47 protein-coding genes and 1 tRNA gene are annotated in these 50,779 nt (G+C 50.1%); 21 read left to right on the plus strand and 27 right to left on the minus strand.

Translation table 11 applies throughout. The features are described from left to right. Positions 1-189: 189 nt before the first annotated feature. From JWJ90_RS17085 to JWJ90_RS17105, 5 genes are all read left to right on the plus strand, one after another. Positions 190-2,274 carry a metallophosphoesterase gene (locus JWJ90_RS17085; protein WP_205228429.1) on the plus strand — a complete coding sequence of 695 codons (2,085 nt, stop codon included), beginning with the start codon at positions 190-192 and terminating at the stop codon, positions 2,272-2,274. Between the two features lie 232 nt (positions 2,275-2,506). Then, a complete protein-coding gene (locus JWJ90_RS17090; protein WP_205228430.1) occupies positions 2,507-3,193 on the plus strand; it encodes a TIGR00153 family protein in 687 nt (228 codons plus the stop codon). Positions 3,194-3,201: 8 nt separating this feature from the next. Next, entirely contained in the window at positions 3,202-4,467 is a 1,266-nt protein-coding gene (locus JWJ90_RS17095) for an inorganic phosphate transporter (RefSeq protein WP_205228431.1), read from the plus strand. Between the two features lie 642 nt (positions 4,468-5,109). After that, on the plus strand, positions 5,110-6,282 hold the full coding sequence (locus JWJ90_RS17100) for a Na/Pi symporter (RefSeq protein ID WP_205228432.1): 1,173 nt from the start codon (positions 5,110-5,112) through the stop codon (positions 6,280-6,282). A 15-nt stretch (positions 6,283-6,297) separates the two neighbouring features. Further along, positions 6,298-6,537 carry a DUF3450 domain-containing protein gene (locus JWJ90_RS17105; RefSeq protein ID WP_205228433.1) on the plus strand — a complete coding sequence of 80 codons (240 nt, stop codon included), beginning with the start codon at positions 6,298-6,300 and terminating at the stop codon, positions 6,535-6,537. Between the two features lie 142 nt (positions 6,538-6,679). Here the strand turns inward: JWJ90_RS17105 and JWJ90_RS17110 are convergent, their stop codons facing one another. Next, on the minus strand, positions 6,680-7,330 hold the full coding sequence (locus tag JWJ90_RS17110) for a peroxiredoxin (RefSeq protein WP_205228434.1): 651 nt from the start codon (positions 7,328-7,330) through the stop codon (positions 6,680-6,682). Positions 7,331-7,559: 229 nt separating this feature from the next. On the opposite strand from JWJ90_RS17110, the gene JWJ90_RS17115 reads away from it, so the two are divergent. The 3 genes from JWJ90_RS17115 (at position 7,560) to JWJ90_RS17125 (ending at position 13,604) form a co-directional block, all read left to right on the plus strand. Next, positions 7,560-10,691 carry a DEAD/DEAH box helicase gene (locus tag JWJ90_RS17115; protein WP_205228435.1) on the plus strand — a complete coding sequence of 1,044 codons (3,132 nt, stop codon included), beginning with the start codon at positions 7,560-7,562 and terminating at the stop codon, positions 10,689-10,691. Between the two features lie 170 nt (positions 10,692-10,861). Then, entirely contained in the window at positions 10,862-12,100 is a 1,239-nt protein-coding gene (locus JWJ90_RS17120; RefSeq protein ID WP_205228436.1) for an FIST signal transduction protein, read from the plus strand. 67 nt (positions 12,101-12,167) lie between these two features. Further along, complete coding sequence (locus JWJ90_RS17125; RefSeq protein ID WP_205228437.1) at positions 12,168-13,604, plus strand: sensor domain-containing diguanylate cyclase; 1,437 nt, start codon at positions 12,168-12,170, stop codon at positions 13,602-13,604. A 44-nt stretch (positions 13,605-13,648) separates the two neighbouring features. On the opposite strand, the gene JWJ90_RS17130 is transcribed toward JWJ90_RS17125, so the two are convergent. Continuing rightward, on the minus strand, positions 13,649-14,200 hold the full coding sequence (locus tag JWJ90_RS17130) for a 3D domain-containing protein (protein WP_240195008.1): 552 nt from the start codon (positions 14,198-14,200) through the stop codon (positions 13,649-13,651). A gap of 270 nt (positions 14,201-14,470) precedes the next feature. Here JWJ90_RS17130 and JWJ90_RS17135 point away from each other — a divergent pair, with 270 nt between their 5' ends. The 3 genes from JWJ90_RS17135 to JWJ90_RS17145 all read left to right on the plus strand — a co-directional run bounded on the left by JWJ90_RS17135 (position 14,471) and on the right by JWJ90_RS17145 (position 18,071). Beyond that, on the plus strand, positions 14,471-15,490 hold the full coding sequence (locus JWJ90_RS17135) for a GGDEF domain-containing protein (RefSeq protein ID WP_205228438.1): 1,020 nt from the start codon (positions 14,471-14,473) through the stop codon (positions 15,488-15,490). A 50-nt stretch (positions 15,491-15,540) separates the two neighbouring features. Then, positions 15,541-15,783 carry a DUF1653 domain-containing protein gene (locus JWJ90_RS17140; protein WP_205228439.1) on the plus strand — a complete coding sequence of 81 codons (243 nt, stop codon included), beginning with the start codon at positions 15,541-15,543 and terminating at the stop codon, positions 15,781-15,783. 164 nt (positions 15,784-15,947) lie between these two features. Beyond that, complete coding sequence (locus JWJ90_RS17145) at positions 15,948-18,071, plus strand: Tex family protein (protein ID WP_205228440.1); 2,124 nt, start codon at positions 15,948-15,950, stop codon at positions 18,069-18,071. Positions 18,072-18,087: 16 nt separating this feature from the next. Here JWJ90_RS17145 and JWJ90_RS17150 read toward each other — a convergent pair whose 3' ends face one another. Next, on the minus strand, positions 18,088-18,705 hold the full coding sequence (locus JWJ90_RS17150) for a PsbP-related protein (RefSeq protein WP_205228441.1): 618 nt from the start codon (positions 18,703-18,705) through the stop codon (positions 18,088-18,090). 143 nt (positions 18,706-18,848) lie between these two features. Between JWJ90_RS17150 and JWJ90_RS17155 the strand changes: the two genes are divergently transcribed. Further along, the gene (locus tag JWJ90_RS17155; RefSeq protein ID WP_205228442.1) at positions 18,849-19,493 is read left to right on the plus strand and encodes a site-specific integrase; all 645 of its coding nucleotides are present in this window, start codon (positions 18,849-18,851) and stop codon (positions 19,491-19,493) included. Between the two features lie 200 nt (positions 19,494-19,693). Next, positions 19,694-20,368, plus strand: a complete 675-nt coding sequence (locus JWJ90_RS17160) for a DUF1847 domain-containing protein (RefSeq protein ID WP_205228443.1) — start codon at positions 19,694-19,696, stop codon at positions 20,366-20,368. Between the two features lie 32 nt (positions 20,369-20,400). Here the strand turns inward: JWJ90_RS17160 and JWJ90_RS17165 are convergent, their stop codons facing one another. Beyond that, positions 20,401-21,801, minus strand: a complete 1,401-nt coding sequence (locus JWJ90_RS17165; RefSeq protein WP_205228444.1) for an MFS transporter — start codon at positions 21,799-21,801, stop codon at positions 20,401-20,403. Positions 21,802-21,969: 168 nt separating this feature from the next. Here JWJ90_RS17165 and tsaA point away from each other — a divergent pair, with 168 nt between their 5' ends. Continuing rightward, entirely contained in the window at positions 21,970-22,377 is a 408-nt protein-coding gene (gene tsaA, locus JWJ90_RS17170) for a tRNA (N6-threonylcarbamoyladenosine(37)-N6)-methyltransferase TrmO (RefSeq protein ID WP_205228445.1), read from the plus strand. Between the two features lie 141 nt (positions 22,378-22,518). Beyond that, positions 22,519-24,051 carry a polyphosphate:AMP phosphotransferase gene (pap, locus tag JWJ90_RS17175; RefSeq protein ID WP_205228446.1) on the plus strand — a complete coding sequence of 511 codons (1,533 nt, stop codon included), beginning with the start codon at positions 22,519-22,521 and terminating at the stop codon, positions 24,049-24,051. A gap of 348 nt (positions 24,052-24,399) precedes the next feature. On the opposite strand, the gene JWJ90_RS17180 is transcribed toward pap, so the two are convergent. Together JWJ90_RS17180 and JWJ90_RS17185 are read right to left on the minus strand one after the other, a co-directional pair. Then, positions 24,400-24,768 carry a hypothetical protein gene (locus JWJ90_RS17180; RefSeq protein WP_205228447.1) on the minus strand — a complete coding sequence of 123 codons (369 nt, stop codon included), beginning with the start codon at positions 24,766-24,768 and terminating at the stop codon, positions 24,400-24,402. A 446-nt stretch (positions 24,769-25,214) separates the two neighbouring features. Further along, positions 25,215-25,496, minus strand: coding sequence for a hypothetical protein (locus tag JWJ90_RS17185; protein WP_205228448.1), 282 nt, complete (start codon positions 25,494-25,496; stop codon positions 25,215-25,217). 379 nt (positions 25,497-25,875) lie between these two features. Between JWJ90_RS17185 and JWJ90_RS17190 the strand changes: the two genes are divergently transcribed. After that, positions 25,876-27,312 (plus strand): diguanylate cyclase, encoded by a 1,437-nt coding sequence (locus tag JWJ90_RS17190; protein ID WP_205228449.1) that lies wholly within the window; start codon positions 25,876-25,878, stop codon positions 27,310-27,312. Positions 27,313-27,373: 61 nt separating this feature from the next. On the opposite strand, the gene JWJ90_RS17195 is transcribed toward JWJ90_RS17190, so the two are convergent. The 7 genes from JWJ90_RS17195 to rsmB all read right to left on the minus strand — a co-directional run bounded on the left by JWJ90_RS17195 (position 27,374) and on the right by rsmB (position 34,062). Beyond that, the gene (locus JWJ90_RS17195; RefSeq protein ID WP_205228450.1) at positions 27,374-27,910 is read right to left on the minus strand and encodes a nitroreductase family protein; all 537 of its coding nucleotides are present in this window, start codon (positions 27,908-27,910) and stop codon (positions 27,374-27,376) included. A gap of 75 nt (positions 27,911-27,985) precedes the next feature. Further along, entirely contained in the window at positions 27,986-28,690 is a 705-nt protein-coding gene (gene pyrF, locus JWJ90_RS17200) for an orotidine-5'-phosphate decarboxylase (protein WP_205228451.1), read from the minus strand. After that, positions 28,687-29,019: a hypothetical protein gene (locus tag JWJ90_RS17205; RefSeq protein ID WP_205228452.1), complete on the minus strand. Its 333-nt coding sequence runs from the start codon at positions 29,017-29,019 to the stop codon at positions 28,687-28,689. The genes pyrF and JWJ90_RS17205 overlap by 4 nt, the downstream gene beginning before the upstream one ends. Before the next feature lie 70 nt (positions 29,020-29,089). After that, a complete protein-coding gene (locus JWJ90_RS17210; protein ID WP_205228453.1) occupies positions 29,090-30,409 on the minus strand; it encodes a PhoH family protein in 1,320 nt (439 codons plus the stop codon). 118 nt (positions 30,410-30,527) lie between these two features. Then, positions 30,528-31,634, minus strand: coding sequence for a M24 family metallopeptidase (locus JWJ90_RS17215; protein ID WP_205228454.1), 1,107 nt, complete (start codon positions 31,632-31,634; stop codon positions 30,528-30,530). Between the two features lie 2 nt (positions 31,635-31,636). After that, on the minus strand, positions 31,637-32,224 hold the full coding sequence (locus JWJ90_RS17220) for a DUF6657 family protein (RefSeq protein WP_205228455.1): 588 nt from the start codon (positions 32,222-32,224) through the stop codon (positions 31,637-31,639). A gap of 473 nt (positions 32,225-32,697) precedes the next feature. After that, positions 32,698-34,062: a 16S rRNA (cytosine(967)-C(5))-methyltransferase RsmB gene (gene rsmB, locus JWJ90_RS17225; protein WP_205228456.1), complete on the minus strand. Its 1,365-nt coding sequence runs from the start codon at positions 34,060-34,062 to the stop codon at positions 32,698-32,700. Between the two features lie 431 nt (positions 34,063-34,493). Here rsmB and JWJ90_RS17230 point away from each other — a divergent pair, with 431 nt between their 5' ends. The 3 genes from JWJ90_RS17230 to JWJ90_RS17240 all read left to right on the plus strand — a co-directional run bounded on the left by JWJ90_RS17230 (position 34,494) and on the right by JWJ90_RS17240 (position 37,923). Continuing rightward, complete coding sequence (locus tag JWJ90_RS17230; protein ID WP_205228457.1) at positions 34,494-36,470, plus strand: hybrid sensor histidine kinase/response regulator; 1,977 nt, start codon at positions 34,494-34,496, stop codon at positions 36,468-36,470. 145 nt (positions 36,471-36,615) lie between these two features. Further along, positions 36,616-36,702: transfer RNA gene (locus tag JWJ90_RS17235), tRNA-Leu, on the plus strand. Positions 36,703-36,843: 141 nt separating this feature from the next. Further along, positions 36,844-37,923 (plus strand): tyrosine-type recombinase/integrase, encoded by a 1,080-nt coding sequence (locus JWJ90_RS17240; RefSeq protein WP_205228458.1) that lies wholly within the window; start codon positions 36,844-36,846, stop codon positions 37,921-37,923. A gap of 185 nt (positions 37,924-38,108) precedes the next feature. Here the strand turns inward: JWJ90_RS17240 and JWJ90_RS17245 are convergent, their stop codons facing one another. The 6 genes from JWJ90_RS17245 to JWJ90_RS17270 all read right to left on the minus strand — a co-directional run bounded on the left by JWJ90_RS17245 (position 38,109) and on the right by JWJ90_RS17270 (position 43,095). Then, entirely contained in the window at positions 38,109-38,384 is a 276-nt protein-coding gene (locus JWJ90_RS17245; RefSeq protein WP_205228459.1) for an HU family DNA-binding protein, read from the minus strand. An 82-nt stretch (positions 38,385-38,466) separates the two neighbouring features. After that, entirely contained in the window at positions 38,467-38,820 is a 354-nt protein-coding gene (locus JWJ90_RS17250) for a recombinase (protein ID WP_205228460.1), read from the minus strand. Positions 38,821-38,835: 15 nt separating this feature from the next. Beyond that, positions 38,836-39,552 (minus strand): hypothetical protein, encoded by a 717-nt coding sequence (locus JWJ90_RS17255; protein ID WP_205228461.1) that lies wholly within the window; start codon positions 39,550-39,552, stop codon positions 38,836-38,838. Further along, positions 39,552-40,997: an HD domain-containing protein gene (locus tag JWJ90_RS17260; RefSeq protein ID WP_240195009.1), complete on the minus strand. Its 1,446-nt coding sequence runs from the start codon at positions 40,995-40,997 to the stop codon at positions 39,552-39,554. The genes JWJ90_RS17255 and JWJ90_RS17260 overlap by 1 nt, the downstream gene beginning before the upstream one ends. Then, complete coding sequence (locus JWJ90_RS17265; protein WP_205228462.1) at positions 40,994-42,358, minus strand: type IV secretory system conjugative DNA transfer family protein; 1,365 nt, start codon at positions 42,356-42,358, stop codon at positions 40,994-40,996. The genes JWJ90_RS17260 and JWJ90_RS17265 overlap by 4 nt, the downstream gene beginning before the upstream one ends. Beyond that, a complete protein-coding gene (locus JWJ90_RS17270) occupies positions 42,349-43,095 on the minus strand; it encodes a hypothetical protein (protein WP_205228463.1) in 747 nt (248 codons plus the stop codon). The genes JWJ90_RS17265 and JWJ90_RS17270 overlap by 10 nt, the downstream gene beginning before the upstream one ends. Positions 43,096-43,416: 321 nt before the next feature. On the opposite strand from JWJ90_RS17270, the gene JWJ90_RS17275 reads away from it, so the two are divergent. Next, complete coding sequence (locus JWJ90_RS17275) at positions 43,417-43,794, plus strand: hypothetical protein (protein WP_205228464.1); 378 nt, start codon at positions 43,417-43,419, stop codon at positions 43,792-43,794. Between the two features lie 68 nt (positions 43,795-43,862). On the opposite strand, the gene JWJ90_RS17280 is transcribed toward JWJ90_RS17275, so the two are convergent. After that, positions 43,863-45,554 (minus strand): IS1634 family transposase, encoded by a 1,692-nt coding sequence (locus JWJ90_RS17280; protein WP_205228465.1) that lies wholly within the window; start codon positions 45,552-45,554, stop codon positions 43,863-43,865. A 100-nt stretch (positions 45,555-45,654) separates the two neighbouring features. On the opposite strand from JWJ90_RS17280, the gene JWJ90_RS17285 reads away from it, so the two are divergent. Further along, positions 45,655-46,398 (plus strand): tetratricopeptide repeat protein, encoded by a 744-nt coding sequence (locus JWJ90_RS17285; protein ID WP_205228466.1) that lies wholly within the window; start codon positions 45,655-45,657, stop codon positions 46,396-46,398. Positions 46,399-46,513: 115 nt separating this feature from the next. On the opposite strand, the gene JWJ90_RS17290 is transcribed toward JWJ90_RS17285, so the two are convergent. The 7 genes from JWJ90_RS17290 to JWJ90_RS17320 form a co-directional block, all read right to left on the minus strand. After that, positions 46,514-47,083: a hypothetical protein gene (locus JWJ90_RS17290; RefSeq protein WP_205228467.1), complete on the minus strand. Its 570-nt coding sequence runs from the start codon at positions 47,081-47,083 to the stop codon at positions 46,514-46,516. 7 nt (positions 47,084-47,090) lie between these two features. Then, positions 47,091-47,342, minus strand: coding sequence for a hypothetical protein (locus JWJ90_RS17295; protein ID WP_205228468.1), 252 nt, complete (start codon positions 47,340-47,342; stop codon positions 47,091-47,093). A 49-nt stretch (positions 47,343-47,391) separates the two neighbouring features. Next, positions 47,392-47,820: a ubiquitination-like system serine protease family protein gene (locus JWJ90_RS17300; RefSeq protein WP_205228469.1), complete on the minus strand. Its 429-nt coding sequence runs from the start codon at positions 47,818-47,820 to the stop codon at positions 47,392-47,394. Next, positions 47,817-49,016 (minus strand): ThiF family adenylyltransferase, encoded by a 1,200-nt coding sequence (locus tag JWJ90_RS17305; protein WP_205228470.1) that lies wholly within the window; start codon positions 49,014-49,016, stop codon positions 47,817-47,819. The genes JWJ90_RS17300 and JWJ90_RS17305 overlap by 4 nt, the downstream gene beginning before the upstream one ends. Then, positions 48,991-49,260, minus strand: a complete 270-nt coding sequence (locus JWJ90_RS17310; protein WP_205228471.1) for a multiubiquitin domain-containing protein — start codon at positions 49,258-49,260, stop codon at positions 48,991-48,993. The genes JWJ90_RS17305 and JWJ90_RS17310 overlap by 26 nt, the downstream gene beginning before the upstream one ends. Before the next feature lie 97 nt (positions 49,261-49,357). Then, positions 49,358-49,912, minus strand: coding sequence for a hypothetical protein (locus tag JWJ90_RS17315; RefSeq protein WP_205228472.1), 555 nt, complete (start codon positions 49,910-49,912; stop codon positions 49,358-49,360). A 680-nt stretch (positions 49,913-50,592) separates the two neighbouring features. Then, a partial coding sequence (locus JWJ90_RS17320) for a hypothetical protein (RefSeq protein WP_205228473.1) occupies positions 50,593-50,779 on the minus strand: 187 nt, incomplete at its 5' end.

The following is a 50,779-nucleotide window of genomic DNA, read 5'->3' on the forward strand; positions in this document are numbered from 1 at the left end:
AAATATCTCTCCTTATCACCTCCCCTCACTAAAAAGGGGGAGGCGATAAGGAGAGATATTTCGGACTACCCTTTGCTCGAAATTTTCAAAATTCCAGATTTCTACCCACGGATTCGGCGGAAGAGCCATTTTTAGAAGTATGAAAAAGGTCATTATTTCAATAATTTTCATTTTACCTTCATCGGTCAGATGAAAAATCTCCTTAAAAATATACTCGTCCCCATTAAGGATATCCAAGAAACCAGGGGCATATTGATCCCCATTGGTATGGAATACCTGCAGATGGTTGTGACAGGGCCGCCCGGAGCTGGTAAATCCTATTATATCAACCAGATTGGCGGCTGGCCCAATGAAGGGTATATCGACCTGACTCAAAAAAATTGGTGGAAGAACCAGACACTTATCTACAGGCCGCGGGAAGTGCATCTTGGCATGCCGTTTAAAGGCTTTAACGAAGCCCTGACGGTTTTTGACAAGGAGTGGGTTGAAGCTGAGCCATCACCTCTGCTGGAACCAGCGCGAATAAAGATTCCCGGACGGGGCACATCTTTTTTGCAGAAAAACTGGATAAACAGATATGTCTTCGAATTTCTTCTGCCCCCCCCCGAGAAAATTTTCAACCGAAGACTGCAGAGACAAGATCAGGGGTATTTCCCTGTGGATGTTGGGCTGACGCTGGAAATGGTTGAGAGGCAGGTGCAGGCATATCAGGAAATTGCCCTCTATCTGCACAGGGCCGGATTAAATATTTCCATTCGTGATTCCTTAAGCGGCCCGCCCTATTATATTGCAGAAAAAGGGGCGGTCTCTGTTCCCAGATGGTCCATACCCACCAAGCCTCCACGTCCAAGTCTCAACAGTGTAAAGGGATGGAAGCAGGTCCTGGGGCTCAACCGCAGCACCTGGTTCAATATCACAGCTGAGCCAAAGGCCTTGGTCGAGGTGAGCAGAGTGGCCCATGACGGCAAAACATTTGAAATGCTCATAGGTGACCAGCGGTTCTATTTTGCGCCGGAGATTCCCCTGGGGGTAAAATGGGCCTCTTTACGTAAACATTGGCGCATCTCTGCACCGTATGTCTGTGACAGCAGCGAGCCCTTGGGATTTGTTCGCATACAGGATGGGGAGACGGTGATCATGGGGCGGGCAAATAAAATATTCCGCCATATTCTTCAATTTGACTCCTCCATCGCTGATCGCCATGTCGGCATTACCAATCAGCGTGGTGACCTGACCTTTACCCCGCTGGCTCATGAGCAACCGGTGCAACTCGTACGCTCTGACGACATGGATTATAGGGAACGGGTAAAGCTGGAGCGGGAAAACGCCTTTTACAGTATCAGGCAGATTTTCGGGGGACAAATCAAACAAAAATCCGCGACCGAGGCCCTACAGCTGCTCCATAATACCATTGACTGCATGACTCGGGACCCTGCCCGTGAGGTTGCCAGGTCAGGTCAAGGAGGCGGAATCATTCGGCTGGACAATGACACTATCCCCGTCATTGTAGGAGACCTGCATGGCCAGGTAGACAATCTGTTAAAAATCCTCAGTGAGAACTGTATGCTGCGCCACCTCGACAGGAAGGCGGTGACCATGGTCCTCCTGGGAGACGCGCTCCATTCGGAAATAGCCGGGGAAATGGAAAAGATGGACAGCTCCATTCTCATGATCGATCTTATTTGCGCTCTTAAGCTGAGGTTTCCCGAAAATTTTCACTACATCGCCGGCAATCATGATTCCTTTTCGGAAACAATCAGTAAAAATGGTATTTCCCAAGGCCTGTTATTGAAAGAAGAACTGCTTGATCGCCGCGGAAGCGACTATGTCAACGCCATGGAAACATTTTTCTCGAGCCTGCCCTACATTGTCCATGCAGAGAATTTTTTTGCCTGCCATGCAGCACCGCCGATTTCCACTGTCACATACAACGATCTTGTCAACATCACCCAGCACCCTTCACTCATCCGGGAAATTACACGCAACAGGCTGCAACGACCCAATTTTCCAGGCGGGTATAATAAAAAGGATATTGCGCGATTCCGGAAGACCCTGGGGTGTGCCAAAAAAACACCATTTATTGTCGGTCACACCCCGATCGATCCCTTTGGCAGTGCCTGGAAGAATGTTGACGGTATAAAAAATCATCATATCATTTACAGCGCCCTTCAGGATGGCCCTGCTGTCCTCCAATATATCAGAGGCAGATTTATCCCGTTACACTACCCCGCAGAACCTTTGACAAAACTGATTAACGACCTGAAGCCACTTTGACGTCGAACCGATCGGGAAAAAAGAAGAGGTTTTTAACCGTAAAAAATATTGACAATTCATCTGGATTTGGCTTGAAACGCAGGGTACATTGACTTCCTAACAATAACCTCACAAATCGTAGGGCACTTGTATAGTCCGTGACGTTTCGACACAAATATACAGGCCCTGAGTCTACTAGCCTGTCGCCAGAGACGGGTCCTGATGGCAAACACTGCTAAGGAGATCGAGGATTATGCCTATCCGATCTACTACTCCCCTTCCCGGCCTTTTTCGACGTTCACCTTTCACCCCTCTTCAGGAACATATGCGCACGGTTTTTTCCTGCATATGCCTCATTCCCACTCTTTTTCATGCGCTCTACCTGAGGGAAGATGAGCAGATCGCAGATCTTGCTGCTCAAATAGATTCCCTTGAAACCGAAGCAGATAAAATCAAGTCCAACTTTCGCCTGAACATGCCGAACTCGCTGTTCATGCCGGTAGCCAGGCGGGACCTCCTGGAACTGCTCAACGACCAGGACTCGCTGGCGGATATAGCGGAGCACATAGCCCAGATTGTGGTCTCCCGTGATATGGTGGTGCCGGAAGCTATCAAGTCTCATCTTGATGCATTACTGGAAGAAACCATGGAGGCGACTTCAGCAGCCCTGAAAATAATTGAGGAGTTGGATGAACTTCTTGAAGTGGGCTTTGGAGGACGAGAAAGGGAAAAGGTTAGCGGTATGATCGATGGTGTTCGCAAATGCGAGAATAATATCGATAAGATTCTGCATAATACCCGCCGCTCACTCTTTGCTGTGGAGGACGAACTGGATCCGGTTTCCGTCATGTACTGGTATAAAATTATAGAACTGGTCGGAGATCTGTCAGATCAATCCGAGAACATTGCTGACCGACTTTTACTGTTTCTATCAAAATAAGGAAAAAAATGGAAATTATTGCAGCGTACGGGACCATCATGGTCATCATGGCAGTAGTATTCGGACTGTTCATGACCTGGGGCATTGGAGCCAATGACCTTGCCAATGCTATGGGGACCTCAGTGGGAGCTGGAGCTGTCACCATTAAACAGGCGATTTGCATTGCCATTGTTTTTGAATTTCTCGGGGCTGTACTGGCTGGCGGGAATGTAACCAAAACTATCAGAAAAGGGATCATTGATCCCAGCAGCATCATTAACCAACCGGAAATTTTGGTGTACGGCATGCTGGCGGCACTTCTTGCCGCAGCTTTCTGGCTCATGATCGCCTCTGCTAAAGGCTGGCCGGTCTCCACCACCCATTCTATCATTGGGGCTCTTGTCGGCTTTGCCATGGTCGGTATAGGCCCTGAGTCCGTGAAATGGGGAAAGATCGGCTCGGTTGTGATGAGTTGGGTCCTGTCGCCGGTCCTGGGCGGAACAATTTCTTATATCCTGGTGCTTTCCACGAGAAAATTCATTTTTAACACGGACAATCCCCTGGGCAACGCCAAAAAATGTGCGCCGGTCTATATTTTTCTCGTGGGCTTCATTATTTCCCTTGTCACCCTGTTCAAGGGACTCAAACATTTAAATGTAAATTTTTCGACCAGTCAGAGCTTTGCCTTGGCAGTCGTCATTGGTCTGATTACAGCGACCATAGGCTGGCTTTTTATCCGTCATATCAAAGAGGATCTCCTCCGTAGCCGGGACTTTCACTTTGAAGCGGTTGAAAAGGTATTTACCCCCATGATGCTCTTCACGGCATGTTCCATGGCCTTTGCTCATGGCTCCAATGATGTCGCCAATGGTATCGGTCCGCTGGCGGCAGTGGTGAGCATCATTACTTCCGGGGGTGAAGTTATGCAGACATCCGCGCTTCCAATCTGGATAATGTTGTTGGGCGGCGGCGGGATTGTTCTCGGTTTGCTGACCCTGGGATACAGGGTCATGCTGACTGTGGGGAGAAAAATCACGGAACTGACCCCTTCCCGCGGTTTCTGTGCCGAACTGGCAGCGGCGACCACTGTTGTCCTGGCATCCCGTACCGGCTTGCCTGTTTCCACGACGCATATCCTGGTCGGTTCGGTACTGGGGGTAGGGTTCGCCCGTGGCGTTGGAGCGCTCGACCTGCGTGTTGTGCTCAATATTATTATCTCATGGCTCGTCACCCTTCCGGCCGGAGCAGTTATGGCCATGTTCTTTTTCTTTACCCTTAAAGGAATTTTCAGCTGATTCGAATTTGTTCTGGGGGACTCATCAAGGTGGAAACCGAAAATATCAAGCTCTCCCCGATACTGCTTGACGAAAAGGTTTCCTGAGCTGAGGGATGGGGGGCTCTCACCAGCCGATCTTGCGATACGGTCTCTGTACATGCCGAGGACATCAAGCAATGTGATCGTATTCTCCCGATTTCCTACGTCGCTGTTTGGTCAATGGTGATAAAGGCCGGCATACTGATCAACAGAGAACACTCCATCAAGCCAATCCAGCCAGAAATACGCATTTTCAACAAATTACAGTATCGTCGTAGAACTGGCTAAATATTATTTTTTGGTTAGCATTTGATTAACAGTCAATCATTTCTTGATTATTTCACTCCCCATTGTAGAAGAAATTCACCAATCTCCTGGACTCGTGACAGTACACATAAAATGACGGAGTCATTTTGCTGAAAAGGCAAAACGTTCAAGCAACGTCCTTTCCCTTGTGCATGTCACTCGTCGCTCTTTGTTGAGCTTGCACCAGCGTGTCATCTTCACCCATTATGAGCAGTCACGACAATAAATAACTCTCTTGCTGCCCAGGCAACAAGAGCGGCATGCTCAAAATCACGCGCGAGTCCAGGATTCATTTCGAATTTCAGGAGAGGAGAATATGGGGTCCCAGGCAAGTGTTCTTGCAGAGGCATCGGTCGCGGATGTCAAACCCGCCAGCATTAAAGAATGGTTCTTTATTATAGGCCTTATTTATATTCTGCTTGTCGCCGTTGCCATGATTGGCGGTGGCTTCAAAGCAGTCGCAGGAGAAAATGCCAAAGCCCTTTTCGGCTTTGCCCAAAATCCAATCACCGGATTGGTCATTGGCACCGTGGCAACAGCGCTGATTCAGTCATCAAGCACAGTTACTTCCATTATCGTAGGCCTCGTTGCCGGAGGCTTGCCCGTTGTTATTGCCATTCCCATGGTCATGGGGGCCAATATCGGCACCACCATTACCAACACCATTGTCAGCCTTGGCCATGTAAAACAGGGAGAAGAATTTCGACGTGCCTTTGCTGCGGCCACGATCCACGATTTTTTCAATCTGCTCAGCGTTATAATCTTTCTTCCCCTGGAGATATCTTTTGGCCTGCTGGACAAAATAGGCAATTTCTTTGGCGGTCTGATGCTGGGAAGCGAAGCGATCTCCCTGCAAAATCTCAATTTCATTAAACCGCTGGTTAAGCCTGCACTCCATTTTATCAACGATTCTCTGTTAGGAGCCCTGCCCCATCTTTTAGGCGGGCTTATCATGATCGCGCTTGGCGTGGCCCTGATCATTGCCGCGATTACCATGATCGGCAAAGTGTTGAAAGTGCTCATGGTGGGGAAAGCCAAAGAGGTGCTGCACTGGGCCGTTGGCCGTGGCCCACTCTCCGGGCTGGCATCCGGCACCTTCATGACAGTCCTGGTACAGTCTTCATCAACCACGACCAGCCTGATTGTACCTCTTGCCGGAAACGGTGTCTTCAACCTGCGCCAAGTCTATCCCTTTACCCTGGGGGCCAACATCGGTACTTGTATCACCGCGTTATTGGCGGCAACAGCCATCACCGGTCCCAACGCTCTCTTTGCCCTGCAGATCGCCCTGATACATCTGTCGTATAATGTCTTGGGCGTCATCGTCATTTATGGTATTCCTTTTCTACGTAACCTTCCGCTTGTGGCAGCACGAACACTGGCAGACGCAACGGTTAAAAATAAACTCTACGCCCTAGTATATATCTTAACCGTCTTTTTTATTGCCCCAGCCACCCTAATTGCCGGGAGTTCCCTGCTAGGACTCTAAGGGGATACGGATGCAATGAACAAACGCCGACAAGAACTGGAACAACGCATTACCCAGCTGGAACGATCTCTGGAGCAACTTAAGACGCAGCTCAAGAAAGAGACGGAGACTGACCAGCACCAGGCAATTGACCAACTCGAAAATTACTTCAACGAAGTAGACGATCGTTTTGCTCATCTCAGTGATTTCTGGGGCTCAATGCTCGAAGAGTTTCATTCGATTTTTAATAGTGACACACCGATCGAGCATAAATAATAACGACGATACGCAGAGTCTGCAAAACCAACGCCTGAATCCGTGAGCAATAAAAAAGGGAAGACCTCAGGGGGCCTTCCCTTTATTTGGCTGCTATCTCAGTCTTTGGCAGATTCTTTGACAGATCTAAAGAGCTGGGATTTTATTTTTCCAGTGGTTTATGGCAAAACCACCAATCGTACCCTTCATATTGCTCTAACCGCTCTTTCGCCAGAAAGACATCTCCCGCCGGCGGTACGATGACCCGATCCCCGATAAGATCAGAATTAGGCCAGTCAGCCGGCATGGCTCCCTGTTTATCCGAGACCTGCAGCGCTTTTACCGCACGAACAATTTCATCCATATTACGCCCGATTTCCTGGGGATAATACAGAATCAAGCGGACCTTGCCAAAGGGATCGACAATGAACACTGCGCGGACGGTATTGGTTCCTTTACCGGGATGAAGCAGACCAAGTTGCATGGCAATGGAATCATTGGCCGCGATGATGGGGAACTCAATCTCCACATCCAGCTTCTCTTTGATCCATTCCACCCATTTGATATGGGAGAAGACCTGATCAATCGACATACCTATTAATTCGCATCCCATCTCCTGAAACTGGGCAAAACGTTTCTGAAAACCAACAAACTCGGTGGTGCATACAGGGGTGAAGTCGGCAGGATGACTGAAAAGAACAAACCACTTACCGTTCATGTCCTCTGGTAGCGTCATGGGACCGTGGGTAGTTTGGACTGTCATCTCAGGAAATATGTCACCGAGCAGAGGCATGTTCATGGTTGCTTGATCCATTATCTTCTCCTTAATTGAATTGATTTAATAAAAATTATCATTAGCGATACACATAACCCAATCCTCGTTTCAGGTCAATATAAAAATGAGAATCTATATCAAAAAATAGATTTTCCTAAAAAGAAGGGGAGCTAAAAGGAAAGCATATTTTTTGTAGCAGTTCAGTGTGTTTCTTTTATGATTACCTCCGGAATCCGTGACGAAGGGTGGTCACAGAACAAGGTCTCCTATGACTGATACGAAGCTTTTTAAGCTCATTCATTTGCTGTTCAGGGCCCCCCACTGTTCCGGATTCAGGTATCTGCAAAAATCACCATCTTCCACTGCCCTTCACATTATGTATATAGTCATCCCTCCAGACAGCCTGCCTCCTTTTCTTCCGCTCCCTGCGACATTTCTGCTCAGCAACTGGTTTGATCGTGAAACCCTTGACCAGGGGTACGCATTGCTGCAACAAGCCAAGATCACGCAGTTCTTTTTTTATAGAAACAGCGCGGCTGGCTTCATCGGTCACCACAAACTCACGCTTTTCTTTCGCCCCAGCCAACGCATCGAATCGGGATTCACCCTTCAAGACAGCCACTGCACGCTTTGTAAATCCTCCAGCAAAGATAAACGATGTGCCCACCTGGCAGCGCTCTGCATACTCAGCCTGCATGAACACTCCCCGGACACCTACCACCCTTTTCCGCTTCTGTTTAAGCAATCTATCTGGGGGAACCTGGCCGATTTTCTCTTCACCTGGCTGGGTAAGGGAAAAGAAGCGCCTCAAATAACACTCAACGCAACCGAACTCTCCCTGATGCAGACGACCAACGATGGGAGCCTCCGTGCCACCTTGTCCAGGTTGCCGATTGACGCGACCGAGCTCCTTGCCCCAGAAGTTCCAGAGGAGCTCCAGCACCTCTTCAGCCAGATGCAAAATCGATGCACCACCAGCAACGAGCAGCAGCTGATAAAAGTGGGGGCAACAAGTAAAGGACTGCAGCACGATGCATCCCTCTGGACCCGGCTCTGCAGAGCCGCGTTCAGCCGCCTTGGTGACGGCGTCCCCACAGTGACGCACACAGGAACGCCCGAGGCTTTTGTGCTCTCAATAAACGACAACCAGGCCGGTGTCTCCCTTGCCATCACCTTGCCTCGGGCCAATACTGTTGAGCTGCTCAAAAAACTTGGTTTGCTTCAAGACCCATATTGCCAGTTACCGGACGCCCGATGCGGCAGCGATATATCGCCTACAGCAGAAGGGACACTCCGAGTCAGTCCTATTGCCTGGCTCCCTGACGATCGTTGTCTGTCTGTTGCCGAACTCCACCAACACAAATTCGGTCCCTACTATTATCTGCCCCAAGAAGGATTTATCAGACTCTCTTCACCTGACAGCGCTGCCAGGATAATAATAGACTCCCCCACCGAGACCACAACGCCCCTGTTTGCCTTTCTCCAGCAGGCAGATGAACGTATTGTCGAACAGAAGAACCTGGCAACATTTCTTGAGCACAACCAGGAACAACTGCACCACCCGGACAATCGGGTTGCTCCGGAAGTCTTTGCCATGCGTTGTATCCATACTCCAGACCGACTCATTCTTACTGGACTCCAAGAGGAGCAGGGCTGGATCGTTCTCTCCTGTCGATTTGGCATCGGCGAGGAGCAGATCCTCCCTTCACAACTCATCAAAGCCTTACAGAAACGACAACCTCTGATCTGTGGTCTGACGACACTTCAGCCCAACGACGGCCCCCTCACCTGGCTGTACCAACGTTTTCGCCACAAACCAAAAGACCTGACCACACTCCCAAAGGAGGGACTGTGTCTCACCAGAGGAGAGTTTGCCTGTCTGGTTTCAGCCATTCCTGACATTGAGCACCAGCACAACGTCCCAGAGCTGCAACAACGGCTGAACAGCCTCTCCTCTCTGGAAAAACAACCACAGACCGACACAAGAATTCGCCATCAAAAACATCTGCGTGAGTATCAAAAAACAGGGCTTTCCTGGATGTACATGCTCTACCAACTGGGAATGGGAGGACTTCTGGCTGATGACATGGGATTGGGGAAAACCCACCAGGCAATGGCCTTAATTGACACTGTCATTCGAGAAGATGCCCCATCGGCCTCCATTCTTGTTGTCTGCCCGGCCTCTGTCCTGCTCCACTGGGCAGATAAACTCAACCGCTTTTACCCTGACCTGGGATTCGCACTCTACTACGGCCCGGAGCGGAATCTGGACATAAGCAGCCAGGCGCAGATCATTCTCACCACCTATGCCATAATCCGTGCAGATGCCCACTTGCTCAGCCAAGAGGCATTTCAGCTTATTGTCTATGATGAAATCCAGGCTCTGAAAAACAGGCGCACCGCAACCCATCAGGCCTGCAGATCCCTGCACTCCCATGCTGTGTTCGGGCTTTCGGGTACACCGATCGAAAATTCACTAGCCGACCTCTTCTCCATTTTTGCCATCTGCCTGCCAGGTTTCTTTGGCCGCTTTAAAGACTTTCAGCATACCTTTCTCACGCCCATTGAAAAATATGACTCCCTGCCGCAGCAAGAGCTCCTGACCCAAAGAATCACCCCTTTTGTTCTTCGACGTACCCGCTCTCAGGTCCTGACCGAGTTACCGGAATTAATAGAAAATAATCGAAGCTGCTGCCTCAGTTCCACCCAGGCTCAACTCTATCAGGATACCCTCGCAGCACATAAGCCTCTGCTTGACGATATAGCCGAAGAAATAGCGCCCATCGATTATCTCCATGTTTTCGCCATGATGACCCGCCTGAAACAGATTTGCGACCACCCCTGTCTAGTAGAACAGTGCGCCGATCCCACTCGGTACAAAAGCGGCAAGTGGGATCTCTTTGTCGAGCTGTTGGATGAAGCCCTGGCAAACGGCCGCAAGGTCGTGGTCTTCAGCCAATACCTGGCTATGTTAAGCTTGATGGAGCATTATCTGGAAAGCAACAACATCGGTTTTGCTGAACTACGCGGAGACATGGCTGTTCCCAAACGCCAGGCCGCAATAGAGCGGTTCGCAAACGATGATGACTGCCGGATTTTTCTTGCCAGTCTGCTGGCTGGCGGAACAGGCATAGACCTGGTCGCCGGGAATGTCGTCATCCATTATGATCGCTGGTGGAACCCAGCCAAAGAAGAACAGGCAACCGCCCGTGTCCACAGAATGGGGCAAAAGGAACCTGTGGATCTCTTTCGCCTGACCACAGAAAATACTCTCGAAGAAAAAATTGATGCCATTATTGCCGACAAGAGGAAACTCAGTGATGCCATTATAAACGAAGATGATCTTGGAATGATCAAGCAACTCAGCCGAGAAGAGTTGCTAGCCCTTTTCAGCCTATAATCTGATCAGGTATGCGCCTGTGGCGCTGTATCACCTGCTGCCTCACAACGGTACGTTCAAAGTTTTTTTGACTTTCCCCGGGATTTATCAATAATTGAATCAGGCACAAGCATACTTCTCCGCAAGTATGTGCATTGCACCTGCCCAACATCCACCCCGAGGGAAAAACAATGCGTATTGCAACCGGCGCCACCACAGACCTGTCCCCCGAGGCTGTCCTTGCACTCTATGAAACACTGCTTGAGGACCTGCAACAGGATCCTGATTTTATTGTCCTCTTTTGTTCCGAAGACTATGAGATCAAACCCATAATAACCGCACTGCAGCACCGCACCCCGAACGTTGCCCTCCATGGAGGAACCTCATGCAAAGGAGTCATGACACAAATGGGGGTAGCAGCCGGAGAGAATGGCGGTCTGGCCATGCTGGCCATCAGTGACCCGGATGGCAGTTATGGGGTCGGAGTTGTGCCATGCGCACCTGATGCCAAAGAGGCGGCTCAACAAGCCATCAACCAGGCACTGATCAATGCGGATTGCCCCGGAGAGGTGCCGAGCATGGTCTGGCTCTCGGCTGTTCCCGGTCACGAGGAAGCCATTTTAGACGGAATAGCCGAAGTTCTGGGACCGGATGTCCCTGTTGCCGGGGGGAGCTCTGCCGACAATGAACTGGATGGATCCTGGAAGCAGTTCACCATCGAAGAGGTGTATAATGATGCGGTGGTGGTCACTGCCCTCTTCCCCTCAACCGATGTGATGTTTGCCTTCCACAGCGGCTATGAGCCCACCGATGCCAAGGGACTGATCACCAAGGCCGGTGGCTATGAAGCCACGGTCAATAAGGGCGTCGCCACGGCTACCAGCCAACGAACCCTGATAGAAATCAATGGTCGTCCGGCGGCAGAGGTTTACAACCAGTGGACCGATGGGCTGATCTCCGACATGCTGGGGAGCGGTGGGCATATCCTCGGTCTGACCACCCTGAGACCTCTGGGCAGAGTTGCGGGCTATATCGGCGAGGTCCCCTATTTTCAGCTATCCCACCCCGATTCGGTCACTGCTGACAATGCCTTAACCTTGTTTTCCGATATGGCGGCTGGTGATGAAATTGTTCTTATGCGGGGGACCGTGGACAGCCTTATCACCCGCGCGGGAAGAGTGGCCACCTCTGCCATGGAAACCCATGTGGCCGATCCTGAAGACGTGGCAGGCGCTCTGATTGTCTATTGCGCGGGCTGCATGCTGACAGTGGAAAATCGCTTAGGTGAGGTCGTTGACAGTATCCGCGAGGCACTTCCCGGCATCCCTTTTCTTGGCACCTTCACCTACGGTGAGCAGGGCTGTTTTCTCAACGGCGGCAATAAACACGGCAACCTGATGATCTCAGTATTACTTTTTACCAAGGAATAGCAGGACGGTTCCTGGCTGACGAGACTGGCAGCGTGCACCACATCCATCCCCCTCTGCAAAGGAATCTATGGTCATTCAATCTGAACAACTCCTGGAAACCGTACTGGATCTGGAACGATCCCGGCAACGAGAGCGGGACATTCGACTGGAAGCCGAAGCCCTGCTTGAAGGACTGCGTGGAATGAGTGGAGCCCAGGATAAGGAAGAACTCTTTTCGGCACTGGTGCAGGCACTGCGCAGTGTGATTGATTTTGATCAGGCCTTTATTCTTCAGGCAAAAAACGCAACCGCCATGACGGTTCTCGCCACCACCTGTGCAAGTATCCAAGACAGTCACTGGAAAATCGGACCGGTTTTCAGCAAGGCACTCTCTGGAAAGCCGGTGGCGTCCTTTGATATTACCCAGATTCCGGAATGGAAGCAGCTCCCTGCAGCTACAGTCTCCACCGTCCGCTCCGCGCTGCATATCGGCCTGTCCGGCAGCAGCAAAAAAACCCTTTTGGTCGTCACCCACCAGGACCTGAAACATTTCGGTCCCCGCCATGTGAAAAAGGCCAGGCGTTTTTCTCCCCTGGCTTCCCAAGCCCTGCTCACCCTGGAATTACGCAGGGCGCTGATCGAACGCGACAGGTTCTATCAACTCTCCCTGGATGCCATGGCCATCTTTTCTTTGGATGGCGCTCTGGTTCAACAGAACCAAAGCTGGAGCACCACCTTTGATGACGAGCAGGTGCAGGCGCCAACCATATTTGCTCTGGTCCATCCCGAGGATAGGGCTCCCTTTCAAGACGTTATTGACCAGCTGCACCAGAGCGAAGAAAGCCAGGTAATCAAGACCCGCCTGCGTAAAAACTCCGGCGACTATCACTGGTTTTCCTGCAGCATCGCTGTCTATCCTGACCAGATGATGTATTATATCGTTGCCCGAAACATTCACGATTCCGTGCTGTTTGAGCAAAAACTGGCTTATCAGGCCGGACATGATTCTCTCACCGGCCTGAAAAACAGAGCTGAATTCATGGAGTACCTCAAATCCAGTTTCAGCCTCTACAGGAAGGGACGTGGTGAGCCCTGTTTTGCCTTGCTCTTTCTGGACCTGAACAAATTTAAACAGATTAACGATACCTTAGGCCATGACATCGGCGACGAACTGCTCAAGGCCTTTGCCGCCACTCTACAGGATGTCGTTCGCAGCAATGATGTGGTTTCTCGCCTGGGAGGCGATGAATTCACCATTATACTCCCCAAGGTCAACTCCATTGAAGATGCCAAGGCTGTGGGCAACCGTATTCGTACCCGTTGCCAGACGCCCTATGAATTGAAAGGGCACAGCATCCAAGTTTCAACCAGCATCGGCATTGCCATGAGCACCCCGGACTTCACTCATGCAGAAGAAATAATTCATGCGGCCGACCTGGCCATGTACAATGCCAAACAGGATAAATCGCTCCCCTTCTCCATTCATCAGGGGCCCTTACATTGCAACCTGGTGAGCAACTCCTGAGCCTCTCGCCGACCTGGCAGAACGGTTATGTTTCTCTGTCGGTTTCAGCGGTGTTCAATCCGGACTACTTTTTTTGTTCGCCCCCAGCCCAGCGCCTCCTGGTGCGAATCAAAAAAAAGATCGATGCGATTGGGCCCTTTGATGGCACCGCCACGATCTTCAACCCTGCCCCAGCCGTATCCTTCGACATACATACGCGTGCCAAAAGGATAGTATTTGGTATCTGCGGCGATGGTGCCGTCTTCTGAAAACCAGGACCAGGGGAGAATGCGGAACGGAACCATCCAAGGATGGGACAGTGTATCCCAGGAAAAAAGCCCTTCCTGTGGTTCCCGTGGCTCGGTGCCCATGGCAGTCTGCCCATAATAGGGCCGCCCCGCATCGGGCCCGGCACTGACATAGCGGTTCCAGAAATCAAGTTTCAGATAGCTCCAGCTTCCTCGTTCCCAACTGCAGCACTGGCCACACCCACAGTAGGCTGTGGTCTCCATTATCCGCCCGATGGGTTCTCGAGCACAACCACTCAGCAGAAGCAATACTCCGCCAAGGAGTAAACCGCTGACTGCCGGGCCATGTTTGCTGTTTTGCTTTTGCATAGACTCCTCCCTCCTTCTGCTTCTTGTGCCACAGGCAATTCAACCTGTAACCATTTAACAAGACAAAAGAAAACAGAACAAGCCTTTTTCATTTTCTTCCCGATCTCCGCTTCCCCCCTCCCCATCCACCAAGGACGAAATGGCCCCGCAAAACAAATATGATTGCAGTGATTGAAAATCACCATTACCTTGGCATAATTTGGTATTTTAGGTGCTCTGCAATCACCATTTCCTGCTTCTTCGGACGCTGCCTCCACGAAACGCCGTGAAATGAACAACATACCACAACTTCTTGATAAACTCGTCACTATGACAGCCAGCCAGGATGTGGAACTTATGGAGTTCAGTCTCCTGAAGACCCTCAATGAGTTTATTCCTTCAAGGGAGCTGTTCATCCTCCGGCTGGACCACAACCATCAACCGTATTACCAGTTGAAACTCAGCCAGGAGAGTTATGTTGTCCATGTGGAAAACGTCCTGGTGGAAGAGAGTGTCCTTCAAGCAATTCATGCCGCCTCTTGTAGCGCGGCACCGTTGAACCGACAACTCTCCCCGGCAGAGACCGTATCCATCTGGCACCTGATACAGCTCAGAGCCATGGATATTGTCCTGGTCGCCATTACCCCAGAGCCACTGTCAGGCTTGGACTGCCACATGGTTTCTGGCCTGCTGGGGGTCTATCGCAATTTTATTTCCGTCCTCAACGAGGCCCAGCACGATCAGCTTACAGGTCTACTCAACCGGAGGACCTTTGATGATATCATCAATAAAATTTACTCCCTGCAGCAACCGTTAGCTTCCCCGACTTCTCCAGAACGCAGGACATCGGTCGACCGTTCAGCCTACTGGCTGGTCATGGTGGATCTTGATCATTTTAAACGGATTAACGATATCTGGGGGCACCTGTATGGGGATGAGGTTCTTTTACTCACGGCCCAGCTCATGCAGACCCATTTTCGAGCCACCGATCACCTTTTTCGTTTCGGCGGTGAAGAATTTGTCATTGTTCTTCGGGCAGCTCAACAAAATCACGCCCAGATGGCATTGGAACGGTTTCGCCTGGCCATGGAAGAGTATGATTTTCCCCAGGTCGGTCAGGTGACCATCAGTCTCGGGGTTACCCGAATGGATCCCAATCAATTTACCGCCACCCTGCTTGACCAGGCTGACCAGGCACTCTATTTTGCCAAGGAGCATGGACGAAACCAGGTTTGCTTCTATGAGACCCTGGTTGCCAACGGAGAAATCGAGAAAACTGAAATCATAACCGGCGACATTGAGCTGTTTTAGGCTCCTCACTCGCCCGGTTCCACCCCCCATCTAAAAGCAAACATAATCTTATGACTGCACTCACCCCTCTTCCCAACCTGCCCATAGGGCGCTATCGTCACTACAAAGGTGGTGACTACGAGGTACTCGGGGTTGTTCGCCATAGTGAAACCCTTGAGCCACTGGTACTCTATCGCCCCATGTATAACGCAACCGGTCTCTGGGTGCGTCCTTACGCCATGTTTACCGAATGGGTCGAGTGTGAGGGGCAGCAAAAACCTCGGTTTTCCATGGTGACCCTGCCCAAAAACTAAAGGGTGAAGACTCAGGAGCAGTGCAACATTTTGCATAGCTCACCGGAAAACTCTTTCTCTGGCGCCCAACCATTTCACTCGTTGCCTCTGCCCCTGGTCCTTGTATGCAGACTGGGGGCATCTGCAGGCGCGTTATTACTTCTCTTGCATTGTGTGAATTTTCCATGCCCGAGCATGCTTCGCGTATCGCCTCCTCTCTGCAGATAAACCACCACCAGGTGGCAACTGTCCTTTCCCTCCTTGAAGATGGGGCAACCATCCCTTTTATCGCCCGCTACCGGAAGGAAGCAACCGGTTCGCTTGACGAAGTGCACCTCTCATCCATTCGAGACCTACACGCGGACCTGGTTGAACTGGACAAACGCAAAGCGTCCATTCGCAAATCGCTCACCGAACGCGAGCTGCTCTCTGAAGAGTTGCTGAACGCTGTTAACAGGGCTCCCAACCTGACAGAGCTTGAGGATATCTACCTGCCGTTTAAACCAAAACGCCGCACTCGCGCAGAGATGGCCAGAGAACGGGGATTGGAGCCTCTGGCTGTCATGCTTTTTGCCCAAAAAGGGCAAACCGTTGATCCAGCCCCTTATGTGAATCCAAAAGGAGAGGTGCAGACTGCAGAAGAAGCGCTTGCCGGAGCACGGGATATCATCGCCGAACAGCTGAGCGAGACCAGCGAGCTGCGGGCGCGGCTTCGTGCCTTCTTTCAACAGCGAGCGGTGATCTCCGCCAGGGTGGTCAAAGGCAAGGAGGAGGAGGGCAAGAAATTTCGCGACTATTTTGACTGGCAGGAATCGGTTACCAAGGTGGCCGGGCATCGGCTTCTGGCCATGCTGCGGGGAGAGGCGGAAAAAATCCTGCACCTGAGTTTGCTCCCCGCTGAAGAGGAGGCTCTTAATATACTCCACCGGGCCACTGTTCGCAGCAAGGCCTTTGATGGACAGCAGGTACGGCTGGCAGTGGATGATGGCTATAAACGGCTTTTGGCACCATCGCTTGAAAACGAGCTGCGTACCCAGCTCAAAGAACAGGCTGATCAGGAGGCCATAAGCGTCTTTGCCGACAACCTGCGCCAACTGCTTTTAGCCGCCCCTCTGGGAGCCAAACGGACTCTGGCGCTGGACCCTGGTTTTCGCACCGGGGCCAAACTGGTGTGCCTGGACAGACAGGGGCAACTGCTGCATCACACCACTATTTATCCAACCCTTTCAGCCAAACAACAGGCAGAGGCGGGAAAAATTGTAGTGGAACTTTGCAACCGTTTTCACATAGAGGCCATCGCCATTGGCAACGGAACGGCCAGCCGGGAAACCGAAACCTTTGTGCGAGCCTTGAACCTTCCCGCTGCAATCATAATCACCATGGTGGATGAGAGTGGGGCCTCGATCTACTCTGCCTCGGAAGTTGCCCGGAGGGAATTTGCAGACTACGATCTCACCGTTCGTGGAGCTATCTCCATTGGCAGACGTCTCCAGGATCCTCTGGCAGAACTGGTCAAACTCGACCCCAAGGCCATTGGGGTGGGCCAGTATCAGCATGATGTCAACCAGAAAGCTCTGAAGCAGGGGCTTGAAGATGTGGTGATAAGCTGTGTCAACCGAGTGGGGGTGGAAGTCAACAGCGCCAGCCAGGAGCTACTTACATTTGTCTCCGGCCTGGGCCCTACCCTGGCGGCCAATATACTTGCCTTTCGTCACGAACAGGGGCCGTTTACCGATCGCAAACAACTGCTCAAGGTACCGCGCCTGGGGAAAAAGGCCTTTGAGCAGTGCGCCGGTTTCCTGCGCATCCACGATGGCACCAATCCGTTGGACCGTTCCGGGGTCCATCCTGAACGCTATGCCCTGGTCCAGCAGATGGCAAAAGACTGTGGTTGCAGCATCGGGGAGCTGATAGAAAACAAAGAACAGCGCAATAAAATAGAGCTGCAGCGCTACGTGGACGGTGATTTGGGGTTACCCACGCTCAAAGATATTTTCGACGAGCTTGGCAAACCAGGCAGGGATCCTCGCCAGGAGTTCACAGCCTTTGCCTTTGCCGATGGAATCGAGAAAATGGAAGATCTGCTTGAGGGCATGTGGCTGCCGGGGATCGTAACCAATGTCACCAAATTTGGCGCCTTTGTTGATATTGGCGTCCATCAGGATGGGTTGATTCACATCAGTCAGCTCGCTGATCGATTTGTCAAAGATCCGGCAGAGGTGGTCCATGTGCGCCAACAGCTTCAGGTTCGCGTTATCAGTGTGGACAGTGCACGCAAGCGCATTGCCCTCTCACTGCGCAGCGAGTAACCACAAAAAATCTTCCTTAGTCCGTAGGCAGGGTAAACGAATCAATCAGTGCATCAATGTCCTGTTGCCAGGACACAAAATTTTTCTTCGCCTGCTCTCTACTCTCACCCAGACCTCGACAACTGACAGACCAGGTTAATCCGGGGGTTGCGGTCATAATCACCCGCCCGTAGAGGTACTCATCAAGGCCTTGGCGCAATCGGTAGGTGCCCACATGGGTCGGCCGCCCATCCAATCGCCCTGTACTGGCTTTGATAACGTGCAGGTGTTCTTCCTCCTGCCCCAGCACTTCCTGCAACTCCTCTTTGGTGGGTGTTTGCTCAAAGATCTCATCAATCTCTTCCTGCCTTGCATTGACCGCATTGGGATACTCCTTTACCATCACCGCACACGCTGCTGCTGGCACCCCATCCGGCGTAACGAGTTGCACCCGCATTGCACGTTGCGCTCCAGGTGTGAATATCCACGATGCCGGATAGTGGAAGCTAAAGCCAAATTGGTCATTCAGGTATCGTGCTGTTGTATTTGCTGCAGGTGCGTTTCCAGCTGCCAACACACAGACGAAGAAAAGCAAGATGCCACGTAAGGAAAAGAGTAGGCGCATATCGTATTCCAAAATAATTTTCTTATTCAAGATTCCCTCAACTAAAAGCCCAATCACAGGTTCAGCTTTACGATCAGTCATGGGCGCGGTATGGTTGTTGAATCATTTATAGAGGATTAGCCAGAAGTTACACCCGTTTTCAGGCAATATCCAGAGCCCAAATCACCGCGTCCATGTCTACCCAGCAGATTCCACCATTTACCCCAGAGGCATTGACCCTGCTTTTTCGCCAGGAGAATTTTCTCGCCTTTCAAAAGCCGGGATTTCCTTCCCACTACTGGGCACCGCTTCTGGCCGCCTGTTGTGGTGCCAGTCGTAACGAGGTCTTTTTTCTTATGCCAGGCGACCTGATCCAGAAGCAGGGAGTGTGGTGCCTCAACCTACGTAGGCTTGGTGATGCTGATACACCGACACGCACCATCCCACTGCACCCCTGGCTACTGCAACTAGGCCTCATCGATTTAATCCGCAGCCAGCAGGAAACAGATCCGCAAAAGCGGCTTTTTTCCGAATATCGGGCGGGTCGGGAAAACGCGGGCATGGTCTTTTCACGCGCCTTTGTCCAGTGGATAAAAACCATTGTAGCAGCCCTTGCCCCGGAGCAACAGCACCTCTTTGCAGCCGACTTTCACTTTCCATCCCTACGGGCACTGTTCTGGCAGCAGGTTGAGCTGGCCGGGCTGAGCAGCCAAAGTGTTGAACTGTTGCGAGGCCAGCAAGGAGACCTGACCCGGGTTGCAAAAGAGCTTGCAACCTTACCGATGCAAGAGTTGTTTCCGCCTCTACCGGATTTTAAAGATATCTATATACAACCATGAGGTCTTGAAGGAATCTTGAATAATTGCTTTTTCTGCCAATCTCTGCGTTATGCTCAAAATTTTATCCTCGGAATATCAAGCATATGCCTGCGGTAAAATTTTTCACATGCCTTGACCTTGATTGAAAAATCTAATTATTCAAGACACCCTTGAGAGGTAAAAGACCACTTATCATTAATTCATTCCAGGAAAGAGACACCATGCAACCATCCAACCCCACCTGCGCCGCCTGCTCGTTTAAACCCGATGAACGTATCTGTCGCACCGAGGGAGGACGCCACCCCGAAAACTGTCCCACGGTCCGCAAACCCGAACTGATAGAGGAGTCCCGGGCTGAGTATGCAAAGAGTGAAAACGCCGAGTTTGCCCGCCAGGCCTCTCTTCAGGAACGAGATGGCTACGCAAACCGAGAGCTCGGCTACGCCAAGGTTCGTCCCGCCAAACCCCGCATTGAGGAAATTTTAGACTTCATTGGCAAGATGGGCTACAAAAAAGTGGGTATGGCCTTTTGCCTTGGCCTGCGAAACGAGGCCAAAATTGTAGAACGTTTTTTTAAAAACCACGGAATCGAGATGGTCTCGGTCATCTGCAAGGTTGGCCGCATCCCCAAGGAAGAGTTGGGATTGACCGATCAGGACAAAATCAGTGTCTGCACCTTTGAAACCATGTGCAACCCTATCCTCCAGGCACAGGTACTCAATTCAGAACAGACCGAGTTCAATATTCTTTTAGGGCTCTGCGTGGGGCATGACTCCCTTTTCCTCAAGTATGCCGAGGCCCCCTGCACCGTGCTAGCGGTCAAAGATCGGGTCACCGGCCATAACCCGCTGGCGGCTGTGTATACGCTGGATTCGTATTACAGGGCCTTAAAATAATTTAGAACCTTCATTTCAAGGGCAGCAGAGGCTCAGCCAGCCTCCTGCCGTGTTCCCCGGCTGATGGAAAGGATCACGCCCAGACAGGAAAAAAATGAAAACACGACCAAGGCCGTCCGCATACTGATGATAAATTGATCAAGGTTTGCATTGGTGACGGCCTGGTCTCCCATAAACAGGGAAAAGACCAGGGTAATCGTTGTCAGGCTGGTGGCCATACCCAGGGTGCGCATGGCGCCGATCATCCCAGAGGCCACCCCGAACTGACGCCGCTCCACGCTATCCATAATGGCGGTGGAATTCGGGGTGATAAAAATTCCAAAACCAGCTCCAATCAGCAAAAGCTCCACTGCAACAAGCCAGAGCGGTGTCCGGGTACTCAGGGTCAAGGCCGCCAGGAGCAACCCTGCAGCACTGATGAGCATGCCGGCGGTTGCCAGCTTGGCGATGGCAATTCGATCTGCAAGACGTCCGGAGAGAGGTGAAGTAACCACCTGCATGAGCGGTTGCAAAAGAAGGATTAACCCGGCTTCACGGGCCGTGAGGCCCTTTGCGTACTGCAAAAAAAGGCTCATAAAAAAAACAATGCCAAAGGTGGCCGCGTAGTTGCCCAGCGCAGCCAGGCTGCTCAGGGTAAAAAATCGATTTTGCGAGAGTAATCGAACATCGAGCAGTGGGCTGTTGCTGCTTTTTTCCAACACAAGGAAACCACCCAAGCCGAGCGTGCCTGCAAGCAACAGCGGGAGCCCCAACCACAACTGCTGGGCGTGAGCTGCTCCGGTCATGATGCAGCCGACACTGAGGCCGTATACCGTGCTCCCCAGCCAGTCCATCCGTTCACCCGAGGCATTTTTCTCCATTTCACGCATACCAAATAGGCAAACAAAGACCGCTGCAAGCCCAATGGGCACCGGGCTAAGAAACACATGCCGCCACCCGAAATGTTCCGTGATGTAGCCACCAATCACCGGACCGGTGGATAATCCTACATAGGTACAGGCGGAGACCAGGCCGATCTTGCGTGCCCGTAGCTCTGGAGGGAAGGCAGCCGCCACCAGGGCCATGCTGCCGGAAAGCATGGTTGCCGCACCGATTCCCTGAAAAAACCGCAGGGTGATAACAGTGTAGATACTGGTACTGAAACCAAGGAGAAAGGTAAAACCGGTAAATATGCCCAACCCGCTTAAAAACATAATCCGCTGGCCAATGATATCCCCCAGGCGCCCAAAGGTGAGCATAAACATGGCCAGCGAGAGCACGTAGGTCTGCTCAACCAGTCCTATCTGCATGGCTGAGGCATTGAGATCCCGCCCCAAAGATGGCAGGGCAACACCTATAGAGGTGAGCATAAACGGTGCCATGAACTGGGCGAGACAGACCGTCAACAAAATCATATTGGCGGAGGTTAAAGGGGGGGGTGTTGCTTTCTCCATACTTCAGCTCCCAAAGCGGACGTTATGCGCCCACAACATCAAAATATTTCGATCTCGCCATGGGCGAGCAGCTGTTTTCTTCTGCTGGAGGCGAAGATACTCAATCCCGCAGATTGCAGCCAGTCTCCAAAGAAAAAATTAACAATCCCAAGTATGAGGAGTATCTCAATGCAACCAACAATCCTTCCTGAACTCTACAGTATCGGCATTGTTCATGGTGATATTGTCGATCTTGACAAGGCCCCAAAAAACTACGACATCTCCGACCACACCGGTATTCTTGAAATCGATCCCCGCTATCAGGAAGCCATTGATGGCATTAAAACTGGCATGACCATCGTGGTCCTCTTCTGGCTGCACCGCTCCTCTCGCGATATCCTGAAGGTCTACCCGCGCGGTGACAAAAGCCGGGGGTTAAGTGGTGTTTTTGCCACCCGCAGCCCGGTACGCCCCAACCCAATCGCTCTTTCCGAATTGACTGTCCTTTCGGTGGAGGGAAACCGCATTGCAGTGCGCGGACTGGACGTGCTGGACCAGACACCGATCATTGACATCAAAAAGAAGGTCGCCTCTTAAGCCTTCCGTATTTTTCCTATCTTCTTTGGGGCTTAAAGATATACACTACGTTTATGAGGCCAGCTCAAAAACGGCCTGAGCATATATTGTTTACACATCGACCGATCGCGAGCATTGTTTTTTCCCTACACGAGGTCAGTTATGTTTGAATCTGCTGAACTGGGACACAAAGTTAAAAAATCCGTTTACGAAGACGAGGTACCAGCCCTGCGCGAGGCACTGCTGACAGCGCAGATGGAGCTGGCCCAGTCCGGAGCCTTTCAGGTGATCATTCTCATCGGCGGCCTGGACGGCGCAGGACGTGGGGCCACCGTCAACCTGCTCAACGAGTGGATGGACCCGCGCCATATTCAAACCCATGGCATGGGCGAACCAACCGACGAAGAACTTGACCGCCCCATGATGTGGCGCTTCTGGCGTGCCCTGCCCCCCAAAGGGAAAATCGGGGTCTTTTTAGGTTCCTGGTACACCTGGCCCATTCTCAACCGAGTCAATGGCAAGACAGACACTGCAGACCTGGAACAGAGCCTGGGTAGGGCAAAACGACTGGAAAAGATGCTGGTGGATGAGGGGGGGTTAATCCTCAAATTCTGGCTCCATCTCTCCAAAAAGCAGCAAAAAAAACGATTTACCGAACTGGAGAAGAACCCTCTCACCCGGTGGAAGGTCACCAAACGCGATTGGAGACGCTATAAGCTCTACGATACGTTTCGAGAGGTGCATGAAAACGTTATTCGCCATACCAGTACGGCAGAAGCCCCATGGCTTATTGTCGAGGGGGAGGATGCCCGCTACCGCAACCTGACCGTGGGCAAAATTCTGCTCAAGGCCCTCCAGGAACGTCTCCAGCTGGCACAAGCCCCTGCCCCCAAAGCTCTGACGCCACCATGGATGCCGCCCATTGACAACCTCCACCTGCTCAAAACCCTGGATATGAGCCAGGTGCTGGAGAAAAAAGAGTATAAAGCGCAACTGCAGAAATACCAGGCACGCCTGGCCGAGTTGACCCGAGATTCCAAATTTAAATACATGTCTGTTATTGCGGTCTTTGAAGGGAACGATGCAGCAGGAAAAGGAGGCAGCATTCGACGCATCACCAAAGCACTTGATGCTCGTTTTTACCAGGTCATCCCCATCGCGGCCCCCACAGAAGAGGAACGGGCCCAGCCCTACCTCTGGCGCTTCTGGCGTCATCTGCCCCGCAAAGGGCGGGTTACCATTTTTGATCGCTCCTGGTACGGACGCGTGTTGGTGGAACGGGTCGAGGAATTCTGTGCTGAAGCGGACTGGATGCGGGCCTACAGTGAAATCAATGATTTTGAAGCCCAGCTGGTACGGCACAATCTGCTGGTGGTCAAATTCTGGCTGGCCATTACCAAGGATGAACAGTTACGCCGCTTTAAAGATCGTGAAAAGACTGCATTTAAGACCTTTAAAATCACTGAGGAAGACTGGCGCAATCGGGAAAAATGGGAACTCTATGAGCAGGCGGTCTGTGATATGGTGGATCGAACCAGCACCCTTCTTGCCCCCTGGACGCTGGTGGAGGCCAACAGCAAGTATTGTGCTCGCTTGAAAGTGCTGAAAACGCTCTGTGACCAGATCGAAACAAAACTCAAGCACTTGCATGAATCCGGGGTTAACTACCTGGATACACCCAAAAAGAAAACCTGAATCCGTGAGCATTCATCGTGCGTCAGTTTCGTTATTTGTGACATGCCGATTAAAGTACACTTTATCGGCTTGTTACGAACAATGAAGGTGGCGTGCTGATGGATGCCCCAAAAGGCGGTGGGTGAAACTGAACAATACATGAATTTGTCTAAAAATATTCGTCCATTTAAAAGGATGCGTTGTTCAGTGCCCACCCGCCGTCACGGATTCAGGGAAAAAATAACGAAGCATGTGGCGGCGGGTGATTGCTGGTCGACGAATCCTCTTGAATAAAAAGCGATTCATTGGAAAAAACCGTCCCAGGTTCAGCAACACCTGCCGCACCGAGAATGTTCGCGAATTTTGAGGTTATTTATGCCACTCTTTATTGGGCTGCTGTCTTGCTGAGAGAGTAATGAGGATTTTATCGCCACCGGCGACACCTCCCAGGCCAAGCTGTTCATTAAAACTTGCTGTAAAAGCTTCCAGCGCGGTGTAGGGTTCATTCGCAATTCTTTCCACACCAACCGCCTTTCCTGCCGAGATGGCCGCTGCAACGATTTCGCTCCAGTGGGCATCCAGCACGTCTCCTGGCGCACAAAGTTCTGCGTAGGCAACAGTGGACGTTGTGCGATAGTAAATGTACGGTTGAGGAATAGGTGAGCCTTCCCATTTGACTTTGGATTCAGCAACCAATCCGGTTCTTCCAAGTTCCAACTGCCGACATGCGTACGACATAAAAAAACCTCCTCATGTTCTATTTTTCTTTGGCATTATAAAATGCCCTTCTGAGTTGAGGTGTCTGTCGTTTCAGGCAAACATCTTTTGAGATATATTTAGATTGTAAACTTTTTAGGCGCAGGTGCAATCAACTCTTTAATTTTCTTTGTGCCACCCCCGCCCATTTTTTTCAATTTCTCACACTATTCCAAGGGGTTGAACCATGGGGTCGCCCAAACATACGACAGGTTTAAAAAATTCAAGAGCAGTCGCCACTCCCAGAAGAATGGCGACTGCCAAAAACTTTCTGCGCTTTTTCCCTGAGCATTCATTAAATCCGTGACGGCTAATTGCCGCTGAATTACACATCTTCTTCAAGAAATAAGCATTTGTTAAAAGAATACTCACAAGAATACTCACGGATTTGGAATTTTATTCAGGGGACAATTTTGTGACTCCAATTGTTACTTCACCCGTTCTTCGTAGGGAACGCGGCTCACTTCACACCAGACATTTTCCTTCGCGACCAGGCCACGAGAACTTTTATCGGTTAACTCGACAGCTTCACGATCATTTTCTGCATAGGCGACACACCACTGAGTGCTGGTTGCATTGTGTGCATGCCAATCCTCGCTGAATCTGTCACTGGACTCTTTTGCGGCCTCGGAGACAAACGGGTAGGAATTCAGAGTTTTTGTATCAACAACCTTTGCCTCGCCATTATGAACAACATAAAATTTTTTCATACTCAATCTCCTGTGGTAAGAGAGTAGGTTTCAATGGGGTTGCCTTTTATAATAATGATTATCATTATGATTTGGCAAGAGAAAAAATACAAATATCTTCACGCTACATGCCACAAAATTTATATTCCGAACATGGGATTAAGGATTTAGGTTGCATGCAGGTTAAAATCCCTCCTTGCTAAAAACAGCAGGCCTCCCCTAGAATACTTTTTGATATTATGTCGTTATTATTCCTGAATCCGTGACGACGGAGAGGCCGCCCAACGACATATCTTTTTAATAATACAAAGATTTTTAAATCATCTCTCGTGTTGTTCAGCTTCACCCGCTGGCACGGATTCAGGGTATATCCCCTTTGCCAAAGCCTCAGAGACCTCCCATGAACGCCAAAATCTCCATTCGTTTAAAGCTCTTTTTCAGCCATGCACTTGCTGTCCTTCTTGTTTCCGGCAGCATTGGCACCTACTTTTACACCAGCGCGGCCGATAGCCTGCTCACCGGTCTGCAGGAACGACTGCAATCAAGTGCTGCCTTAATCAGCCAGATGATTGATGCTAACAGTCTTCGTGACATAGCAACCGAAGCGGATACAGCAAAAACGCAGTATCTCAAGCCCCTGGAACAGCTCAGGCAGCTCAGAAGAATGAACCCTGATATCGCCTTTCTCTATGTGATGCGCCAACAGGGGGAAAAAGTCTTTTTTGTGATCGACTCGGATGAATCCGAGGAGCAGGCCATGCCCGGACAGGAGTACACCGCTGTGTTATCGAGCCTGCTCAAGGGATTTACCAGTGTCAGCGTGGATAAAAAGATCAACACCGACCAATGGGGATCATTTCTCTCCGGGTATGCGCCACTGAAAAACGGACAAGGCGAATACCTGGTAGGCCTGGACATGCGAGCCGACAAAGTCAACAGTAAGTACAGAAGTTTAAGAATTTCTGGCATCTGTTCTCTATTGGCTTCCATAGCCCTGGCATTTCTCTTTTCCCGGTACCTGGCTTCACGTTTTACCGGGCCCATTGATCTGGCCATCACCCGGTGCACAGACATTGCCCGAGGCAAACTTGATGAGCAGATCTCTCTACGAACCAATGATGAGCTGGACCAGCTCCTCATTGCCTTTAACGAGATGTCGACTGCTCTGGCCCTCAGTGAACAGGTGAAGCAGGAGGCCTTCACGGCTCTGCAATACTCAAAGGATGAGCTGGAGATACGGGTCCGCCAGCGCACTGAAGACCTCAATGAGGTCAATACCCGCATCAGCCACGAAATAGCCCAGCGTATCATCGCCCAGAATGCCCTGGAAGAGGCGGCAATGATAGACCCGCTCACCCGACTCTATAACCGCAGGGCCATGATGGAACGGTTGGAGCATGAAAGTGTACGCTGCCAACGTAATCATATGCCTTTCACCCTGCTCTTTATCGACCTGGATCACTTCAAAGAGGTAAATGATCAGCTCGGCCATGATGCTGGCGATACCATCCTCATCGAAGCCGGAGTCCGCATGAAAAGCATGCTCCGCGGCCAGGATTCAGTGGCTCGTTGGGGGGGCGAGGAGTTTGTCATTCTGCTCCCTGAGACAGAGCTCTGCAGCGGACTGCTGGTGGCAGAAAAAATTCGGGACCGTATCGGGGAAAGCTTATTTTATGCAGAAGGGACTGCAATGAAGGTGACCGCAAGCTTTGGCCTGGCGGAATATGGAACAGATTCGGAGATAAAGACGGTGGTGACAGAGGCAGACGACGCCATGTTTTTGGCTAAAAACAAAGGCGGAAACCGCATCGAGCTGGCAGAGGGGAGAAGCTGTTAAGCCTGGCGGCTTGAAGGGTAAAAAAAACCGCACTCAAAAAAATTTGAGTGCGGTGCGGTTTTCAGTCCTTTTTCTGGCCAAACTGTTCATAGCTGACCTGCGCGGTTAAAAGCGAGGTGGTGGGATGCCCCTCTTTACGCCCCTCGGGGTAACCGATTCCCACCATGGCAAGCACTTCTACGCCCTCGGGTAAACGAAGAAGCGAGCGCATATAGTCCTGCGATGAGGTTCCATCTTCACGGTCACGCAGGCGCAACTGTACCCAGCAGCTTCCCAGGCCAAGATCTGCCGCCTCCAGATGAACAAGCAGCGTGGCAATAGAGGCATCTTCAATCCAGACATCACTTTTACTGGTATCAGCACACACCACAATCACCAGCGGTGCCCCGGCCAGAAAGGTAGCCCCGTGGCTTTTGGCTTTGGAAAGTGCCTCAATTCGCTCTGCCTCCCTGACCACCACGAACTCCCAGGGATTGAATCCTTTGGATGAGGGAGAACGCAGGGCCGCCTCCAGAAGGAGATCCAGCTTTTCCTGCTCAATGGGTTGATCTGTAAAACGACGAATACTTCTTCTGCTGCGTAACAAATCAATCAACATGACGTTTCCTCATGGTCTTTTGGTTGTGCGCACAGCCTCTTCCGCTGCGACCGCCCTTGGAAGTGCAAGCTGAGGTTATGCCAGTGCCTGGCCTATCTCCCGTTGAATTGCGCTGATACAGGCCTCGGGATCTTTGGCGTCGCGGATGGGGCGACCTATTACCAGGTAATCCGAGCCATCGGCAATGGCCCGTCCTGGCGTGGCGACTCGCTGTTGATCGTTGAGATCAGCACCTGCCGGTCGAATTCCCGGGGTCACCATAACAAATTCCTGGCCCAGTTGCTGGCGCAGCAATGGTGCCTCCATGGCGGAACAGACAATGCCATGGCAGCCGACGCTGAGCACAGTGCGTGCGCGTTGCAGCACCAGATCTTCGACGGTTCCCTGGTATTGCAACTCGCTGACCTGTTCTTTGCCAAAACTGGTCAAAACAGTGACCGCGAGAATCTGGATGCCGGTATCCGCTTCCAGGGCCGCCTCCACCACCGGGCTGTAGCCATGGACAGTGGTCAGAGAAATCCCACGATCGGCAAACTGCTCAACCGCCAGTTTCACAGTCGCCGGGATATCATAGAGCTTGAGATCAAGCATGACCTTACAGCCCTTGCGGACAATGTGCTCCACCACACTCCAGCCACCGGAGAAAAAGAGCTGCATCCCCACTTTAAAAAAACGAACATGGTCAGATAAACGATCGACCAAGGCTATAGCTTTGCGGGGGTCGGCCACGTCCAGAGCAAAGATTATGCGTTCTTCCAGGGGAATATCGGTCACGTTCATGCGCTGATCATCTCCTCTTTGAGCATACGGTCGGCAAAATCGAGCACAAACTGACGTTGGGCAGCAGTGGCCTGGGCGATACAAGTGCAATGCATATTGCTGCCGCTACGCACCAACAGCTCAAAGCGAATGGCGCTTTCTTCCAGCACCACGGTGCAGTAAAAAGGTGCACAGTCACCATGGCCAATCTGCTCCGGGCCGATCAGGTCGGGGGGAATTTCAAGAAAATACACCCCCTCCAGTCCGCCGGGTTTCAGGGTCCGTTTCAGGTAACTATCCAGGGAATCGCGTTCGAGAAACGAGATCTCGTCAATCATGTACTGTCGCATACTTTGCTTCCTTTACTGCCTTTTTGTGTAGAGTGTCGCCTGAGCACTAAAAATTACGTGCACCAGCTTCTTACAGGTACTCAGCCGCCAGCGAGGCCAGATGGCTGCGTTCGGAACGGGTCAGGGTAATGTGCCCACAGGTCTCATGCCCTTTGAGTCTCTCCACGGTGTAACTCAGCCCGTTGCTGCTGGCGTCGAGATAGGGGTTATCAATCTGCTCGGGGTCTCCGGTAAGGATCATCTTGGTGCCCTCTCCGGCACGACTGATGATGGTTTTCACCTCGTGCGGAGTCAGATTCTGGGCCTCATCGATAATCACATACTGACGCGAAATAGAACGCCCACGGATATAGGTCAGGGCCTCAAGCTCAATGCGGTCTTCTCGCAGGAGTCGCTTGATGCCGAGTTCGGCCGCGGCATCCTGTTTGCCGCCGTTGGTCAGCCCCATGAGATAGCTCAGATTATCAAAGATGGGCTGCATCCACAGCTTCATTTTTTCATCCTTGCTCCCAGGAAGATAGCCAATATCCTTGCCCAGGGGAATCACCGGTCTGGAAACCAGCATTTTTTCGTACTTGTCCGCCTTGATCGAGTTCGCCATACCGGCAGCCAGAGCGAGCAGAGTCTTGCCGGTACCGGCCTGCCCCACAAGCGTCACAAGAGCCACCTCCGGGTCCATGAGCAACTCCAGGGCAACCCGCTGTTCCATGGAACGCGGACGAAGATTGAAGGCGCTGTCAAACACCGGGTTCAGGGGTCTGAGCAGGTTGCCCGCCTTGCTTGCACGGCCAATGGCGGTATGCTTTTCATTTTGAGCGTCCACCAACAAGACAAACTCATTGGGAAGGAATTCTTCATCCGCAAGCTCAAGCTCCTTTCCCTTGTAGAGATGGTCGATCTTCGATGCGCTGACCTTTATCTGGCGCCAACCGGTATAGAGCTGGTCAAAATCCGCCTTTTCCTGCTCAAAATCCATCACCGCAACGCCCAGTGCGTCGGCTTTAAGTCGGGCATTGATATCTTTTGAAACAAAAATAACCCGCCTGCCCTCTTTATGGAGCCGGTAGGCGGTGGCGATAATTCGATTATCCGGGATATTCAGGTCGATGCAGGTGCCGCAGTCGTCCTCCTTTTCCATGGTGATCCAGACCTTCCCGCCGTCTTCGGTGGGGACGCCTTTTCCCAGACTCCCCTGACCACGAAGTTGATCCAGGGTACGAATAACCTGGCGGGCATTGCGCCCGAGCTCGTCGTTGTTCTTTTTAAACTTGTCGAGCTCCTCAATCACCGTCATCGGCAGGACAACCGTATTATCGGCAAAACAGGTGATCGCCGCGTTACTATGCAGCAACACATTGGTATCAAGAACAAAATGTTTATCAGCGGACATGCAACTCCTGCTGGCTGGGGTGGGTAATCATTCAATCGATGCAACCAGGCAAGCCGGTCCCCCTTTGACTCGGCACGCCAGATCAGGGCCTATTCTCCTCTCGAGCCCCTCACGCCTTTTACAAATCCAGACTCGTCGTATCCGTGTTGATGACCTCTGCACCGTCCTCTTGCACTATCACCATGTTCTCCAGGCGAATACCGCCCCAATCAGCAAGGTATAATCCCGGTTCAACCGTGACCACCATACCGGTCTCCAGCGTATTGGTCCCACGGGGAGAGAGCCGGGGATCTTCATGGACCGCAATGCCCACTCCATGCCCAAGCCCGTGCCCAAAGGCATCGCCGTAGCCAGCATCGTTGAGCACCTGACGGGCCGCCCGGTCCACCTCCACACCGGTGACACCGGCGCGGATGGCACCAATCCCGGCAAGCATGGCCTGGCGCACCACCCGGTGACGTTCAATAAATGTCTGATCAGGCTTGCCCGCCACAAAGGTGCGGGTCATATCCGAGCAGTAGCCATTAAGAATAAGCCCCATATCGATCAGCACCAGATCGCCTGGCTCCAGGACCCGATCCGTGGGTACGGCATGGGGTTTGGCCGCGTTGGTACCAAAGGCGACAATGGTCTCAAAGCTTGGTCCCTCAGCCCCCATCTCCCCCATGGTCAGCTCGAGGGCAAGGGCAATCTCCCGCTCGGTCATGCCAGGCTCAATGGTCTGGTAGACCGCCTGAAAGACCTTTTCATTCAGCGCCTGGGAGCGCCTGAGCAACTCCAATTCCTGTGGATCTTTAATTGCTCTAAACTGCTCAATCAGGTTGGATGTGGCCTTGAGCGTCAGTTCTCGGCTGGCTGCCATTTTCTCCAGTTTCTGAAAGGTCGAGTAGAGAAAATACTCGCTTTCAAAGGCCAGGGTCTGAACCTCCAGAGAATGGCAAAGGGTTTCCACCGCCTGCAACATCCCTTTGGTGTAGGTCTCCACCGTATAGAGCGGGGCCTCTGCTTCCGCCTGGAGGGTAAAGCGGGAATCAGTGAGAAGAATGGGGTTGCCCGATGCCGGTATCAGGAGATAGCCTGCGGTTTCCTGAATACCGTGATCGGGTGCGGTATACCCACTTAAGTAACGGCGATTATCCGGCTGCGAGACAAGCAATCCATCGATTTTTTGTTGTCGCAGACTCTTTTGGAGTCGCTCTATTCTCTCCTGTTGGGGGGCATACATAATCAGATCCCAAACCAGGCGGAAAGCTGCGCTTTGAACTGCTGCAGGGCCTGACCGTACTGTCCATCAAGATCGGCTTCGAGCTTGGTCCACTGCTCCTTGAATTGCGGCTCAGTGGTGGGATCAAAGTCAATACTGTCGGGTTGCATGCCTTTGCTCATCATCACCTGCTCAATCTGCATCCGCACCTGCTGCGCGAGCTGATCACGTAACTGCTGACGATGCTGACCATACTGCAAGGCAATAGTCTGCAACTCCTGACAGAGCGCCCCCACATCCGGCGTGGCAGCGTTGAGCTCAACAATACCGGCAATAGCCCGCTGCAACCGCTCTATTCCTTCTTCGTCGCGGGGCAAGAAGAGATTACGGACAAGCGATCGCAACATGCCCTTGGCAATAACCTCGTGATCCGCTGCGGGAAATTCGCCAAGAATCTCCCCCAAGGAGGGTTTGCTGCCGTTTAAAAAATCGACCGTGCTCTGCATGCCCTTCTTGGTATTCTCTTCCTGACGCATTTCCTCTGGCGTGGCCATGCCCATACGGGCGGCGCGCTCCATAACCAGGTCCATGGTCGATTTTATTTCAGCCATTGTCGAACTCTCCTTCTCGCTCAATAACAGCGGATGGCAGGCTTTAAGGGAATATGCCTGGGCCGACCGTCCCTGCATTGAAGGGCAGTGTTTGGGGGGATTCAGATGTACATTGCACTCCACGCAAGACCAGCCTTGCGGGGAGGTATACCTTTGTCGATTTTCTTTATCCTGAATCCGTGAGCATTCATCAGTGCGCCAGTTTCGTTGTTTGTGACATGCCGATTAAAGTAAACTTTATCGGTATGTTGCAGGCAATAAAGGTGGCGTGCTAATGGATGTCCCAAAGGGCGGTGGGTGCAACTGAACAATACATGAATTTGAAAATACGTCGTCTTATTAAAAAGATGCGTTGTTTAGTAACCACCCGCCGTCACGGATTCGGGTTTATCTGCAACAGCCGGTATTTGGTTCCGGCCTCAGATGTTAGGATTGTGTTTGTAAGTGGGGATTATAAACACTGATCGGGTAAACTACAAGCGGCCTGCAGCGGTGAGACGTGCTGCAAAAAAACCATCCAGACCATCAGCGGGGTTTGGCCGTAAAAATCCGTGTCCATCGATGAGACGATGTGCATTCTCCGGGAGAAAGGTTCGGGCGTCTTCCATGGTGAATGCGGGCAACTGATCAAGAAACTGCTCAATCACTCGATGATTTTCCTCTGGCTCCAAAGAGCAGGTCGCATAGACAAGCACGCCACCGGGCTTCAAGAGCTTTGCAGCCGTGGCCAGCAACCCAAGTTGCAACACCTGATACTGGATAAAATCTTCAGGGGTACGGTTCCAGCGAATATCGGGTTGCCGACGAATAACGCCGGTTCCCGAACAGGGGGCATCAATGAGAATGGCGTCGAAAGCTCTGGGCCGAGTGGCAGCAAAATTCTCTAAATTCGAGCGCACCGCGATAACAGCCTTCTGGTGCCCCAAACGAAGAATATTTTCCCGCAAAAGTCGGTAACGGCGGCTATCCGGCTCCACAGCTGTTACGGATCCACCGAGGGGTAACATCTCCGCCAGGTGCGAGGTTTTCCCGCCAAGGCCTGCACAGCCATCGAGCACACGTGCTCCCTCAGGCAGGTCCCCAACCAATAGCGAGGCCAATTGGGCCGCCTCATCCTGCACCTGAAATCGCCCTTCGGCCATGCCGGGCAAGGAGACGACTGAGCCAGGATACTCTTTGACAATGAGCGCCTGGGGGCTGAAAAATCCGTTTTCAACCTTGATCCCTGTTTTTTCCATCAGCTCTTTGAGTGCCTGACGGCTTCCCTTACGCCGGTTGACCCGCAAACTCAAGAGAGGTTCATGGTTGTTGGCAGCACAGATCGCGCGCACCTTTTCCATGCCCAACTCTTTTTGCCAGCGGCTTATCATCCAGGCTGGATGATTGAGCACAGGCGGGTCTGCTTCGGCTAATTGCTGGGCCGAAGGCAAGGAACTTCGTTTTCTGGCAACATTGCGCAAAACTCCATTGACAAAACCAATGAGCCAGGATGGCTGTTTGGAGCTTTTCAGGGCATTGACCGTGGTGTTGACTGCCGCAGATTCGGGAATGCGACTCAGAAAAAGTAGCTGGTAGACGCCAATGCGCAGAACCATCAGGGTGCGCGGTTTCATCTTACGTAGCGGATGTTTGGAGAAACGGCGGATGATCTGATCTAGATATTCCTTTTGCCGCAAGACACCGTACACTAAGGTCTTCACCAAAGCTCGATCAATGTCAGCCACCTGTTCAATGGCATCATGAAACAAAAGATCGACGGAGTTGTGGGTTGATGCCCAGAGGCAGAGCATGTCAACCGCGGCAGCACGCGGAGAAACCGAGGGGGAGGATGTGGCCATGAATAAACAACCGGAAAAAAGAAAAGGGCAGCGCCGCATACTGTTGGGGCGCATAAATGCTTACGGGTTCAGCAACGTGGCAGCACTCTGCCATGAACAGAGTGAAATGCAATGTTTTTTGTGCTGCATATAGAATTACAGGAAACAAAATCTTTCTCCCGCCTGCCCCATGTTCAGCCTTAATGGGGCGAGGGCATTGCCGTTATTACGTTTTCCTACTTTGCTCTTCTTTCGGTTTGGCTCTATAATTCTGTAAGTAATGTTATCTTTTTTGATTTCCAGCCACCGGCTACACAGAGAATATTGCCACCCTTTGTGGGGAGCGGCTGGTATCCTGAAGAGTAGTCTGTCATGACAGAAAGGGGTTCTGAGACGAATAACCAGAAAAGCAGTTCAGAGTACGCTGTGCCTGGCGGAACTTTTTGCAAGGAATGGATACACAGTTTCATCAAACGCTGCCCATTTCGGCAGCAATTTTTGATAAAAACATGGTCTACCTTGCCTGCAGCGATCAGCACCTGAATGATTTCGGGCTCAGTGAAGAGCAGGTCATAGGAAAAAACCATTATGCACTCTTTCCGGCCTTGCCCCAGAAATTTCATGACGCCCATCAACAGGCACTGCATGGCTCTGTTGTCAAAAGCGACAACGACAAGTACACAATGCCCGATAAATCAATCCGCTACACCAGTTGGGAGTGTCACCCCTGGTATGACGCGACGGGCGATATCGGTGGCATGATACTCTATGCGGAAAACACCACCGAGCGGACACGCATCCTCCAGGAGGCAAAAGATCAAGCCGAGCGGGAACAGGCCAAATGGCTGACCATTCTTGACCACGTCAGCAGTGGTGTCGCGGTCTTCGACGCTTCCGGGAATCAAATTTATGCCAACAATAAGCACCTAAAAATCTACGAGTTTGACGAGGGAGAGGAAAAGCAGCTCAGCAGAGAGTATATTGCTCGACATTTTGTTGTCCAGACCTATCCCGCCCTCAGGGTCCTTCAGTACAATGAATGGCCTTCCCCCACCAGAGTTCTCAAGGGCGAGTATCTCGATGGAGAAACGTACCATGTCAAACGCTTAGACAAAGAGTACGAACGGATTTTAATGCTTTCCGGTGTCCCGATTTTCAATGCGCAAGGCGCTGTGGAACTGGCGGTCCTTGTCAGCAACGATATTACGCAACAGGTTGAGCACGAGGAACAGAACAAACTCATGCAGCTACGCATGGAGCAGACACAACGGTTGGAAAGTCTCGGGGTGCTGGCCGGAGGCATTGCCCACGATTTTAACAACCTGCTCATGGCTATTCTCGGTCACGCTGATTTAGCTTTACTGAAACTTTCCAAACCTACCCCTGCCACGAAAAACCTGGAAAGCATCAAGAGCGCGTCTCTTCAAGCAGCGGACCTTTGTACACAGTTACTGGCATATTCCGGGCAGGGAAAGATCGAGGAAAAGGAGTTTTCCATGAGCAAGCTGGTCCGAGAAATGGCCCAGATACTCAAAACCTCCATTTCAAAAAACTGCGTGCTTAACCTGAACCTTCAAGAAAACCTTCCGATGACGGTCGGAGATTCATCGCAGATGCGCCAGATATTAATGAATTTTGCCATAAATGCCTCCGATGCGGTTGGAGAAGGAAGCGGCACTATCAATATCTCGACCGACAGCATGTTTTGCCCGCTCGATTTTTTCACAAACGATTTTGTGATTAAGCCCACACATCCAGGTCTGTACATCACGCTGGAGGTCTCTGACAATGGCCCCGGCATGGACAAAAAGACGCTGGAACACATCTTTGAGCCGTTCTTTACCACCAAATTCACCGGCCGTGGACTGGGGCTTTCAGCTATTCTTGGTATTATCCGGTCCCATGATGGCGGTCTCAGGGTTAATTCCGAGCCCGGCGCAGGGGCGACCTTCACTGTCTTTTTCCCGGCACTCGGCAACACAGAAGGGGAAGAGACTGATGGGACCAACACAACAGAGCAAAAAAGTGAAGGTTTTGTAGGCAAGGTGCTGTTGGTTGATGACGAGCAAATCGTCCTCGATGTTTGCACCGGGCAACTTGAAGCGCTCGGACTGGATGTCTTGATCGCCCGAGATGGGATGGAAGGCATTACAATGTACCAGAAAAACCGACCAGAGATCGATCTGGTTATCCTCGACCTCACCATGCCGAAAATGGGTGGCCAAGAAACCTTTACAATACTCCGGCAGTTGAATCCCAACGCAAAAATAGTGCTGGCAAGCGGCTATGCAGAAGAAGACGTGACCACCCGATTCTCGGGAGAGAAGCCCTCCGGATACCTGCGAAAGCCCTATACCCTCGAACAACTCTCTCACGCGTTGTCCGGTTTGCTCTGTGAACAATGCCTATCTCCCACAAGGCTTGGCTAGTGTCCGGTCAGAAATGAGGATTTTTGAGTAAAAAAAACTCCCGATTCGCATCGGATGCCTTGCAAAATGAGGTAGAGTTCACAGAACTCAACCTTTCCCCTTGACAGGGAAAAGGAGGTTAAGGTAAATAGAGTCGCACATTTATGCCGGAGTGGTGAAACTGGTAGACGCACTGGACTCAAAATCCAGCGACCGCAAGGTCATGTCGGTTCGATTCCGACCTCCGGCACCAGTTGACTTTAGGGCTTTATCCTTGTAATATCAGGATAAAGCCCTTTTTTTATGTGTGGCTGATTTTTTTCATCTCCTGTGATCATTTGCTGTTTGTTGCTATGTTTTGTTCTTCAAGTGGAGCAAAATTGGAGCAAAAAATATGGCCCGGATTACGAAGCGTAAAAAAATGAATGGATGGAGCTACCTTGCGACCGTCCGCATTAAAGGATATCCGTCAGTATGCCGGACATTCGATACGAAAGGTGAGGCATCTGCCTGGGCAGCCAAAACCGAGGAGAGTATCAAGGCCAAGAAGTACAACGATCCACGCTTGGCGATGAATGTGAATTTTGGCCAGGCCATAGAAAAATATCTCGACACTATTTCCTGCAACAAGGCTGTCACCACCCATATGCGGGAGAAGGCCTCTGCGGCCCGACTAGTGGAGCAAATTGGAGCAGAAACACCGTTCGGCTCCATTTCCACTTCTATCGTGGCTCAGTACCGGGATAGCAGGCTGAAGGAGGTTTCAGCATATTCAGTCCGGCAAGAGTTGGCTTTGCTTTCACATCTTTTCACAAAAGCTAAAAAAGAATGGGGAATTCCTGTCGATAATCCTGTTTCCGGGATAGAGCGCCCAGCTCCGCCTCGTGGAAGAACCCGCTTTTTGACAGAAGAAGAAGCTTCCAAACTGTTGGATGCTTGTCGTAAAGCCAGAAACAAAAGTCTCTTCTATTTCATTCTGACACTTTTACATACAGGAATGCGGGCATCTGAGGCTGCCGGTTTGTATTGGCGTCAGATCAATTTCGAGAAAAGAGTAATTTATCTACCTGATACCAAGAATAAAGATTCCCGCTGGGTACCACTAACCAAAGAGCTTGTAGCCGAACTATCCAAGCTGAAAGAACTCGCTGGAGGACAGGATGGAAAACTGGTCTTCTTGGATGAGGGACAGCTGCAGACAGACAGGGTTAAAGCGAGGCCAGGAATAAAATTCAGGGAAGCCTTTGATGCCGCCAAAAAGCGGGCCGGTTTACCTGATATACATATGCACGACCTCCGTCATACTGCCGCCAGTCATTTGATCATGGCTGGAGTTGATATCCGTACTCTCGCTGATATCTTAGGTCACAGAACCTTGCAGATGGTGCAGCGATACACTCATTTACTCCATGACCATAAACTGGAAGCTATCGATAAAATAGGCAATTTAGGGCGGAATGCTGCTAAAAAATAGCTTGATTATGGCAGGGGGGATTGTTCAATGAAGGTGATGCGCGAAATGTAACCCTTTCCATAAAATTTGAGAGGAAGCGCATAGTTAATGGATGATCAGTCCCTGTAATGCATTTGAACCTATAGCAAGTTTACGCTGTTTACCCATAAACTTGCTATACCTTCGTCACCGGATTCTTCGAATTGTTATATGTTTGCCGAATCGATCAGCTTAGTACCGGCTTTGAACTTCACCACTTTCCTGGCTGGTATCTGTATGCTTTCCCCTGTCTGAGGATTACGGCCCAGACGAGCGGCACGGTTGTTAACAGAAAAGGTGCCAAAACCAATCAGAGAAACTTTGTCACCAGCCGCAACAGCATCGGTGATGGTATTCAGTATGCTGTTCAATACCTGTTCTGTTAGCGCCTTTGTCATATCGCAATCTTTTGCTACTTTTTCAATGAGGTCGGCTTTATTCATAATGATCCCTTGAGTCCTTGATTTAATGTTTGTAAAAACGGCATGTTGGTTGGAATAGCAAGGCCTCCCTTGTCTTGCAAGCTTATTCTTGACTTTCCTCACCTTCAGTCTTCATAAATGCATCGATCTCTCGGGGAGTGTAGTAACGAAAACGGATTCTTTTGCTTAATCTCGCCGTATAGTCTGAGAAAGCCATAACAATTTCTCGCCCTTCAGCCATGAGCTCTTCCCCTTCTTCGTGGGAAATGCCATTCATTTCCCCAAGTTTGGCTTTGAAGTGCGCATATGCCATGTCAAATTGTCGAAGAATATCGAACATGGTTGAACCAAGGGGAGAGTTGACTTTCAATACCCGGGAGCCACGCTCTTTGGCCATATTGATTTTTTTCTCCTGGATTTCCTGCCAAGACGGTTTAGTGTCGTTTCTTTCGGCCATCTACACCTCCTACAGTTACGCTGAAATAGTCCTTTTGTTTTTTTTGACTTGATGTCTATGCCATAAATCCAGAAAGTACACCGACCCGTACGGGAATATTGCGGCCACCAACATGATGCCGGCGGTTTCCGTCGCGACGGGCAGTAAATGGGGTTTAATCTCAAAGAAGCCGATATAGATGCTTTTGGCTTTGGTCCCAAAATTCTGGGCGAGTTGCCAGATATTCTCAGGTGTGCTTATCCGGTAGAGCACAAGGTAGATCACGTATACAAGGAAAGCTTTGAGCAATAGAGACATTGCCCTTCCCATGAGCAATGAGTTGATAGCCTTTCTGGTGATGTTGCCGACATAATAGCGGCTGATATAGCAACACATGCCTGTGTTCACCAGCAACACGAGGTAAGGGATACTGCCGAAAATGAAGTGGCTGAACCAATCCAACTGTTTGAAGACAAAAGGGAAAAGATAAAAATGAAATACCGGAAAGAGCAAGACCATTACAAACCCTTCGTGAAAGCCGCTTTTCAATCCTATCTTAAAAAAATCTAAGGTACGCTCCAGGGTGAGAAATTCAGCCGGTATGTTCTGCCCCTTGCTTTCGATGACGTAAAATTGTTGAACCTCGGAAATGGCACTGAGGAGATTCTTGGGCCTGTATATCCTGCCACCATCGGTCGTAATAATCTGGGCGTTGGTGTCATTCTGCCCTTTGTTCTCCCATTCTCTGCCCATCAGTCATCGCCCTCGGAATGATCGTCGTCGAGATAGGGACTGACTTTAATGATATCCCGCAACATCTGTGGTTTGACCTGTTCCATTTCAGCAATGGATCCAAAAGGCTCTGCATGGAATGGTGTGTAGTACCCTTTGATAGTTTTGCCGATTTTCCGGGTTACATTAAAGTATCCCCCGAAAAAGGTGTCTTTTATCAGCCCTCGGTCGATTACATTGTGATCTGCTCGGAGCTGATGAACGATAGTGTATAAGACGCCTCGCATGGATTCGTCCTTGTTCGCCATGGTGGCGATTTCCATGCACCCAGCTTGTTCCGCCATTTTTCGCGCCACCTCTTCAAGCACCTTGGCCTGGAAATAGACCCGGCCATCGGGCATTGAAAACGCCAGAAACCTGCGGCCAAACATCTTGTTTATATAGGGTTTCAAGTTGTCCAAGAATTGTGAAGCCTCGAACCATGATGAAATGTCGACCATTTGCGGCGCGGTTTTTGGCTTTCTGGAGTTGGTATTGTGTTCTTGGTTATATATGTCTGCTTGAGCTTGCCATGCTGCATTGTTATTTGTGCCTGGATCAATCGTGGTAGCTGATAGTGGTGGCGCGTGTTCTTTTGTATCCGCAAAATCTTTTTGTAGGGTGGTACTCTCAAGTTCCTTCTGCCTTGCCTTCTGGTCGGCTTTTTTCAGTGTTTTGCCGAGCAATCCTTTTGGCATCTTGTGGTGGAGTTTTATTGCCTGAAGAATCTCATCCTTCTTGGGAAGTTTTTCGAACTCGCTGATTCCGGTAAATGCGCGCCCGGCGGCAAGAGGATGTTCTCCCACGGAATAGAGATACCCTCGCATGGATTCAAGTTTGCCCATATCGTGGGCCAGGGCTGCTATCATTGTGTCGGGGATAACATGCCATGCCTTGTTTTCAGAGAGCAGTTGGACCACCTCTTCCGCGACGTTGAGAGAATGATCCAGTAGGCTTATTCTGGCCAGAAGTTGGTACGTGTTCTCATCCCATCCTCCTTCTACATCTCCACGAATGTCAACAACCGAAGGGCACTCACCCTGTTCGTCGAGCAAGGACAATAACCGAGCGCAAACAGTCTTTTGCTGCGGAAAATTTTTAAACCAAACACCGTTAAGGATGTTTTCCATGAATAACGTTACCCGAGGATTCTGAAATAGGATGGTTTTACTGCTTGCAGCGAGAGACTGCTCATCTCGCCACAAAGGAGAGAGTTCTGAAATATGGACTTCTCCGGAACCATCCTCTGTCCATATTTTGGACAAGTCACGTAAATGAATCGTGTTACGAACAACGGTTTCCTTCTTCCTGCTAAAGGCTAAAACTGCAAAAAAGGTAAAAATGAGCAGAACTGCGAGAATCAGAAAGCTGCCATTCCAGCCAATTGCTGTGAGCCAATCGATGATGCACTGTATTGCCTCCTTCATCTCTCACGGTTTGCCATCGTCAGCGTCGTTCCAGCCAGATCAGGAAAAGTAACTTTGAGCTTGCTGTCAGGCACTGTTGCCGTCTTGCCCTTATACGTGCCGGAATAGGTGTTCAGGAATACCTCCCGAGCCGCCATGTTCAGGACCTCAGTATGTTTGATGCGGACTTCCTCGGTCTCACGTATCGATAGTCCGCCGCCGACAGAAATAATTGGTGAAAAACGCTTTTCTTCACCAAGGTGCCTGGAAACATAGCTTGCAGTGTTTGCATCCGGTACCCGCATAAACAGTTTGGTATTGCAGTTATCCAGGATCGTGTTGGCACGGTCTTCTCCTACCTCTGCATATAGCTGGCTGATCGATTGGCAATAGCCGTGGATATAGACGCCTGCACCACCCGCTTTGGCAAAGAGGTCTTCGATACCGTTGTAGAGTACTGACTGGGCCTCATCGATATGGAGGACCAGGGGAGGAGTGACGCTTTTACCGCTGGAGTAAACCCGGCCGACAAAGGCCTGTATCATGGAGATGATCACCTTGCCGGCGGTGTATGCCGCTCTTTTGGTCAGGAGTGACCCCAGCTGCACGACCAGAATGATTCCTTTGTTTTGTTCCAGTCGCTTGATGAAACGATTCTCATCCGCCTTGCCGATGATCTGACCCACATTGCCGGACGTCAACTCGGTCAAAGCTACACGGAGAGAACTAGCGACTTTGGAATAGTAGTCTGCAGGAGTCGAGAGAATTTTCTGCATATCCCTGGAGAGCTGCTCTGCTTCCGGGGTGTTGATATAATCAAGTTGCTCTTTGAGCCGCTCCAGGTCCTGGTGGCTGATATGATTTTTAATGTCGTTGAGATTAAAGGAAGGGGTCGCCCCGTTCACCTCGGCTAGCATGATCAGTGCTTGCACCACTACCAGGCTTACCTCATAGGCAACTCCAAAAAAATATGGTTCGCGGCCAACTGCAACCCCTGCCGTGATATGTGCGACCAATTCTTCCGGCATGTAATATGAGGAAAGGGGATCAAGGATGGCGCTGTATTGGGGGAATATCGGAGTAATCAACATCAGGTCATGGAGACGTCCGGTAGCGTCGGCCAGTTGCGTGATCTTTGAAAAGAGATCAATGTCCCCCTTTGGGTCAATTGCCACCACTGAATAACCCTTGCTGATGTCCTGCTCGATGATGTGTTCCATCAACCGTGTTTTTCCAACCCGGGTTGTACCGAAACACCAGAAATGCCCCTTGCGGAAATGATCAGGAAAGCCCAATTCGACAATAGTCTCTAGGCGATCAAGGTGGACACCGGTGCCGATATGTGTCCACAGGCCTTTTTTCTTCCTCGCTTTCAAGAACATCGCTGATTCTGAGTAAATTTGACCTGTAATGGCTCTCCAAGCTCCTTGGAAACGGCGACAATTGCAGATTTTGGGATGCGTCTGGAGGTTACGACAAAACTCTTTTGCCCCACATATCGTTTAGTGCAACGAATAGTGATGTTATCTGCAACACCAACAAGCTGTTCCTTTAGCAATGCCTCGACAAGGTATTTAGATACCCGATCGAGCATTACTTTCAGCCTTGGGGTACCGCTCAGTACGACAGGGTCTACTCTGCGAATATGAAAGGCCCGTTTCTTTCCAATCGAAAAGGAAGAAGAATTTTGATCGTGAAGACCAACGCGATTGAGAGGACAGATAGCTGTTACGGTTTTTCCCGGGAGGATCTCAATCTCAATATGATAGTTTTTTTCGCAATCAATGACGGTGATATCGCCCCAACGTATTTCTTTTTCATAATACTTGTACTGCCTGGTTTGCTTAAGCACCGCTGCCATGGACAGACTCTTTTCCAATTGTCTGAGAATAGAGTTTGTGCCTCGCATTTTTTCTAAATCGATAACTCGTTGGAGAACTATGCCACCAACTTTTTCGAATGCTACGGCTTCGGGCTTGAGATCATGGCGGAAGGTGACCATCACTTCAAGCCGGTACCACTGGGAGAGAATTGCAGAGAGTACCTTTTCCATCTCAGCCATGACTTCATTGATGGTCAACCCATATTTTTCGGCAAAAAGGAGCATGATTTCCTGCATGAGCTTCACATCCTTTTGGTCTAGAGGAAAGTGATCCTGTTTTTGTACGTTCTATAACCTTTTTCCGAAAGGGTGGACGGTTTATGCAGGTTGGAGGCAAGACTTTCAAGGATGTGTTGGATTTATTTGATATTTAAGGGAACAGTGTTAGGATGAGTAGTGTAAGTAGCACAGAGTGAGGAGCTGCATGATATCAAGTGGAAATGATCCCAAACGGCGATGAAGAATCAAGAAACTTCTATAGGAAAGCCTACTCTTTTGGAGGTGGCAGTCAAATATCAAGTTGAGGACCTCCGTGGTGCCTCAATCCCTGGAAGTCGTATGACTAAAATACTGGAGCAGTTGGAATCTGGTCAGTTGCTTTCCAATTTTACTCTGGAGTATTTACGCAAAGAAGGTTTTCTCTCACTATCTCGCTATGCTCGAAAGGAAATTTCGTTTCCCGATTATTTGAAAGCAGCTGAAAAAGAAAAACATCAACGCTGTTCTGTTGCTGAAATAAAGGCCCTTAGAGAGGAGGCCGAACAGACGCGAAAACGAGAGGCCTTACAGGCCAGGATGAGACGGGAGCAAGAAATAGCAGCTGCGAAAAAGCGAGCCTTTGACAGTGATCCAAAGAATATTGCAAGGGCCAAGCAGAATGAATTAAGGGCTAAATATGAGCTCTCTTACTTGGGTTTGCGGTCGGTAAGTTTATGAATCGGCGCAATCCCACGGCACCACTGCCCTCGCGAGGAATGGCAAAACGAGGCGTGTGTCTACAAATCTCAGGCTATTTCTTCCAGGTGGAGAACCTGCTTGGGAGGGCTAATGTTTAATGATTTTAATATCTTTTTTGCTTCATTGGAGAGCTCGTTGCGCATGAGCACACGATATTTTAAATCAAAAAATTCTGTCACCTGGAGCGTGTCCAGCGACCGCTGAATCTGATGCCACGATCTGCCACACGCCAGTTCGGCAACCCGCTCGATGAGCAGTGCCAGCACACAGATTTTCACATGGCTCTCGATGCGTCGGGGAGCCCAGTGATACATCGGAGTCAGCCGGATCTGGGTTCGCTTGAGCGAACGGAAGCAACGCTCGATGACCATCAGGCCCTTGTAACCGCAAGCCGCATCTTCCAGACTGATGGTGTCGTCATTGGTTTCAATCACCCATTTGCCGTCGTAGGCGGCGGCATCACGAACGGCCTGTCGATCGATACGCAGCAGCCCGGATTTGGTGGTGCGCAGGTACCGCTTGAAGCGGCGGGAGGCGAGCAGTTCGATAGCCCACTGAGCCGAAGTCGATTGGTTCTTGTGCCTGCCAAGCTCAGCTTCCAGCAGGTCGATGATCATCTGTCGATGCGCTGCCTGCCGCTTGGCCTCCTTGGGGTTGTAGCACAGGATGTAGCGCCGGCGACGCTCGCCGTCACCAACGATCACTTCCTTGGCCTGGAGATTGTCTCGGAATACCGTATAGCGGCCGCGTTTGCTCAGTACCTCCCGCTTGATCTCAGAGGTAGTGGCCATCCGGCAGGCCAGCAGATACTTGCCGCAGGCCCGGGCCAACTCGGACCGGTTGTCAGCGGAGTTCATGCCGGAATCGGCAACGAACATTGCCCGGCCCAGGTTCCAGCCGCGCAGATCGGCCCGGATCTGCTCCACTGTACTGACATCGGCGGTATTACCGGGGAAGACCCAACTGCGCACGGGGATGCCGTCACGGGTGACGGCCAGGGCGATCACCACCTGTGGCGACCAAGTCCCTTCTTTGCTGTGCCCGAACTTACGCAAGGCAGCACTTTCTTCAGAATCGGAGTCATCTTCGGCGTCGATATGGAAGGAGGCGGTAGTGGTATCGTAGAAGATCAGATCCACCTCCAGATTGAACAGATTGGCCGTGCTAAAGAAGACGGCTTTCTCCACCGCTTCGGCATGATCGTGGAGCACGTCCATGGCCTGGTAGAGCTGCCGCAGCTTGAGCGATGTGCAGGACGGCAGGTAGACGGAGGAGAGCCAACGGTCCCAGACACCGAGTTTAGACTCGGGGTCGGACAACCGGTTGGCCACCATGGCCAACAACGCTCGCTCATAGGGAACGGCGGCCTCCGTTGCTCGTTCAATGTCCTTGAGCGTTTTCTTCAAGCCGAGTCGTTCCCAGAGTGCTTCGATCACCCAGACACAGCCAAGGGCGAATGTCTGCTTGATTTTCATGTCAGCCGGCATACAGCTTCCCGGAGTTGTCGGCGACACGCCGTCTTGAGCGAAAGGATCGGTGACCTGCACGCCGCAGACACGGGCAATGGACGTACACAACCGGACGAGTTCCTGGCGGTCAAGCTGGTCGGCCCGACCGAAGTTGTGGATGATTCTGGCGACTGGCTTCCGCGTGTCCGGGTGACGCTCGTTATGTGCCAGCTGCAGATATTCGACTGTGGAGCCGTCTTTGTTGGTGCGTTTGGTGGTTCTGAGATACATGCTTACGCATATATCATTTTAACCCTATATGATCAAGCAATAAATTTTAATTCGTGTGCCTACACGTTTTGGACTCGGCACGAGATGTGGTAGTGGCTAATTGTTTGGAATTACGAGAGAGAAGATTTTGGAGGACGGTAAAATTGGCGATTTTGAGCCTACTGGCCGCAAACGCAAGTCTTACTTTATAGAGGAAGACTGTTTCCCAAAGGTTATGGATATCCTTCGTCGTGTTGATAGAGGCACACGACTCTCTGAAAAGGATATAGTTTGGCTTTCAACCAAAGGTAAAGAATATTATACCATTGAATTAAGGGAAGAATATCATAGGATTGAAGCCGAGTTTTATGCTTGTGAATTTAAGAAAAGTAAAGATCCATGGTCTGCAGTCAACGCAAGCAGTCACTATCGCAAGTGTGGGAGAGCGAAAATTGCTGATTCAATGTTAACTGCGATTGCATTGTCAAAGCTTAAAAATTCAAGGTTGAAATCTGCAGTTTGCACAACCCATGGTGGAGTAAGACGTGACCTGAGAGAATATGACGATGCGCTCAGATTGGGTGACCAAGCACACCGGCTGACCCCAAAGGATTTTCGTCCGTGCACGCTATTGGGGGCGGTGAATATTGAAATCGGCAACTACGATCTAGGCCAGGCTTGGTACAAAAAAGCTGTTGAGCTGGGTGCTAGTGAAAAATCGGTGGATGATGATTTGCGCAGTATTTTTATGCGTGCAGATAAAATAAAGCAGGAGGAGATGCGTAATCACCTACTCAGGATTGATCCGGTCCGCTACAGCTGGGTGAGAAGGAAGGCTGACAAGAATCGGAAAAACAATCAATAAACCAGGTTGTTTTGGTAAAATAATTTCGATAATCATTTAAAAATTGGCCATAAATCGATTTGTTGGAGATTTGATTCGGATGCAAAAAAAATCTGTAATTTTCTCACTTTTGATCCTATAAGGAATTATCGCTAGAAAAGTTGGATACATTCTTCATGACATTGCTGTGAGGGGTCAGGATAGTCTGTTTGTTGTTATGATCGTAGAACAGCAACATATTGTTTCTGTTTCGAATTGTTGAGCCACTACTGGTGTGCTGTTTTGTCTCTTTTAAATATGTAATTTCCTGAATACCAATAGTGGACTTCTCTTTAATCGCATCTGCCTTTCCAGACGAAAGTATAGTGCCGACTGATAAGATAAGTATTGGCAGAATCGCGGCTGTCATAATATATGGCAGGCTTTCAACATCAACATATCTTGATAGTTTAGATTTATTTAAAGCCCGCTCAACCGGTTTGTAGCCAGCCGCGATAACACCCATACCGTAGAAAAATACAGTAAACTGTTTTACGACCCCGGAAAGAATAAAAATACTCCCGAACACAAGGTATTCCTGAGGTGGAGCCGGCAGTTGAATTGAATCATAACCAAATTCTAAAAGATAGCCGGTATCATAAATGAAGCCTACTGCGTATAAGAATGAAAGAAACGCGAGTGCTAAGAATGAAACGATTCGTAGCATTATTTCCCTATTTTTTCTTCGATGGTTTCTGAGTTAGAGCCGAACCGGCGGCGGATTTTGCAGACTTGCTCGCTGATTTAGACCTTAAAGTTTTTGAGGCTGCAGACGAGGCTTTTTCACCAGTAACCTTATTGGGAGCTTTCGACTGTGATAGTGTCGATCCAGCAGCGGATTTTGCCGCTTTGCTCGCCGTTTTGCTCCTCAGGGTTTTCGATGCTGCTGAAGCTGCTTTCTTGCTTGTTACTTCTTGTTTTGCCATGTTGGACCTCTCGTTTGTTGTTTGAGTACCGCCTGTAATGGAACGCACGTTAAAACGGCCACAGACTCTTTATCACATTCCAAATATTCGATATCCAGGAGAGCGGCAACTTCCTTTGATGTTTTTGCCTATTGACTGCTGTGATGTAGGCTTCTTTATCTGCTTTATCTTTCGCTTGGACTCGCTTAATTTCTAGTTCGGTCATCGAACCGGCCCAAACCACCTGATTTCTTCGAATCCAATAGTGTGATTTGCAGTCGAAACTCCAGTTTCCGATTGAAGGTCTCATTGAGACGCTATCCCCATGCCTGCTTATTGACCAATCGACGGGAGTTAATGGTGTGACTACTTCTTCACCACACCCGCAGCAGCATTTGTGGACAGCAATTTTATAGCGTTCACAGATATAAAGTTTCCGTTCGTGGACATGCTCTGGAATGATATCCACAAATTCTGGTGTTATAGAAAATGATTTCATTTTATTTCAGTCAGTTCGGGCATCTCATCTTTTGTAAGTGAGTGGCTATTTATCGAATAAGTCGTATGATGTACCTGCCTCAAATCTTGGTAGAAGGTGCAAAACTGTTTCCATTTTGCGACCGCAAGGGCAGCATTAAGAGCATTCATGTCAGCGACCTGAATATTGCTATCGTATATACCGCCCTCACTGCCTGAACTCATAGTCGCACGTTTTGCAAAATGATCTTTCTGCTGTGGTGTGCTGAGTGTTACTCGACAGGTGCCGTATATGCAGTTGTTTTCAGGAAGTACATGGAGCTCCATTCCGACGTCAATAAAAGGTATTTCTTGCCTCTGGAGAAACCGACTCAGCAGTTTTCGTACTGGTCCTTTATCGACACACACGAATACAAAATCGAAATCTTGAAGCTCAGAGATGTTGTCTTCATCTAAGTAGACATCATGCGGGTAAATACCTGTACGCATTTTGTCATATTTTTTACTGTAATAATCTACCTTTGGTAATCCTTGTTCAAGTTCTTCTATTGATGCTGCACCTGGAGCTCGGAAGGCGTTATGTTGTAGAAATTTATCACCGTCATAGAGGTGAATTTCACGTGCAGGAGTCTTAGCCACAAGGTCGAGAAGATAAGATCCAGTGCCACCAAGCCCGATAATGGCGATACGATTCATTGCAAGCTTTTCGGAGACTGCAAGAATATTCGCTCTCGTTGAAGCTGAGTCCCAGTATCTAAAAACAGAGTCTACCTCTGTAGACACTATGACTTCATGCGTCCTTGGATCCGCTGCAGGATCAATCACTTTTGCTTCGTTCGAGATGATTGAAATGTAGCTCTTCATTTTTGAATAGAAGTCAGGATAACCGTTAGGCGGTTTGTTTGAAAACCGATGTTGCGCAATAAAGCCTGTCCAGAGTGGAAAGTGTTGTGATGAATGACGAATACTCTCTATGGGCTTTCCGGTGTGATGACACGGGTATTCACCGACAAACCAGACTTGGTGGTCAGCTGGAGATCCTAATTGGCCGACATTGCCATTGAGGTTTGTGACAACAATACCTCGTTTCACTTCGCGCTGTGATGTTACGTAAGGCACTGAATGTACTAATACATGTCCGTGACTAACTTCTACTGCGTAACCTTCTTTCTGGAGTCGTTCCAGGTCAGGATCAAGAACGATTGGTCTTGGTGACATTGAATATCATACCCTCCTTAAGTTTCACTTCCTGGCCGTCCACGAGAGTTCCGTCTTTTCCGTGCGGATTGTCGTAAGCGACTGTATAAACGATGTCTTGATTTGGCTGAACATCTGGGAAGGCGAGTTGAACAACTTCGGTGTAAGAGATGCGTTTATCACTTACTTCTCGTGGTCTTCCGTTAACAATTATTGTGATTGTTTTGTTGTGGCCTGGTGCATGGTCAGCTTGGCTGTTGCTCATTTTCTACCTCATGATTGAGTTTTTGATCTTTGTTGATCCATATCTACAAAGCAAATTTCTCGTTAAATGAACGAGTTTAACGGCACGACAAAAAAAACTATTTTATTCGGTGGTACACATATTCAACTCCACCACTATCAGCGACATTCTCCGTACGAAGTAGAAATCCTTGATTCCATAGTTGTTTGAATTTCATGCTAGCATTTGCAATACTTATATTCGGGTTAGTCGATACAAATTCTGAAGCGCGAGCTTCTTTATGTTTGAGCGCAAATTCAAGGGCGGTGATAGTGCCTTTCGTTGGTTGCAATCCGATGATTTTGTACTCACCGTCATTCCAGACCGTCAATGGTTGCTGCTTTCTTTCAGCAGCTGCGTCCAAATTTTCGAGCATATCTTTGTCTACTGGGTCGATGAAACAAAATCCTTTGTTGCCTCGATATCTCCTTGCTAGTTCAATTAACGTTTCAGAAGCGAACGAGAAATCTATGCGTCTCACATCAGCAAGAGCAATGTGGAATATCATGACACCGGGTTTTGACTCTACAAAGTCAATCAATCGGTTATAGACTTCGCGGCCTTGCGAGCGGCCCCAACCATCGGGGCTACTCATGAGGTTGCGAAGATTTATGACTGCACGAATCTCGTTCATTGTGTTAATTTAATCAGAATGGAGTGATTAGTCAAGTGCAAATTTGAAACATATATGAGTTCCCCAGATTAGCGGGAGAGAATCGTAGCAATAAGCCGTATTCGGTTTATAGCCATCTGAGGACGGTGCGAGCACTACTCTAGAGGTTGGAAGTCTGACGTCGAGTTTGGCTCTAAACTTAATCGCTTTTGCAGCACTTCCTTTAAGTCCGCAACCTCTGTCTGCTCCATGACGCGATATGCCTTGTCTGAAGATTTCAACTAAAAGATCTACATCGGATAGCTGTGCTAGGGACGGTGATTCATTTTTTAACGATGGTCTTAATGTCTCCAAAATTCCGATGCCACTATCAGAGACAGCGACGCTAAGGTTGTTACCTCCTCGATATAGTTGAAGTGAAGCATAGCCATCAAGTTGAGTTCCGCTGTGCGAAAAGATATTATCAATCAGTTCGGCAAATATGGTCCAAGCCGCTCCTTCAAGCTCCTTTGAGTCAGATCTGTGGCTGCAGGAGTTCATTAGTGCGTCAGTCAATCTTGTAGGGAGGTCCTGCTCACGATGCTGTGGATTAATCTGCGCGATTTCGACTAGGTTAGTGTTCGTTCCCGCGAATAGTTCTGCGCCTGAAAAGAAAGGTCTGTCTGGATCAGCACTTCCCGTTATCCCGTAATGCCCTGTTTTTATGGGGTACGAGGGAATTGGTTTTCGTAAACTTTTAGAGAACATGCTTGGTTCCAAAACGGCTGCTCTCCGAGCGCCTCGGCAACGAGCTTAGACGCGATTAACTCATCAAAAATAAACGAAAAATTAATCAGGAGTAGCGTATTTTTTTCTTGACAAAGCCTTGAAGGTAAAAATCGATTTTTT

The organism is Desulfobulbus rhabdoformis, assembly GCF_016919065.1.
Lineage (GTDB): Bacteria > Desulfobacterota > Desulfobulbia > Desulfobulbales > Desulfobulbaceae > Desulfobulbus > Desulfobulbus rhabdoformis.

Bases quoted from the DNA above. Each gene is read 5' to 3' on its own strand.
- JWJ90_RS17085 (WP_205228429.1), top strand. From the start codon at position 190: ATGAAAAATCTCCTTAAAAATATACTCGTCCCCATTAAGGATATCCAA.
- JWJ90_RS17090 (WP_205228430.1), top strand. From the start codon at position 2,507: ATGCCTATCCGATCTACTACTCCCCTTCCCGGCCTTTTTCGACGTTCA.
- JWJ90_RS17095 (WP_205228431.1), top strand. From the start codon at position 3,202: ATGGAAATTATTGCAGCGTACGGGACCATCATGGTCATCATGGCAGTA.
- JWJ90_RS17100 (WP_205228432.1), top strand. From the start codon at position 5,110: ATGGGGTCCCAGGCAAGTGTTCTTGCAGAGGCATCGGTCGCGGATGTC.
- JWJ90_RS17105 (WP_205228433.1), top strand. From the start codon at position 6,298: ATGAACAAACGCCGACAAGAACTGGAACAACGCATTACCCAGCTGGAA.
- JWJ90_RS17110 (WP_205228434.1), bottom strand. From the start codon at position 7,330: ATGGATCAAGCAACCATGAACATGCCTCTGCTCGGTGACATATTTCCT.
- JWJ90_RS17115 (WP_205228435.1), top strand. From the start codon at position 7,560: ATGACTGATACGAAGCTTTTTAAGCTCATTCATTTGCTGTTCAGGGCC.
- JWJ90_RS17120 (WP_205228436.1), top strand. From the start codon at position 10,862: ATGCGTATTGCAACCGGCGCCACCACAGACCTGTCCCCCGAGGCTGTC.
- JWJ90_RS17125 (WP_205228437.1), top strand. From the start codon at position 12,168: ATGGTCATTCAATCTGAACAACTCCTGGAAACCGTACTGGATCTGGAA.
- JWJ90_RS17130 (WP_240195008.1), bottom strand. From the start codon at position 14,200: ATGCAAAAGCAAAACAGCAAACATGGCCCGGCAGTCAGCGGTTTACTC.
- JWJ90_RS17135 (WP_205228438.1), top strand. From the start codon at position 14,471: ATGAACAACATACCACAACTTCTTGATAAACTCGTCACTATGACAGCC.
- JWJ90_RS17140 (WP_205228439.1), top strand. From the start codon at position 15,541: ATGACTGCACTCACCCCTCTTCCCAACCTGCCCATAGGGCGCTATCGT.
- JWJ90_RS17145 (WP_205228440.1), top strand. From the start codon at position 15,948: ATGCCCGAGCATGCTTCGCGTATCGCCTCCTCTCTGCAGATAAACCAC.
- JWJ90_RS17155 (WP_205228442.1), top strand. From the start codon at position 18,849: ATGTCTACCCAGCAGATTCCACCATTTACCCCAGAGGCATTGACCCTG.
- JWJ90_RS17160 (WP_205228443.1), top strand. From the start codon at position 19,694: ATGCAACCATCCAACCCCACCTGCGCCGCCTGCTCGTTTAAACCCGAT.
- JWJ90_RS17165 (WP_205228444.1), bottom strand. From the start codon at position 21,801: ATGGAGAAAGCAACACCCCCCCCTTTAACCTCCGCCAATATGATTTTG.
- tsaA (WP_205228445.1), top strand. From the start codon at position 21,970: ATGCAACCAACAATCCTTCCTGAACTCTACAGTATCGGCATTGTTCAT.
- pap (WP_205228446.1), top strand. From the start codon at position 22,519: ATGTTTGAATCTGCTGAACTGGGACACAAAGTTAAAAAATCCGTTTAC.
- JWJ90_RS17180 (WP_205228447.1), bottom strand. From the start codon at position 24,768: ATGTCGTACGCATGTCGGCAGTTGGAACTTGGAAGAACCGGATTGGTT.
- JWJ90_RS17185 (WP_205228448.1), bottom strand. From the start codon at position 25,496: ATGAAAAAATTTTATGTTGTTCATAATGGCGAGGCAAAGGTTGTTGAT.
- JWJ90_RS17190 (WP_205228449.1), top strand. From the start codon at position 25,876: ATGAACGCCAAAATCTCCATTCGTTTAAAGCTCTTTTTCAGCCATGCA.
- JWJ90_RS17195 (WP_205228450.1), bottom strand. From the start codon at position 27,910: ATGTTGATTGATTTGTTACGCAGCAGAAGAAGTATTCGTCGTTTTACA.
- pyrF (WP_205228451.1), bottom strand. From the start codon at position 28,690: ATGAACGTGACCGATATTCCCCTGGAAGAACGCATAATCTTTGCTCTG.
- JWJ90_RS17205 (WP_205228452.1), bottom strand. From the start codon at position 29,019: ATGCGACAGTACATGATTGACGAGATCTCGTTTCTCGAACGCGATTCC.
- JWJ90_RS17210 (WP_205228453.1), bottom strand. From the start codon at position 30,409: ATGTCCGCTGATAAACATTTTGTTCTTGATACCAATGTGTTGCTGCAT.
- JWJ90_RS17215 (WP_205228454.1), bottom strand. From the start codon at position 31,634: ATGTATGCCCCCCAACAGGAGAGAATAGAGCGACTCCAAAAGAGTCTG.
- JWJ90_RS17220 (WP_205228455.1), bottom strand. From the start codon at position 32,224: ATGGCTGAAATAAAATCGACCATGGACCTGGTTATGGAGCGCGCCGCC.
- rsmB (WP_205228456.1), bottom strand. From the start codon at position 34,062: ATGGCCACATCCTCCCCCTCGGTTTCTCCGCGTGCTGCCGCGGTTGAC.
- JWJ90_RS17230 (WP_205228457.1), top strand. From the start codon at position 34,494: ATGGATACACAGTTTCATCAAACGCTGCCCATTTCGGCAGCAATTTTT.
- JWJ90_RS17240 (WP_205228458.1), top strand. From the start codon at position 36,844: ATGGCCCGGATTACGAAGCGTAAAAAAATGAATGGATGGAGCTACCTT.
- JWJ90_RS17245 (WP_205228459.1), bottom strand. From the start codon at position 38,384: ATGAATAAAGCCGACCTCATTGAAAAAGTAGCAAAAGATTGCGATATG.
- JWJ90_RS17250 (WP_205228460.1), bottom strand. From the start codon at position 38,820: ATGGCCGAAAGAAACGACACTAAACCGTCTTGGCAGGAAATCCAGGAG.
- JWJ90_RS17255 (WP_205228461.1), bottom strand. From the start codon at position 39,552: ATGGGCAGAGAATGGGAGAACAAAGGGCAGAATGACACCAACGCCCAG.
- JWJ90_RS17260 (WP_240195009.1), bottom strand. From the start codon at position 40,997: ATGAAGGAGGCAATACAGTGCATCATCGATTGGCTCACAGCAATTGGC.
- JWJ90_RS17265 (WP_205228462.1), bottom strand. From the start codon at position 42,358: ATGTTCTTGAAAGCGAGGAAGAAAAAAGGCCTGTGGACACATATCGGC.
- JWJ90_RS17270 (WP_205228463.1), bottom strand. From the start codon at position 43,095: ATGCAGGAAATCATGCTCCTTTTTGCCGAAAAATATGGGTTGACCATC.
- JWJ90_RS17275 (WP_205228464.1), top strand. From the start codon at position 43,417: ATGACTAAAATACTGGAGCAGTTGGAATCTGGTCAGTTGCTTTCCAAT.
- JWJ90_RS17280 (WP_205228465.1), bottom strand. From the start codon at position 45,554: ATGTATCTCAGAACCACCAAACGCACCAACAAAGACGGCTCCACAGTC.
- JWJ90_RS17290 (WP_205228467.1), bottom strand. From the start codon at position 47,083: ATGCTACGAATCGTTTCATTCTTAGCACTCGCGTTTCTTTCATTCTTA.
- JWJ90_RS17295 (WP_205228468.1), bottom strand. From the start codon at position 47,342: ATGGCAAAACAAGAAGTAACAAGCAAGAAAGCAGCTTCAGCAGCATCG.
- JWJ90_RS17300 (WP_205228469.1), bottom strand. From the start codon at position 47,820: ATGAAATCATTTTCTATAACACCAGAATTTGTGGATATCATTCCAGAG.
- JWJ90_RS17305 (WP_205228470.1), bottom strand. From the start codon at position 49,016: ATGTCACCAAGACCAATCGTTCTTGATCCTGACCTGGAACGACTCCAG.
- JWJ90_RS17310 (WP_205228471.1), bottom strand. From the start codon at position 49,260: ATGAGCAACAGCCAAGCTGACCATGCACCAGGCCACAACAAAACAATC.
- JWJ90_RS17315 (WP_205228472.1), bottom strand. From the start codon at position 49,912: ATGAACGAGATTCGTGCAGTCATAAATCTTCGCAACCTCATGAGTAGC.